This window comes from Parendozoicomonas callyspongiae (assembly GCF_023502345.1).
GTDB classification, from domain to species: Bacteria; Pseudomonadota; Gammaproteobacteria; order Pseudomonadales; family Endozoicomonadaceae; genus Sansalvadorimonas; species Sansalvadorimonas callyspongiae.
On sequence record NZ_JAMFLX010000023.1, the window covers coordinates 1 to 57,671 of the forward strand.

Here is a 57,671-nt window from a genome sequence, read left to right on the forward strand (position 1 = left end):
GCTGGATAGAGTACCTGGCTACGAACCAGGCGGTCGGAGGTTCGAATCCTCCTGAGCGCGCCATCTTCCTTTCTAACTCCTTCCTTTCTAACGCCTTCCTTTTTTGGTAATGCCTCAAATGCGTCGAATGCCGATTGCCTGAAGCCGAGGTTTTGAAGTTATTGTGCATTTGCATTATGACTACGATAGAAGTTACCTGTTCTCACTGTGACAGTACCCGTGTGGTCAAAAACGGCAAAGAGCCTTTTGGTCTCTACAGCGTTTCTACTGCAACGGCTGTTGGAAGAGCTTCCAGAAGAACTTTATCATCTATAACGGGAGCCAACCAAGTGTACAGGAGTCAAACCGACTGGTGTCTCTTCTCAGCCTGTAAGACAAGAAGCAAGGTCGTTCACAACACATAGATACTGTGGATTTCGCAGAAAACAAACCTGTCACAGGCTGGATAGCAGGAGTGGAGTTTCCTGTTCTGCTGTTTTGGCAAGTCTGTAAAAGCAAGGATGGCAGCACAGGCATACTCTATCTGGTGAGCAGTGATCTGGGTTGTGATGCTGAGAGCTTGAAAACGATCTACAAAAGACGGTGGAAAGTTGAAGTCTTCTATAAAACGCTGAAATCCAATGCGGCCATGGCAAAGTCACCAGCCCATACCGTCAGGACCCAGAGCAACCATGTATTCCTGTCGATTTACTCGGTCTTTCGATTGGAGACGTTGTCACTGAAACTGAACATGAACCACTTCCAGCTCAGGGTAAAAATCTATTTGTCTGCCCAGTCGGCATCATTCAATCGTGCTACGAACGTATATAGCTGCGTAGCTTTAGCTATACTTGCCGGTATTAATATCTATAGCCTCCGTTAAGCCAGTTAAAGCATAAATAACTATGCTATTTCCTGTCTGATAAAGAGAACGAATGATGTCTTTAGTCTATTTATGAAATTGCCATGCAATTTTAAATCTTCACTTGAATCTCTTCGGGTCATATTACCCGCTACTTGCAGGGTAAAATGGTAGGATGATCGAATACATCCACAAGATTCATAACGTTACAGTTTTGCTTTACCACTTAGTGTTTCCGGCCAAGTAACGTAGGGCAGTATTTGATGGTGCTGTAGATAAGGAGCTGAAGACTGTCTGTCTACAGATAGAGGCCAGGTATGAGATCAAGTTTTTTAATCTCTTTGGGTTGAATTCCCCGCAGCTTGCTGCGCCATCCACGACGAGGTCGTGGTAAGAGTTATCCCCAGGATTAATACCCCGCCTTCGTGTAAGCGAAAGTTCGAGCGAAGCGAGAAGGGCTTGCCCTGGGGTTGTTTATTGTGAAGCGAGGCGTCCTTGCGTAAATTTCCCTCTATATGCCAACTCTTACTTGGTGCTGCTGAAAACCTGAACTTAGACATGAGGGAGCTGCAAAGAAAATCAGGTGTTACATACTCGATTATTGAAGCATCAGATAATCCTCCACCATTATTTACATTACGAATTTTGAAGTCCATTTCGTTACAAATGGTTTCAAACAATTATCCTTTATTAATTTCAAGCGCTATCACCCCGGATCTCTTAGGGCCAATATTTTTAATTTTTTTCTCGTCAAAAAACTTTCAAGAATCTATTTGTAACCTGAACAGGGTCCTATTTGAACCACGAGATTTGTATTTAAAAATTATTAACAATAAAGACGGCAGCTCATCCATTGTTTTAATGAATAATGATAAAACAACAGAGTATATGTCTGACACTATAGAGTTAATAATCATGTCGGTGTTGGTACGTTTAGTCAGATGGGGAAGGGGCAGATACTTTAGGTGGAAAAAATTAAAATTATCACGGAAAGCACCAATCATTGGGTTAGATTACTCATTAGGTATCCTTTGTCAGTTTGGGTGTGAACAAAGTTCTCTCGATTTTGCATCGTCAGAGTTGTCACAGGAAATGCTGACAGGTTCATTTGCTCCAAGCGTCAATTTTCATCGTGAAATTGACGCATACCTCGAAACTGAACTCAATATTGTCAGGCCAATAAAAGCACTCGTTGACACCAATCTACAGAACCAGGAGTTTTGTTTGGAAAATGCGGCTGAATACCTGGGGGTAAATATTCGAACCTTGCAGCGAAGGCTGAAGGCTCATGGTGTCACTTTTAAGGAAATTGCACTGTCTGTGCGCATGGATATGGCCCTGAAGCTGCTGTTGGAGAGAAGTTGCACCACGGAAAATATTGCCCAGCATCTTGGTTATCACGAAGTAAATAGCTTTATAAGGGCTTTTAAAAAGAGATTTGCCATTTCGCCCTCTGAGTTCAGAGAGGGGCTACACTACCTTTAGTGCGGTTTATACGAAGATTAATGTAAATGACAAAACATTGTCGTTTAATGGTGTGTACTTAACATTGGATAACTATAAGCTGCAAATAGGTGTAGATTTTGTTTATGTATAGCCAGCTTTGAGCAAACTCAACAAAACCTGACTTTTGTATTTGAAATATGAAGTTTTCGATCACCTCCTCATATTTAGCCTGAGAATGAATGTCAATGCTTTTCCCAAGAGCTTCATTTCAATCAGAGTTCATCACCCCCTTTTCCCCACTTCATCATATGCCCGCATTAATTAGAGTGAGAAATGTTCTATGAGTGATTCTAATAACGCAACGCTGAATCAGCTCAATAATGAGATGACCAGCGATAGTACAAATGAGATCATGGCCACCTTTTTAAGTAAATATACGCACTTACTTAAGCAGGAGGTTATAGAGGCTGAGCTGACAGGGAAAGAGCTAAATATTTCCTATGAAACAATGGTTGAATTGATGGAAGATTCAGCCAGGGAACACGGGTCGGAAGCTGGCGCAGAATTAATCAGAGGGCTTAAATCTGATACCGGCACCAAATCAACTGTCTCATCCTACATCTCTGACCCTTCTAAAACTATTACTCAAGCACCTGACAGCCTTCTTACTGACTTTGAAGATCGATACCAGGAGGTAGAAGATGCTCCTGACGCTCCTAATGATGAGTATGACTTCGATTCTTTTACTGGACTCAGAAAGCTGGGGCCATCCTATTACGGTGCAGGAACGAGAATTACCGGTGATATAGGTAAATTTCAGAAAGGTTTGAATCAAGTTCGGGCACATAAGCTCCAAGCCATACTCAGTGATAAAAATATCAGTAAAGCTGCAAGAGCAGCTGCAACGCGTGAGCTGGGCGGATATCAACTGGATTTGGCGGGAGAGGGGGATGGCAAGGCACCCGTTAACCGTGGCTCCCTTCGGGGAGGTGTTCCAGGGACTGCCGTAAAGGGTGTTGTCACCCTGGCGGGTATTGGCTCTTCTGCGTGGGGGATTGCAACGACCAGCCAGGGCCTGGGAACAGCAACAGGTTCAGACAAAGCAAAGTCAATCCTCTCTATTACCAAAGGCGGTTTTGGCATTGCGAAAGGTATTTATTCACTGACAGATACAATCGCAACCCAAATTGTGAAATCTGCCGGGAAGAATGCCATGGGAGGTGTGGCGGGCTATTTCAGCACAGCCGCTGTTAAAGGTGCCGGAGGATTAACTGCTTCCAGCGCAGTTACGAGGGCAACAGCTGGTTTCATGATAGGAATTGGCAGTGCTCTGGCTGTAGCCAGTGGTGCCACGGCTGTCGCACTCAATTCCATAAAAGCTAATGACGCCCGTAAAGAGGGTAACCACGGCCAGGCTGCCGTCTATGGTGTTATGGCTACACTGGATGCAGTTGGAACAGTGCTCAGTGTTGCCAGTCTTGTTTGTGACTTTATTCCAGGGATTGGTACTGCGATCAGCGCTGTTCTTGATGTTGTTAACCTTGGCATAGCTGGCATTAATACAGCGCTGTCGTTTGTTGCTGAGATGGTTGACACACGTTCGGATGAACAAAAAACCCGTGCTGCTTTCGAAGAATATATCAACAGTGACGCATTTAATAAGTACATCGACTCAGTGGCGTCAGGTTTTGCAGAGCAAGGTTATGATTTGCTGCAATATATTACTGATGCTGAAACAACGGGAACCACGGAAGGCGGTGCAGATGGAACCCAGGTTGATGATACCATTCGAAAATATCTGAATGACCGGGCCAGAGCCTTGGCAGATGGTGATTTGCGTCAAGTGATACTGGATCGTTCCAGTATCGGCAGAACTCTCTCAGGGGGCAGCAAAGACGATTACATTGATGGAGGCGTTGGCTCCGATACCATTTATGGTCTTGGTGGCAATGATATCCTCATTGGTGGTGATGGCGACGATACCATCGACGGCGGTGATGGCGATGATCAAATCGCCGGTGGCGCGGATAATGATATTATCCGAGGCGGCCGTGGTGATGATGTCTTGCTCGGTGGTTCAGGCGATGATGTCCTTTATGGTGGCCCCGGGAATGATTACCTTTCTGGAGGGGCAGGGTCAGACGAGCTTTATGGTGGTGGTGGTGATGACACCCTTGACCCTGGTGCTGGCCACTTCATTGTTGATGGTGGCGATGGCAGTGACACATTAATACTGGCTGAAATTGATGTGCCTCTGGTTGGCATGGGAGATCGCACCAGTGCTTATCAATTGAAAAATAATCGCCGGGGAGACTTTGATTACACACTGAATCTTTCAGACGACTCACCTTCCGTAAGAAACGGACTGGCTGAAAGTGTTACCGGCAGCCCGACAAAAACTGGTAAGTATACAGATTTCAAATGGATGCTGGATAACCTGAGTGATCAGCAAACCAAAGATAAAATCATGTCTGGCGATGGGGCTATGAAAGAGCTCTATGACTTCGGGCGTAATCTCGATCCTGGCAACACCCCTCAAGTCTCATGGGACATTAGAAATCAGCTGGTATCTGTAGGTAGAGATGGAGCCAATACCAATTATCGTCCTTGGTATCGCCTCGGTCACGGTGGTGGCCCAGATAACTTTATGGTTCGCTCCATGAACGATATTAAGTCTCATTTTAATGGGGGAAATGTAGATCTGGCAAAAAATGAGGCCAATGAAAGTCTTGGGTATAAGAACAAATATACAGGTTCCGCTAATAACCTGTTTGGCAGACTGAAAAACTGGGCTAACAACTCAGACAGGGGAGTATACCTGCTGGGGAAAGTGCGTGTATCAATTCCGCGTTATTGGAAAAAAATCTCCCAGCAGAGCACCTATGAAGAATATCAGCAGGGTACCTGGAAAAGCAGTTTTGATAACTTCGGCGTTGTAAATCGTGCAAAAGATTATGTAAGAAATAAAGGGTTTAAAAGTTATCATGTGAAGTATAACTCTCACAGAGTAAACAGGGTTAAGGGGCGAGCTAACGCGACAAAAACTTACAAAGATGAGTTGAAAGTTGAATTCGACGCCCATTACGTAAGAAAAGACGAAACCTGGACGGGTTCAATGTTTTCCAACGGTAAGCAACTTTTCTTCTATTCACAGGGAGGAGATGGTGCCGAGCCGGTGTTGATGGAATTCAATACCAATGATCTGGTGTACCAATATGAGAATTATAACACTGAAGGTTCTCGTAATGCCGCCGCCAGGTTCTATTCGGGCCTTGCCGAAAATCTTGATACCGGCGGTCCGGTTTCCAATGTTGAAAATGTTGTTGGCAGTAATATTAATGATCATATTACAGGCGATGCATCGTCCAACACGCTGATCGGCAAGAACGGTAACGACCATCTGGACGGTAAGGCTGGCGATGACCTTATTGATGGCGGGGCCGGTAACGATACCCTGATCGGTGGTGACGGCAATGATATGCTGATTGCCGGTTCCGGCAATGATAGTCTCACTGGCGGAGCTGGTAATGACGTACTGGTCGCCGGTTCAGGTGATGACACCTACAGCGGCGGTGAAGGTAAGGATCTGCTGAGCTTTGAGAAGGTCACAACAGGTGTCACAGTTGATTTGACCGATGAAGACAACAATATTACCGGTATTGAGTCGCTCAAAGGCTCAAATTTTGCCGATTCACTGACTGGTGATGACCAGGCCAACACTATTATTGGCGGAGCTGGCAATGATATCATCAATGGCGGTGCTGGCGATGATGTGCTTTCCGGTGGATCGGGTGATGACCTGGTTGATGGCGGTGACGGTTTTGACTGGGTAACAGCCAAAGACAATGCCGTTATGGGTATATATATCGGTAGTGGTACAGCTCGTCGGCAGGTTGGTCATTTTGATCTTGAAGCAGGCCAGATAGTTATCAATTCAAGTGATTATGACTATGAAATCAGCTTCGATATTACCATTAATGGTAAATCCTACACAGCAAAAGCGACCGAGTCTAAACCTATCAAATGGGCAGATTTATCAACGGGTGTTGATATGTTCTCTGCGCTGGACAGGATCCGTGGCAACAGTACTGTTAAATACAGTAATGCAGGCAATACGCTAGAAGCCGCGATATCCCATGTCGATGGCATGACGATTGACCTGGAGTCAACCAGTGGTGACAGATATCGCAACATTGAGGGCGTTATTGGCACCTACGGCGCTGACCGAATTTATGGCGATTCAAAAGATAACGTTTTCGATAGTGGTAATGGTGATGACAAAGTTTATGGCAGAGGTGGAGATGATCGCTTTATAGCAACGAGCTGGGGCAATAATCTTTACGATGGTGGTGCAGGCAACGATACCATCGTTTATAACGCAGAAAACGCACCGACCGTAGAAATGGCCGAAAACCAGGGCGGTCTTGCCGGGCAGATTCTTGAAGGAAACAGCTCCAGCTTTGCCCTGAAGGTGACACTTGGCAGTGAAAGCGGCAAATACATTCGAATTGAGAACTATAAAAGGGATCCCGCTAGCTCAAAAATTACGTTGACCATGTCAGCCTACAATAAAGACGGCACAAAAATTGGCACATGGACTCATAAAACATTGGGAGGTGCAGTTAATTCAGGGAATTCCAATACTGTCGTTGCCAATGAGTCAGGCATTTCCATTACAACGGGTAATATCAAAAAGGGAGCGGATGACCTTTCGAAGCTCTATATCACCATTGATAACACCAGATATGTTTTGGATGAGAATATTGGTAACAACGCAAACTACTCCCATGGTTTCAATATTTACCAGTTCCGACATGATAATACTGCGACCTATGAACGCACAGGTTTGAATGCAAACCTTGCCAATGGAACGGTTAAGCACTCTTGGGATAAACAATATAAACCGCTGATCAGCTTTGAGCCAACCAGTGGCGATCGTGACTGGCCACATGTAGTGAATGTGTTTGATCAGTCCAATACGAGAGTACTGACTGATCGAATTTCCGGTATTGAAAATCTCAGTGGTACATCAGGAAACGATACGATAACCGGTGATAGTAATAATAATACACTGGTTGGTAATGACGGTAATGATACGATTTCCGGTGGTGCCGGTATTGATGTTATTTCCGGTGGTGCGGGTGCTGACAGGCTGGATGGCGGCGAAGGCAAGGATACTCTGTCCGTAGAGTATGCCGGGCAGTCAATGTTGGTTGATCTGGCCAATAACATCTCTTCAGAAGCCAGCCGTTACCGCGTAGATGGTTATGCCGCTGGATCCCTTGCCAAAGGAACAAAAATCTCACTGATCACGACTGATGGTAATAATCAAGAGGTCAGGTTTGATTATGTTCTTAAACGCAATGCTGCCGCTTATGAGTGGCCAACTCTTTTGCATAGCGCTCTGGAAAATGACCCGGCCGGTCAATACATTATCGGAACCAAAGGAAAATCCGGATATAAAGAGAGAATTGTCCAGTTTGCAACGTCAAACAGTCTTCAATTCCAGATCAATGGCCATGACCGCAGCAATGTTTTAGTAGCAGAGTCCTCCGCCACAGGTACACAGGGGCGTGACCGTGATGTCTTGAGCAATTTTGAAGATATTATTGGCAGTGATCATGCTGACCGCCTGGTCGGTGATGGCAAGGACAACACCATTGCTGGTGGTAAGGGGCGCGATGTCATTATCGGTGGAGCCGGTGGTGATAAGCTGACTGGTGAAGAAGGAGATGATTACATCCAGGGTGATGAGGGCGTTGATCTTCTGATCGGCGGTGCTGGCAGAGATACCTTGAAGGGCGGTGCTGACGACGATGTTATTCTTGGTGGCGACGGGAATGACACGCTTCTCGGCGGAGCCGGTGACGACGCGCTTTACCTCGATGGTGGTACTGACATCGCCGATGGCGGCACAGGTGATGACAGTTACCTTGTTTACGCATCCAGCAGGAACTCCACGATTACAGACCTGCAAGGGAAAAACAATATTTTCTTCCAGGACATGTCAAGCAGTGGAGTCAGAATGTCACTTTCATCATCGAATGATGGAGCGTGGCTGACTCTGCATAAAACATTCACCATAAAAGAGGATAAGGATTCCAAAGAGTCTCGCGAGGAAACTGTGACACTGGTTCGGATCAAACTGGGCGGCACAGAAATGGCTGGCAAGCTCAGTGACAAGCTGAATCAATCTGGCCTGGCTGGCTTCAAACAGGGTTTGACTGACCTGTTCTCAAAAGTTGCAGTTCTGCGCTTCTCGGACGGCTCTATCACACCAGACGGTCTAGTTACCTATTTCTTGACAGTACGCACTAACAGCCCTTTCCTGCGTGGTGGTGGCGCTGATAATGACACACTGACCGGAGATAGCCTGAACAATGTTATTTTTGGTCGAAATGGTAATGATACCCTGACAGGCAAAGGCGGTAATGACTACCTTAACGGTGGCAGTGGCGATGATACCTATGTCTGGAACGCTGGTGATGGTCGAGATGTTATTATCGACACGGATGGCGCTGATACACTCCAGATAAATAATATTGATAACAAGAGCCTGGTTTATCAGCGCATTGGCAGTGATCTGTTTATTTTCGACAGTTCAAATAGCCAGACGATTGCTGATAGTGCCAGCCTTATTCAAGTCAAGGGGTATTTCACTGAGAGTTCACGCATTGAGAAAATTTCAGTCGGAACTCAGGTCATCAGTCATGATCAGGTTGTCGCCGCAGCTGCCCTTAATACGGCTCCTGCCTCTCTGGAGCTTCTGGGACAGACCATCAAGTATGGTAATGACAGCAACAACACGCTGATTGGAAAGAGTGGAGATGATTTATTATCCAGTGCTGGCGGTGATGATGCTCTGTACGGTGGTGCAGGCAACGACCGAATGTACGGTGGTGAAGGCTCTGACATTCTGAATGGTGGTTCTGGCAGCAACGTACTTCTGGGTGATGGCGGTAACGATCTCCTGATCAGCCAGGGCTACGACACATTGATTGGTGGTACCGGCCAGGATACCTATCGACTGATTGCAAGAGGCGGTCGTATCCAAACAGCGACAATTGCTGATGAAGATAATGGAAGCAAGATTGAGCTCATCAACTCCGAGATGAAGTTATCGACACTGACTGTCAACGTCAGCGATGACGGCAATAATCTTGAGCTGTTCAGTGGTAAGCATCTACTGGCCAGACTCGACATTCGCAAATGGTTGCGAACTATCCAGTCAACTCAAAGCACTGATGAGGTGGTCAACAGTCTGGTTGCGAAATTCAGTCAGATTAAAGTGAACCAGGAAGTGCTCGCAGGCGATAATCTTAAGGCTTTCTTCAAGAAACCACTTGCCGGCATGATCTATCAAAAGCGCCTGAAGGCATTGGCGGGGCTGGACATGTCTGGTCAACGCATGCTGTTCAAGCGTGAAGGTAATGATCTCATACTGCATCGCGTCAGCACCAATAAAACAGTTTCACTGTCTGATCTGAGAGATGCGACGTTTGTTGGTCATTTCAAAGGGTATTTTGATTCCAGCCACGCCAGCAAACCCCTCGATATTGCCGGGGAGAACTTCAGCTCTGCGGGTCTGGACAAAGAAGCAAAAGTAACTCAGGAATATTACCGCCAGGTGCTGGCAGATACGGATTTGTCTGCAGCAGGCCTCAAGCAATCGGGCAATGACTTATTGGTGTACACAGGTCAAAGTCAATCAACCCTGGCATCTGCGAAACCTGTTGTCCTGGAAGACTTTTTCAGCAGCGATAATAATCGCAGCTATACCTACAGCACGAATTTGGATACTGACCAGCTTCAAGTTGTCGGTGACAAAGAGGTTAACGGACGTTACGGCCAGCTATCCCTCTCTGATGATGGCAGCTGGAGCTACAAACCTCATGCATGGCTGACCGACAGCCTTGTGGGGCACTGGACGTTTGGTGTCAAGAACAACCAGGTAGCTGATCTGGCAACAGCTGGCAGCCACAACGACACAGGCTTTATCTCAGGCAATGTGACTTCTATTGCTGGCAATCGCGGAAACGCTGTTCAGTTTGACGGAAACGGCCGGATTAACTTGTCTGACAGCTCCGACATCAACATGTATTCCAATTTTGTTGGTGGTGCAAGCGGTGGTAGGATCGCAAGAGATACCATGGAGAGAACAATACATCTCTCCGTGAAGCTTTCTGAGGCTGATCGGACTGGAAGACATGTGATCTACGAAGAGGGTGGCAGTCACGCCGGTTACAATATTTATCTGGATAATGGCAAGCTCTATGTTGGCCAGTGGGGTTACCTGCAGGCAAACATTCCTGATAAAAACCGGTGGAGCCAGTTTACTGAGGTATCACTCGACGGTATTAATACCGGTGAATGGATGCAAATCAGTCTGGCAAGAGGACGGGAAGTTACCAGCACAGGTCAGGACTTTAACCAGCGTTATGGTTACGGTGTATTCCTGAATGGCAACAAGGTTGGTTCTGGAGCCGGTGGACGGGTTTTCCAGCATGGTGATGAAGCGGCTTTCGGCAACGTCTCGCTTCATAACTACAATGGGGCCATGGTTCCTGGAAAAACCCGTTTCCACGATGGTATCAGCAGTGGTGCGGATTATGGTTTCCACGGCGCTATTGATGAAGCCCGGTTCTACAATACTGCCTTGTCTGATGATCAGGTAAAGATTCTGTCTGAAGTCAGCCGTGACCAGGCCACCGAGGTGCTGAGTTATGAGCTTTCCGATGGCGTGAATCGCTATCAAATGGATGTTCGGGTGGACTCCATGGCAGCCATCAATGGCAGCCAGTTGGGAGGCAACCTGTCATTTGCTGATCAGTCTGGCCAGATTTCTCTGTCTGCTAAAGAAATGCAGTACCTGCTTGTTGAAACCCAGCGGGAACTTGGCAACTCCAGCAACGGTGATACCAAGGTTCAGCAGCTGGTCAATACCGCAAAAGCTAATCTGGGGACTTTCACCCACTCGACCGACAATTCGGATGTAACAATCAGCAGCCACAGCAATATCCTGATGGGTACTGCCGGGAATGATGCCCTTGTTGCCGCTGACGGTAACCGTCTGTTGATGGGTGGAGAAGGCAATGATGCGCTGCATTCAGGCAAAGGGAAAAACACACTGCTTGGCGGCCATGGCAACGACACCTACTACTACTCAAAAGGTGATGGACAGGATGTCATCTTTGATCGCAGTGGCAGTGACCAGCTCCAGCTGAATAATCTGTCTCTTAGCGAACTTGTGTTCCGCAGAGAAGGGACACACCTCAAAATTTCCATGCTTGACGGGTCAGCTGAGCTGATCACAGTCCAGGATCACTTTGCTGGTCACAAGCTGGAAAAAATCAGTATCGGCGGACAGCTGTTACTGAGCGCAGATATTGACAAGCTGGTGAGTGAGACAATCACGCGCGGTGACAGCAATAACAATACTCTGACTGGAAACAGCGGAGCTAATGTATTGTTGGGAGCTGCAGGAGATGACACTCTTTCCGGTGGTGCTGGTGATGACCGCCTTTATGGTGGAGAGGGCGCTGATGTTCTGAGCGGTGGTTCAGGCAACAACATTCTTCTGGGCAATACTGGTAACGATACCCTGATCAGCCATGGCTTCGACACACTGATTGGTGGTACAGGCGAGGATACTTATCGTCTGATTGCAGGTGGCAACGCCTATCAGGCAGCGACTATTGCTGACGAAGATAACGACAGCAAGATTGAAATTGTGAAAGCTGGCATGGCGCTGTCACAGTTGCGTGTTAATGTCAGCCAGGATGGTAATAATCTTGAACTCTCCAGTCAGGGACAATTGCTGGCTCGTCTGGATGTCAGCGGATGGTTGCAAACTATCCAGTCAAGTCAGAGTACGGATCAGGTGATCAACAGCCTGGTTGCGAAATTCAGCCAGATTAAAGTGAACCAGGAAGTACTGGCAGGCGATGATCTCAAGACCTTCTTCAAGAGCCCTCTTGACAGCATGGTTTATCAAAAGCGTCTGCAGGCTTTGGCTTCGCAGAACATGACTGGTAAGCGCCTGCTGTTCAAGCGTGAAGGTAACGATCTGATACTGCACAGTGTTGGCATCAACAATGCCGTCACCCTGTCCGATTTAAGGGATGCAGCACTGGTTGGACACTTCAAAGGGTACTTTGAATCCGGCTATGCTAACCAGCCCCTTAATATTGCAGGAGAGAGCTACACCCCAGCCGACCTGCAGAAGAATTTCGATTCTACCCAGGGCTACATGCGTCAGGTGCTGACTAACTCTGATCTTGCTGATGCAGGTTTGAAGAAATCAGGAAATGACCTTCTGGTCTATGTCGGCCAGGGCCAGTCTACGTTGTCTTCGGCTAAACCCATTGTGCTTGAGAACTTCTTTAACAACGAAAGCAGTTCTGAGAGTTACACCTACAGCACAGCAATTAATGGCAATCAGCTGCAGGCAACAGAAACCAAAGAGGTATCCGGTCGCTACGGCAAGTTATTGATTGCCGATGATGGCAGCTGGAGCTACAAACCTCATGCATGGTTGACCGACAGCCAGGTAGGGCACTGGACGTTTGGTGTTAAGAACAACCAGGTAGCTGATCTGGCAACAGCTGGTAGCCACAAAGACGCAGGTATCATCTCCGGTAATGTGACTTCTATTGCTGGCAATCGCGGAAACGCTGTTCAGTTTGACGGAAACGGCCGGATTAACTTGTCTGACAGCTCCGACATCAACATGTATTCCAATTTTGTTGGTGGTGCAAGCGGTGGTAGGATCGCAAGAGATACCATGGAGAGAACAATACATCTCTCCGTGAAGCTTTCTGAGGCTGATCGGACTGGAAGACATGTGATCTACGAAGAGGGTGGCAGTCACGCCGGTTACAATATTTATCTGGATAATGGCAAGCTCTATGTTGGCCAGTGGGGTTACCTGCAGGCAAACATTCCTGATAAAAACCGGTGGAGCCAGTTTACTGAGGTATCACTCGACGGTATTAATACCGGTGAATGGATGCAAATCAGTCTGGCAAGAGGACGGGAAGTTACCAGCACAGGTCAGGACTTTAACCAGCGTTATGGTTACGGTGTATTCCTGAATGGCAACAAGGTTGGTTCTGGAGCCGGTGGACGGGTTTTCCAGCATGGTGATGAAGCGGCTTTCGGCAACGTCTCGCTTCATAACTACAATGGGGCCATGGTTCCTGGAAAAACCCGTTTCCACGACGGTGTCAGCAGTGGTGCAGACTATGGGTTCCATGGGGCTATTGATGAAGCCCGCATCTACAATAGCGCCTTGTCTGAAGATCAAGTGAAGATCCTGTCTGATATCAGCCGTAACCAGGCTTCCGAAGTGCTGAGCTACGAGGTCACCGATGGCGTGAATCGCTATCAAATGAATGTTCGGGTGGACTCCATGGCGGCCATCAATGGCAGCCAGTTGGGAGGCAACCTGTCATTTGTTGACCAGTCTGGTCAGATTTCCCTGTCTGCCAAAGAGATGCAGTATCTGCTTATTGAAACCCAGCAGAAACTTGGTGGCTCCAGCGATGGTGATACACGGGTTCAGCAGCTGGTCAATGCCTCTCGTGCAAGTCTGGGAACTCTCAGCCACAGCACAGACAATGCGGATGTAACAATCAGCAGTGCCAGCAACATTCTGATGGGCAGTACCAGTGATGATGTTCTGACAGCTGCTGAAACTAATCGTCTGCTGATGGCTGGAGAAGGTAATGATTCCCTGTATGCAGGCAAGGGTGGAAACATTCTGCTTGGAGGGCATGGTGATGACTCTTACTTCTACTCAAAGGGTGATGGCCAGGATCTGATCCTTGACCGCAGTGGTAATGACCGACTGCAGCTGAATAACCTGTCTCTTGACGAACTGGTCTTCGAGAAGCAGGGCTCACACCTGAGAATTCTGACGCTTGATGGTTCAACCCTGGGCAAGGCATCTGATCAGATTACAATTCAGGACTATTTTGCCGGTCACAAGGTTGAAGAGATCAGCCTGGCTGGTAAGAAACTGCACAGCTCCGATGTTAATAAGCTGGTTCAGGCGACAGCCCAGTTCCTGGGTCAGAATGGCGGAGACGCTAACGCAGTGTCCGTTTCTGAACATCGCGATCAGTTGTCGCAGCTTTCTGTGAACGCTCTGGTATAAAGCCAAAATCCATTTGTCCCCTCAAGTATGCCCCTGGTTGATACCAGGGGCATACGACTTATTCCAAAAGCAGATGAACATACTGACAGTCTCCTCTGTTCGCATGAATTATTGTGCTACACCAAGTGACTGAAGCTTAATTCTTTCAGGTAGTAATGATGTATGAAGATAAGCCGATAGACGCCACAGAGCAAAGTTCGGCTCAAAGCTCTGAACAGAACCAGGCTTCCCCCCCCTCGGGGTTGTTGAGCCTGGTAATGGTTCTGCAATTTCTTAAAAAACCGGCCGACCCGGAAACCTTGAGACACGAATTCTGTCCTGATGGCCAGGATCTTGACCCGATCACCATGGTGCGTGCAGCAAAAAAGCTGGGAATCAAAGCAAGGCGTACCAAAATCAAAGCGAAACGACTGGAAAAAGCCCCCTTTCCAGTGGTTGCCTGCAGAAAAGATCAATCCTTCTTCATTATTGCCGCAGTGAAGGATGGGCAGGCTCTTGTGCAGGTGCCTGGAGAGAATCCAGAGCAGCTCACACTGGATGAACTCTGGGAACGCTGGGATGGTGACGCGGTTCTGATGACCAGTCGTGCCATGCTGGCAGGTAAAGACCGCAAGTTTGATATCACCTGGTTTATTCCGGTTATTGTTAAATACCGCAAACTGTTCAAAGAAGTTTTGCTGGTGTCGTTTTTTATCCAGCTGTTTGCCCTGGTTACCCCATTTTTCTTCCAGGTGGTGATGGATAAGGTTCTGGTGAACCGTGGGTTAACGACACTGGATGTATTAGTGGTCGGACTGGTGATTATCACCATGTTTGACATTATCCTGAACGGGTTGAGAACCTACGTGTTTTCCCATACAACCAGCCGGGTAGATGTAGAGCTCGGTTCTCGCCTGTTTGATCACCTGATGCGTTTACCCATAGCCTTTTTTGGATCAAGGCCGGTGGGACAGATCGTGGCCAGGGTCAGGGAGCTTGAGAGTATGCGCTCCTTTTTGACCGGTAATGCCCTGACCGTTGTTCTTGATCTGCTATTTACCTTTGTATTTATCGCAGTGATGTTTTTTTACTCATCGTCGCTGACCTGGATCGTACTAGGTTCGATTCCGGTATACTTTATTATTTCTTTTCTGATTACACCTGAACTGAGAGCCCGTACCGAGGAGAAGTTCCAGCGTGGTGCCCTGAATCAGGCCTTCCTGACTGAATCCATAACTGGCATGGAAACTTTAAAGTCCATGGCCGTTGAACCCCAGATGCGGCAACGCTGGGAAGAACAGCTGGCAGGTTATGTCAAGGCTTCTTTCCGTGCTGTTGTGCTTGGTATTTGTGGCGGTCAGTCTGTCCAGTTGGTCAGCCGACTGGTTAGTGCCATCTTGCTATGGAAAGGGGCGCAGCTGGTTATTGTTGGTGATCTGTCTGTTGGTCAGCTGATTGCCTTCAACATGCTCTCCGGTCAGGTGGCTGCTCCTATTCTTCGCTTGGCCCAGTTGTGGCAGGATTTCCAACAGTTCCGTATCTCTCTGGAGCGTTTGGGTGATGTCCTTAATGTACCCACCGAACCACAGCAAAGCCTGAACCGGCCAACACTGCCTCCTATTCAGGGCAATATATCATTTGAAAACGTAAGATTTCGATACAGCCCGGTTGGCCCCGAGATACTTAAAGGCGTCAATGTTCACATAAACGCGGGCCAGGTTGTTGGTGTCGTTGGGCGCTCAGGTTCTGGTAAATCGACCCTGACCAAGCTGATTCAGCGTCTCTATATTCCCGAGCTTGGCCGTGTATTGGTCGATGGTAATGACCTGGCCTTGCTGGATCCAGCCTGGCTGCGCCGTCAGGTGGGTGTGGTGCTGCAGGAGAACATCCTGTTTAACTGTTCAGTCAAGGATAACATTGCCCTGTCAGATCCAACCATGTCGATGGATCGTATTATTGCCGCCGCCAAACTGGCCGGAGCCCATGAATTTATTCTGGAACTGTCCCATGGTTATGACACTGAGCTTGGAGAAAGAGGGTCAGGGCTCTCCGGTGGCCAGCGGCAGAGGATAGCGATTGCCCGTGCTCTGATCACTAACCCACGCATCCTGATTTTCGACGAAGCCACATCAGCTCTGGATTATGAATCCGAACGGGCCATACAAGATAATATGGCAGCAATCTGTAAAGGAAGAACCGTGATGATCATTGCCCACCGGCTATCTACTGTACGGCACTGTGACCGTATTTTAACGATTGAGGACGGCGTGGTGATTGAGGATGGTCCCCATGATCAGCTGATTCAACAGAATGGCCGTTATGCCATCCTCTGGTCAGCCCAGATAGGGGAGACCAGCTAATGTGGGAAGGATGGAAGAAACTTAAAGAACTATGGGTTAACGCGCGTGAGTTCTACGACAAGCAGCCAGAGGTTGACCGGCGGGGGAATGAACTTGAGTTTTTGCCAGCCGCAGTGGAGATTCTTGAAACGCCTGCATCGCCGGTTGGCCGCACCGTCGCTTTACTGATAGTGGCTCTGTTTGCCATCGCGGTAGCCTGGGCCTGGTTTGGCAAAATCGATATCGAGTCTGTTGCTCAGGGCCGGATTATTCCGATGGGCCAGGTTAAAGCGATACAACCTCTGGAAATTGGCAAGGTTGAGGAGATCTTTGTCCATGAGGGGGAATGGGTTGAAGCCGGGCAGCCTCTGGTCAAACTCGATCCAACGGAATCAGAAGTGGATGTCCAGCAGGTAGCTTATGAGCTGCGGGATTCTCAGATGAACACACTGAGGCTCGAGTTATTGCTGGAGACCCTTGATGATAAATCGGTAAATAGCGTTGATTATAACCAGCAGTTAAAACAGACCTATCCGGACATTTCTGATGAAGTCTCTTCTGGTCAATTGCAGTTGCAGCAACGTCTGCTCACAAGGGATCTGCAACTGTACCGTTCCACCATGGCCTCTGTTAATGCCAGCATTGAACAGCAGCAGGCCACTATTAAAGCGACCCTTGCTGAAATTGAGCGCTTGAATACTCTGAAACCTCTGTTTGATGAACGGGAGCAGGCCTACAAGTCCCTTATGGATAAGGGGCATGCTTCATCGGTTGAGTGGCTGAACGCAAAAGAGCAACAGGTATCAACATCCCAGGGGTTGATTGTCGAGAGAAATCGGCTGCAGGAAGTAAAAGCTTCCCTTGTCGCTCTGAAAAGTGAAGCGACCCGGCAGGACAAAGAGTTCCGTAGCCAGCGGCTGACTCAGCTGCAAAGCTTTCAGACCCAGGCTCACTCTTCAAAATTAACACTGACCAAAGCGAAAGAACGGGAACAGAACCGCTATTTGCTGGCACCTGTAGCCGGGACGATCCAGCAACTTCAGGTTCATACGGTAGGTGGCGTTGTTCAGCCAGCGCAGCCATTAATGGTGATTGTTCCTGACAAAGCCGTACTGGAAGTGGAGGCCCAGGTACTGAATAAAGATATTGGCTTTCTTCGGTCAGGGCAGAAAGCTGAGATCAAAGTTGAAAGTTTTCCCTACACACGATATGGGCTGATCAGTGGCGAAGTAAGACATTTATCAAAAGACGCTGTTGAACAGGAAGGCATTGGTCGGGTTTATCCGATGCGAGTCACATTGAACGAAACCAGAATACTGGTTGATGACCGCTGGGAAAAGCTGCAGCCGGGTATGACAGTAACAGTGGAAGTCAAAACAGGTAAGCGACGGCTCTTGGAATACTTTCTGGCACCTTTCCTGACTTATGTCGATGAGTCTATGAAGGAAAGGTAGGACTTGCCGAACCAGGCATCAATTACGATGACTGAAAGAATACAAAAAGTATCAGTTTATACAGACTGAATTCATTCCTTAAATCTGGTTTATAGGAACACCGGCTGGGGCTTGGTGTTCTCCTGAACATTATCCCTGCACTCAAACTCAAAATGACAAAGAGACGTTTTTTTTATGGGCTTATTTGGATGGGTTAGAACCGCCTTTACCGGTAAATGGGAAGGTGATGGCAGCGACAATCAGAAAACACTGGCACATTTGCATGCGCAAATGTGGGGGCATGGAGGCAATGACCGGTTAACGGCGTATGCCGCCGGTGCCAAAATCTGGGGTGGCACTGGCAATGACACAATCAAGGCATGGGCAGCGGACGCACGACTGTACGGTGAGTCCGGTCATGACCGGATTGAGTCAAACGGCGGTAATGTCGAAGCCTATGGCGGATCAGGTAATGACTATATAAAACTGACCGGCCTGCGCTCAAAAGGCGATGGTGGCGATGGCCATGATACCCTAATTGGCCGGGGTGCTTATGCCAAACTGAACGGTGGCAGTGGTAATGACACCATCAGAGCCTATGGAGCCTATGTCAAAATTGATGGTGGCAGCGGCAATGACACCATTGAATCAACGGCAGGTGGCGCTTATATCCGGGACGGGTCCGGGCACAATACCATCACTGCAATAGGTGGTTTGAACGTCATTGAGACCGGATCGAGGAACAGTAAGGGCAACGATAAAATCAAGGCAGTGGGCGGTGGTAATATCATCAGCGCTGGCGGCGGCAATAATGATATCGATGCGTTGGGCGGCGGTAATCTGGTTCAGACGGCCCATGGCAACAGCGACATTTTGGTGGGCGGTAAGGCCAACCTTGTCCTGGCCGGACATGGTGATAATAAAATCACCGGCATTGGTGGCGCCAACCTGGTCATGACGGGTAACGGGGATAATGACATCAAGGTCGCCGGCAGCACCAATGTTGTGCTGGCCGGTCATGGCGATAATAAAATCTCGGCGGCAGGTGGTATCAATATTGTCATGGCAGGTAATGGCGATAATGACATCAACGCTCTCGGAGGCGGCAACCTGATAGCCTCGGGCACAGGCGACGATGACATCACCGCTGCCGGTCTCGCCAACGCCATTATTGCCGGCGACGGTGATAATACCGTCAAGGCACTGGGAGGCAGTAACTTTATCCAGGCCGGTAAAGGCGATGACACGATTATTGCCGGTGGTGGTGGCAATGCCATTATTGCCGGTAATGGCCGCAATACCATCTATGCTCTCGGTTATGCCAATGCTATCTGGGGTGGCAGCGGTGATGACCATGTTGCTGTTGGCGGCATGTATAACACCAGCATACTGGGCGGTGGCAACAACAACCTGGTGAGTGTGGGTGATACCAACATTGCCTACGCTGGTGATGGTGATGACTTCATGGCCATGTACGGCATGAATAATATTGCCCATGCTGGAGGTGGTGATAACCTGATTGCCGCTTTTGGCAACAGCAATGTGCAGATCACCGGATCCGGTGATGACCTGTTGCTGGCCGCCGGTATTGGCAACCTGCAGGTGGCGGGTGATGGAAATAACGCCATGGCCGCTGCAGGCATGGTCAATATTCAATGGGCTGGCAAGGGTGATGACACCATGCTGGCCGTGGGCAAGGGTAATATACAGCTGGCCGGTGATGGCAACAACAGCCTGTTTGCTGCGGGTCAGTACAACTTCCAGCTCTCTGGCTCCGGGGATGATTTTGCCATTGCCCTTGGGCAATACAATGTGACTGTTACCTCATCGGGTAAAGACACTGTTATTGCCGGTGGACAGTACAATGTCGTCTTTTCCGGCGGGGATGATGACACCCTTCTGGTGGCAGGGGAATACAATGTCGTGGCTGCTGGCTGGGGTAATGACACCGGCATTTTTGGTGGTAAAAATAATATCGTACTGCTGGAAGGCGGCGATGATACCGCTATTGTTGGCGGGAAAACCAATGTTGTATTTGCCGGTAGCGGTGATGACAAGCTGGTGGTTGCAGGTGAAAGCAACTACGTAGCGGCAGGCAGTGGTTCTGATTTGCTGATAGTGGCAGGAAAGAACAACTGGGTCGCCACGGATAATGAAGTCTCTTTCAATCTGGAAGACCTGCCCGGTGGTGGAAAATACTCCGGTAATGTCTCGGGTAGCAGGAATCTTGGCGAATATGTAGACCATGATGCCGCCAGCAACTTTGAGGCTAATCTGACCGGTGCTGCTGAAATCAGCATGAGCGGGGAACTGGCCGCGATTTTCCCGAACCTGGAATTCTCACGGCCTGATACTGAGGACTGGTCAATCCCGACCCTGACTATTCCGCAGTTTAACTTTGACCTTCCCACGATACCGGCACTGACCACTCCGACCACGTCCTATCAATACGGCACATTGTCCAGCTATGGCCTGCCCGCCATCTCTCTGCCAACCGTCTCAACCCCTGAGCTGCAGATCCCCAATATCACCCTGCCGGCGATGAATGTTCCCCGCTTGTCCGAGATGGATATTGATCTGCGCGACTGGAATATTGCTGGCAGCTATGATCTGAACTTCTCCATTGATGGTACAGGTGCCGCCGCCGGAACCTTGCTGGATGGGTTATCCAGGGGGACGAAGTATCTTGGCGGAAGCCTGGATGAAGCGGTAAGAAATGCGGCAGAAACGTCCAAAGGCAATAACCTGGGACTGTTCGCCACAGGCGAATTTGACCTGACCGACAGCACGGATCGCGAAAGCACAGAAACCAATCAGATCGGTATCAATTATATTGTTGGCACGCAGACCAAGGACTTTGAATTCTTCAAGCCGGTGGTCAATGCGGTTGACAATGACCGGAACAGCAAGCCTGCCTCTACAGGCAGCCGTGCTACAACAGTATTCCGTTTACCCACCATCACAATCGGTGCAGTTTCAGCACCCAATGTGGCTTTGAACTCTTTCAGCTTCACCGGCTTCAGCTCCCTTCTGGCACAAAAAATCAGTGGCCGGGATTTCTACGGTTATCAGGCCCCGACCTTTGCCCTGCCCGGACTGGCAACGCCCAGCTTTGATCTGCATAACGTGGTGGGCAAAGACAATCTGACATCTGAAGACAAAACATTGAAACTGCCGACCATTACGCTCCCGGAAATTCAGGGGATCACCTGGTCGAAATATCTGCCGGACCTGGACACCCATTTCAACTTGCTGAAAGACAATGGCGACATGGCGCTGGTCAGTGGCGAGACCAACAAAGTTCTGCTGGGCGGTGGCGATGATGCCGCTATTATCGCGGGTCGCAGTAACTGGGTTCAGTCGGGCGATGGCAATGATATCGGTGTGATGGCCGGCGAAACCAATATCTGGTACGGCAATGATGGCAATGATCTTGCCTTTGTGGGTGGCAAATCCAACTCGCTGTTTGGCGGTAAAGGGGATGATGTCCTGATCAGCATGGGACAAACCAACACCATTGAAACCGGCACAGGCCGGGATATCTCCATTGCGGTGGGTGATCAGAACCAGATCTCCAGTGCCGACGGTGATGATCTGTCCCTTGCCATTGGCAACAGCAACACCATTGAAGCCGGTGATGGCAAGGCCAATACACTGATTGCCATTGGTCGTACTAACAAAATTACCGGAGCCAAAGCGGATGATCTGGCCATTGCTATCGGTCAGAGCAACACCATAGATGGCAAGGCCGGGGACGATACCCTGACCGCGATTGGTCAAACCAACAACCTGTCCGGTGGTGCCGGTGACGATGTGCTGCTGGCCGTCGGAGATACGAACAACCTGAAGGGTGAAGGGGATGCCAGCCAGGGGGGGGACGATGTTCTGATCGCGCTGGGCCGGAACAATAACCTGTTTGGCAACGGCGGTAATGACGCCGTCTACGCTGCGGGGCAGAATAATATTCTGAACTGCGGAGCCGGTAACGACCTTGGCCTGGTGATGGGTATGAATAACCAGTGCTCAATGGGAGACGGTAATGATGTGGCCCTGGCCATTGGTAAGGACAACAAGCTGCGCGGCGATGACGGTGATGATTTCCTGATTAACCTTGGGCTGAACTCTGATATTGAAGGCGGAAACGGTGACGATCTGATCTTCAACTTTGGCACTTCCGGTTCTGCCAGTGGTGGCAAGGGCCGTGACGCCTTCCTGAGTTTTGGCTGGGGAACCATTGACCTGCTGGAGAGCACTGGGCTGGCCAGTAAAATGTATGTGCTGTACAAAAGTATGACCACGTTGCTGGAAGCCAAAACCAGTTTTTATATCAACCAGATGAGCAACTTCATTAACCTGAAGCAGACCATGACACTGGAAGGCGGTGCCGGTAATGATTACTTCTCCTCAGGGTTTGGCAATCAGGTTGCCAAGGGGGGAGAAGGTAATGATACTTACGCCTTCTATGCTGACAGCGGCAGCTTCAAGGTCAATGACTCTCAGGGCAGTGACACCCTGAAGATCAGCGACCTGGGTCTCGATTTTAAACTTACTAAAGACAATCTGGTGTTGAAAGATGGCCAGCTGGATATTGTTAACGGCAGAAAGAGCTACGGCAGTGTTGACCTGTCCGGCTTTGGTGACGATGACAACATCACCTTTAGTGGTCAGACCATCAGCTATAACGATCTGGACAGTTACTGGAGTGAAAAGAGCACCGGATTCTACACTCAGTATCGCTTTGGGATGGTGGACGCATCTGAGTTGACCGGTGGTGCCAAAGACGTTGTTGATCATCTGGGCGGTTCGGTTCTGGATGCCAATAACCCCTGGGTCACCGACTTCTTCTCAAGGGGACTGGAAGGTGCTTCAACCGATCTCAGCCAGGCGTTCTCGGGCATAGATCAGCAGATGAGAAATACACTGCTGGTTGCCTGATAACCCAAAGTCTTGGGTACTTATCTCCAAAGTGTCTGAGTTAAGTTAGATTCCGCTGCCAATTCTGCGGCGGAATCGTTTTAGTAAAGGCCAACATGTTTGTTAAGGGTGAGACTCTGCTGCTTAATGTATTGCTTAATCGCAGTAAGAGGGTACCCCACTGCATGTACTGGCGAAATAGCTTCGGCTCCAGAGTACATTTTTGCTGAACGATCCGGCAATATCAGTGAAAATTTGATTTCATCTATCTGCTTTTTGGCAGATTTTCGTGTTTTTTGGTTTTCCCTTATTCTTTCCTTGGAATCAGGCTTAGTTCTTTCAGGTTAACGATATAAGTCGAACCAGTATTATCTCCGTCACAGCTCAACCAGATTCCCAAAATCCGTTTGTTCTGATCGGGAACAATATTTAGAGATAACGTTTCATTCTCTTGTGGTTGTGCGGCAATAAAATGTTCATGCATATATTCAGAATTGGGGTGAAGCCTGTCTACTCCCGCTATAACCGGATCTGAATAGATGCTTTTGAAATCAATATATGAAACACCGGTATCTTCTGGAGCCAGGTTAAATAGAGTTTTAATCCAACCTGGTGCGACAGCATACTCGAACATATTCAGCCTTTTTTCACCTTCATAAACCAGACCAAGACGAAGCATAAAGTCATCGGCTTTGGGGCTTCCCTGTTGGTGCTTGCCAAGCTCAAGCTGGCCCTGAAACGAAACAGATAACGTAATTTCATCAATATATGTCGGGGATGACAGGGGGAAGATAATTGGGCTGGCAGAACCGGAGACAGCTATCTGCATAGATGCATCATCAAAACTAACGGTGTTTGCAGGAATGCTGGAGTAACTCAGTAATTGCCACTGATCTGGCTCATCAAGAGGGTTAATAGGAGCACTTGATGCCAAAGTTGATAGTGAACATGTTGTCAGAAGGCTGTAAGTGATTATCCGGAGTGCTTTTGAAAGGGCGGCGGGCAAAATCTTCACCAGTGATGCAAAAATTGATCACTGTATCTTCCATAGATTCTTTTCTGATACAACAAACAGAGATCAAGCAAGAGGCGTTTTGCACCGAAAAACCTTCCATTTGGTACTTGAGGTCTAAAATTGACCTGCATCACCTGAAAATTATCTTTACAAATTTTGTGGTCAACAGCAGTTGCGTCATTCAGGTGCCATCTGTATAGTTCGCTCCCAGTTAAAAACGCGTCTACCGCAACGTATTTCAGCGCTTTCTACTGCTGATTTCCTGGTTGGGATTTATATATCCTGTGGCGCTACGAATCTATATGCTGTGTGTCTGCAGTAAAGGGGAGCCGTTTCTTTGGCTCCCTGTCCCATTTCCTAATATATGAAAGCTCGCTAAAATCGCTCGAAAAAAAGGGAAAATGGGATAATGTCTCAAACGAACTCCTCCGCTGTGCCGGATTTATCGCCGGTACAACAAGCACTGATGGGTGGACAAATGTTGTTTGTCGCCTTTGGTGCTCTTGTTCTGGTCCCATTGCTGACCGGTCTGAATGCTAACGTTGCCTTCTTTACTGCTGGTGTCGGAACCTTGATTTTTCAACTGGTTACCGGCCGTATGGTTCCTGTCTTTCTCGCGTCCTCCTTTGCGTTTATTGCTCCCATCACCTTTGGTATTGCTGAATGGGGACTGCCAGCCACTATGGGTGGCATGATGGCTGCGGGCTTCCTGTACGTTATTCTCAGTGTTGTTGTGAAGGTTCGCGGCAGCGGTATTCTCTACCGCCTGTTCCCGCCTGTGGTTGTTGGGCCGGTAATTATGGTGATCGGTCTTGGTCTTGCACCTGTTGCTATCAGTATGGCGACTGGCGAAGCAAACAAGTCCATTGATCCGGATACTTCACTTGTCCTGGCATCTATCTCTCTGATGGCAACCTTGGGGGCGGCTGTATTTGCTGGCGGCATTATCAAGCTGATCCCGATTTTGTGTGGCATTGTAATAGGTTACATCACAGCTCTGTTTATGGGAGTTGTCGATTTCTCCAGCGTGGCAGCAAGCCCTTGGCTGGCCGTTCCGGATTTCACATTCCCGGAATTTAATGCCAATGCGATTCTGTACATGATCCCGGTCGCAATCGCTCCAGCGATTGAGCATATTGGCGATATGCTGGCGATCAGCTCGGTCACCGGTAAGGACTATCTGAAAAAACCTGGACTGCACAGAACTCTGCTGGGTGACGGTCTGGCAACATCTTTCGCTTCACTTCTGGGTGGCCCACCAAACACCACATACTCTGAAGTGACGGGTGCGGTTATGCTGACCAAGTCTTTCAACCCGGCCATTATGACCTGGGCTGCAGTCACAGCTGTCGTGGTTGCCTTTATCGGCAAGGTTGGTGGTCTGCTCGCGACCATTCCTACCCCGGTTATGGGAGGAATTATGGTGCTGTTGTTTGGTTCTATTGCAGTTGTAGGTCTGAATACCCTGATCAAGGCCCGGGTGGATCTGAGCATTCCGCGTAACCTTGTGATTGTGGCTCTGGTACTGGTATTTGGTCTGGGTAACCTGTCCCTGGATATCTTTGGACTGACCCTGAAAGGTGTCAGCCTGTGTGCGATTACTGCTGTTATTCTGAACCTTGTTCTTCCTCATGCAGAGGGTGAGGATCATTACAGTTCCAGAGAAGTGTCCTAATATATTCCTGATGGTTTGTGCAGCAATATTCAACTAATTATTTTTGCTGCCCTGATCGACCAAAGATAATTCCGGCGAGACATTTCTCGCCGGATATCAGTACTCCTGAAGGCTCAGGCAGATTCGATAGTCTGCTTTTGCTCAATAGCTGCGTCATGACCAGTTATCTTCCTCTCCAAAGTAATCCAGTTGTCCTGATTAACAACAAGAGCCTGCAGTCGTTTGATACCGGTATGGGCCTTTACAACATCAATGCCATAACGGGCCAGATCCACGGCATAAACAGATGTCAGTAGAGGGGTGAAACCCAACGCTTCAGCACTTTCCAGAAGCTGACGGGCATTGGCTGAGTCGACACTGGCAATTTCATCAATAGTAAACAGCAGTCGCTGATTCATGGCCTGTTTTTTGTCCATCATATGGCGGATCAGATACATCAGGGTCAGTAGCTTCAGGGTGCTGCGGGTACCTGTAGAACCAGCATCGTCGATTTTGTCATAACGCTTCAGCTCGCCGTTGGCATCTTCAACTTCGAAAGAAACGGTGAAGATATCTGCCAGACTCAGCGATTCGCTGATTCGGCTGGCAATAATCCGGGTTGAAGCCATGGCTTTATCTTCATCAATGCTGTTATTAAGAGCCGGCGCATCGAATGTTAATCCGGGCTGGGTTTCTTCCAGGAGTTGGCCCGTGTCTACGATATAGCGGATAGCATCATAGATTTCCTGCACCGGCTGCAGGTGAATCCGGAACTGTTTCAGGTTGGAAACCTTGCGGCGTGAAATGGAACGGTTGAAGCCATTCACTTCCCGCTCCAGGCGAAGGAAGTCCTGCAGAAAATCATTCAGAACGCTGGAAAGCTGCAGTATTGCTGTTTTACGATGATTCATCAGCATTTGTTCAGCTTCGGGACGGGCTTCCCAGTCTTCCAGCACTTTGCGCCATGCCGCTTCTTCCGTTGGTTCCGATTCAGCGGCCCGGTATCCGCGCAAACGGATATTGGCATAGAGAGACTGCATCTTCAGGGTGGCATCATGGGCAATCTGCCACTGCTCCCGGTACAGGGAAATACGGTCTTCCAGCTCGCGCTTGCTGAAATCTTCGGAAGGCTTGATAAGGTTTGGCCAGCCGTCACCAGGATTTTTCAACTGTGACCATTGATTGCTAACCTGTTTCTTCAGCTGGTTTTTTCGGGAAAACTCATCCCGTTGCTGCTCGTTGTCCCGACTGAGCTGTTCCTGCTGTTCGCGCAGGTCTGCAATAACCTCCTCCAGCAGCTGAATCTCCTCCTTGAGCTCTGCTCGGTGCTGAACCCAGCTTTCATATTCTGGAATGCTCTCCTGCCAGCGCTTCCAGTCAGCAACTTCTCCTTCCCTGCGGGTGATGGTACCACGAATCTGCTTGAGTTCTTCCTTGATTTCCTGATGATCCAGCAGGGCACTGAGTCGCTGATCGAGTTCATTCAGGCGCAACTCTTCTTCTTCAAGTTGCTGTTGCAGATCCTGCTTGTTTTGAACCAGACCTCTGGGTTGTGGCAGCTCTGCAAGATGGATGCGATAGCCTTCTCCCTCAAAGGTATTGTCTTTTATGCGGGAGAGTAACAGTCTGGTCTCTTCTACCAGGTGCTGTTCATTATCAAGATCAAGAACCGGGTGATCATCTGTGACCGGCAACATCAACAGGCCTTCATTCATCAGCTTGCCCAGCTGAAGAAGTTCATACTCGGAGAAGTGACGGGAGAGCAGAGCCGCCAGGGTTTCGTCAGCCGTCATGGCTGCTTCCAGCTTTTCTATACGCTGTTCCTGTCGTGTCATCTCCTTGCGCAGGGAGTCCTCACTACCGCCGAGGCTGGCTACACCCAACTGTCCGCTGAGTTTTTCCTCTTTTGTCCGCAGCTGCTCAATATCGGCATTAACACTGTTAATGTCGTACATCTCGCCCAGTTCGGTGAAAGACCGGGCGCTCTTTTCATGCTGGTTAATACGCTCGATATATCGGGCTTCTTCTCGGTTTTTCTGGTCGCGGGTATGTCTGGCCTGCTGTTCTCTCTGTTTCAGCTCATTGGCTGTCTGCTGGGCTGAAGCGAGAACCTGCCCCAGTTCATTAAGGCGGGTTTTAATATCATCATTCCACTGGTGATAGTCCTTTTCGATGCCGTTCTGTAGCGCAAATACCATTCCCGCAGCCTTCTCTCTGCGCAGGCTGGATTGTCGCAGGGCTTCAACATCGGATGATGACGCACCAAGAGCATCAAACTCCCGCTTCAAACGTTCATATTCGGCGAAAACCTCTTCCTTTTTCTGGTGGAAGTTAATGGCGCCCTGCGCCATATCATTCGCTGAAAGCTGTGGTGAGAAAACATCCAGCAGGGATTGTTTGATCATCCCTGCATTAATTTCTGACTGGGTGATCAGGCTGACAAACAGGTTTTTGAAAACCTGGTAGCGACGAATACCCCCAACAGGAACCAGTCCGAGATTGGCTTTGGTTTTTTTCAGAACTTCGCCATGGCCGCCGCTGATCAGGACTTCTACATCTTTGGCGTCGAGCAAAGTGACCTTTTCACCGGTCATGGCGATGCGCTGTCGCACATCGGCAAACTTCAGCGGCGTGCGTTCATCAAAGAAATGCCATTTATTGAACTGGCCACGATAGACAAAATGCTGGTAGCGGTGGCCGCTGGCTGCTCCCTTGCCGACAATGCCGAGCACCCATGGACCACTGGATGTGGTGATCTGGGTCAGGATGTAGCTGTTGTCATAGGGGAAATAAAACTTGCGGGTGACATCCTTGGAATACTTCTCAAACCGGCTGCCCATCATATTGGGCAGAAAGAAAAACTGCAGGGCGTTAATTGCCGTAGACTTTCCCCGGTTGTTGGAACCAAAGAATGACACTGAACCATCCAGAGGTAGTTCGCCCCAGGCGTAGGTTCCTGACTGGATCAGGTAGAGCTGCGACATACCATGGCGGGCTGTCATTGGGCTTGAAGCCGTATCACTCATTCTTCGTCCTCCATGACGGCTTCATCAGCTTGTTTCTGCGCCTGCTCTTGGTTCATTTCCTGAGCTTGTTCGGCATCAGCTGTAACCTGTTCCGCGGCGGCCAGGAATCTATTGATGGGTTTTAAAAAACGGATATGGTCTTCATCAGTGATCAGACACATTCCGCGGCGAGCCATCCACTCTAAAAGGTTGGAGACAGAGTCATAGGATGACAGTTCTGCCTGCTGGTAAAGATCAGCAAAATGACGCCGTGTGTCGTCCAGAAGCTGAAGGGCAATTTTCTCACCGGTGATGGTGGCGGCCGGGTCGTAATTATTATCTTGTAGAAAATCTATCAGGGTGAAAATCAGCAGAGCCACCTTGCGGCTCATAGTCAGTGACTGGCTGGTGGTGCTGTCCGGATAGGTAAAGTAAAAGAAACCATCCGGGTGATAAATCAGCTCATAACCCAGCAAGCTAAACAGTGCTGTGTAGCTGTCACGATGTTGTTCCAGCTCTTTGTAGAGCGGGAACTGATCCGGACTGTCGACAGAGAGATGTACCCCTTCCCTCAGACGGGTGTAAATCTGGTGACTGTGAGGCAGTTTCTCTGCCAGAGTTTCGTCCAGAATTAATGGGCCGGTTATCGCTGGTTCCTGATAACTTTCCATGATTTCTGATGTGTCCGTTGTCTCTGGCATCTGTTGCTGCTGAAATTCAGCAGTATCGGGGTAGTTATTCATTACGGTATTTTCTTTTATTAGGTATTCGCAGCTTCTTTGCGGGCCAGAGTCCGCCGCTGCATGGTAATCAAGTGAGTGTCGGTTTCATACTGACGCGCCTCTTCAGCAACAACTTCACCTGCCAATATTTCACTCTCATTAGTCAGCCGGGTCATAAACTCCAGCAGTTGCCGGGTGTCCAGTTGGGGGTATTGCTGAATCAGCCAGTCCAGGCAGTCTTGAATGGGAAGGAAGGACAGCGCGGCTTCTTCCACCATGGAGTAGGTGACAGGCTCTGGACCTGAATCCTCTGACGCCTCAGGAATATCGAAGTGTGGAGATTCCAGTACCGACAGTTCACTCAGATAAGCGATCAGAGAGTTATCAGAATCGGTCAGGCTTGGGCGGGAACGTCCAATCAGCTCAACTCCATTTGGAGAGCAGGCATATTTAAACTTATTGCGTCGCATTTCTGCGATAGCAATGGAAGCACCACGGGTTAATGATGAATTCTGCTGGAATCGGCGATAGATAGGCTCCAGCAGTCTGCTGCAGCGATCAATACTGCGACGCAGGGCCGAGCGCAGGTCCAGCAGTCGATAATTCAGTTTCTCCAGGCGGGCAATGCCTTCAAAGCCGATGGTGTGACGGGCCTGTTCCATATGGTCGAGCAGCTGATGCTCAATGCTTTTCAGGGTGCGTTCATAGTCGCCCTGCACATCAAGCATATCTGCTGCCGGACGGACATAATTATTCCAGGCATCCAAGGCCAGACTGTAGCGGGTTTTCAGGGGTATATCGCGGCTGGAGTTTTTTGCATCTTCAATGATGCGCATAATGGCCTGCTCATTCTGTTGCAGCTCACGATGCACATCCCGGAATCGTCTGTCCAGCTGACTGGTATAGCGGCCAACCAAGTAGCTGTCTCTGGCTGCCAACCCATTTCCCAGAAGATGAGTCAGACGGTGCAAGTCGTCTATCTTGGCTTTCAGGCTGGCAGAAAGACCCAGCTGCTGCTGGTCGGTAATCAGTTCAATAATATCCAGTATGGTGGGATTCAAGTCATACTGGTTCTCTGCGCGGGCAACCGGAATCAAGAGTTCCTGCTGGCACAGTCGGGTAAATAAGTCGGTCAGCTCACCGCCGTTATCGTCATCACTTGATTCGTTTAAATGAATGGTGCGCGCAAGATCCATAAATTCCCGTGAGGAGAAGCTCAGGGAACCGTATTGATTATGCAGGGCACTGATAAGGTCGATATGGCTGAGAAGGGTACGGAGAAACTTCCTGACGTACTCCACTAGTCATCCATTTTGTTCGTGAAAATAAATGGGTAAGTTAGCAGAGTTCGTCAGGGCTATAAACCGCAGAAGTCACGGTTTATAGAACCATTTGTCTGCCGGTTCAATGCATAAAAACCGGGCCGAAGCCGATCTGCCAGGCCATGGCCGAGGCAACTTTCATAACTACCAGAAGTACCAGCCCGGCACAGACGAGAGACGTGGCAAACATAAAACCCCGTTCAAAGGAGATACCCATGATATGCGGCATGCCAATGTAGAGCAGATAAACCGCATATGCTATTCCAGCCAGAATTCCGAACAGTGTCAGTGGCAGGGAAGGGTACAGTGCCATCAGTCCACACAGATAAAGAGGTGTGGCGACATAGGCGGCAAACATAATGCAGCGTTGGTAGGACGGAGCTGTCCCAAAAGTTTTTGCCATCCAGTGGGTAAACATGCCCATGGTTATCACTGCGCCAATAATAGCCAGATAAGAAATCAGGCTCATAGCCAGAGCGCTTCCGACAGTCAGGCGGATGGGGTCAAGGCCGGTTAGTGACCACCCCACATGAGTCGCTCCAATTAATGAAGCAACACCTGGAATAGCCGCAAGAATTAGCAGGTGCCAGATATAGTCGTGACCGCGATCCCGAATCTCGCCATTGATTTTGTCCCATTCGCTGTGGGGGTGGGACAGCAAGCCAAGAATGTGATGCAACATAAGTACCTCCATATAGCTGCAAGGCCTCAAAAATAGTCCAAATCCGCTGGAGTAGAGGCAAAAGGCTATGGGCGCTATAGATCGATATTTTTATATTCTGAACAGATCTATGCCCGCCAAATAACTTATACAAAATTATTCTAGTGTATAAGTATTGGTTTTCTATTTACCGAATAAGAATATCTGTGTAGGAGGTACCATGAAGCAGCACCACTATATGTTCGACTATTTAGACGACTTACAACACGCCTGCGCAGATCTTGAGGAAATGGGGATAGAACACAGGAATCTTCATGTTGCCCATAACAGCCAGCTATCGCTGGATAAGAGACATTTAAATGGTATGGGGTACTTCCACGACAACGATATGGTGCATTCGGCACTTAGAGGCTTTCTATTTGGAATACTGGTGGCGGCTTGCACAGCCTTTTTACTAAGTACATGGCTCGGCCACTTGGAAGTGGGCTTTATCGTGACAGGATTTGTCACACTTATTATGCTTGGTTTCAGTACCTGGGTTGGAGGGTTAATCGGTGCCAGTCACGATAACTGGCGTTTGGCTCCTTACCATGATCAGCTCTCTGCAGGCAAAAGCGTATTGATAGTTGATGTCGATTCAGAACAGGAGCAGATGGTAACCCGGATGATGTCAGCCATGCACCGCGAAGCAAGTCATACCGGCGAGTCACCAACCGGAGAATCACCCTTTGAAGGGGGATGGCATCTGCGGGAGAAAGAGATCAAACAGGTCGCCTGAAGCAAACAACCTGGCGGTTGTCCTTGTCGCTACTGGGATCGTACCAGCCCCGATATCTCACGATACTCATCATGACATATCGGGGATTTTTTTAGCCTTGTGGTTTTACAAACCGGTAAAGAAGGTCTGGTTCGCTGACAATATAAACATGCTTTCAACTCCCTCAATAGGGTGTGCATCAAGATCAGTCTGGTAATCAAACAACCAGACAGCATGGGCCTTATCAGCAGTCGATGAAGCAAAACTACGGATCTTGGAGAGCAAACCTGCATCAATTTTAGTTAGTCGTACACCCATCAGGGAGACTGCAACCAACAAAAAAATCCAAAGGCCTTTGGGGAATGATGGTTTCCGTCTGTTCTTTTTATTTCTCGTCATGGTGAGAATGGAGTTGGAGAACATAAGACCTGTGTACTGCAGAGAAACTGAACAAAAAGTGTATGTTTTGTGACTGCTATATTTCTTAGCTGAAATCAAACTTTTGATTGAAAGTGGTAGGTAGTCCCCGTGAATCTGGTAACTTTTGTTTAGTGTTGTTCAAAAGATTGTATCTATGGTGATATCTCCAGAATCCTTGTTAACTCCGGACCAGCTGAAAAATCCTGTTCAGCTCTATGAAAAATTGAGAGATATGGGGCCTCTTTTCTACGATCCGGTGCAAAAAAACTGGGTGGCTACCGGAGCTGATATTGTGAACCAGATTTTGCGCCATCCCAATATCAGCTCTAACCGTGATGGTCTGGGCAATATTCGCTATGGCGAGGAAAATGCTAGACAGGTTAGTGAGATAACCAGCGGTATTACCAAGTCGATGATCGGGATGGATCCTCCAGAGCATACCCGGTTGAGATCTATGGTCTCTCATGTTATGGCTCGCGATCGTTTGCCGGTATGGGAGCCAGATATCGCCAACCAGTTTCTTAAGCTGCTTGATCCTTGTTTATCTAATGGAGGCATGGACTTTGTCAGTGAGCTTTCCGAGCCATACCCCACAGAAGTGATCTGTGAACTGTTCAATATTCCAGACAAACGAAGAGATGGTTATCGCAGGCGTACCCAGTTGTCAGTCAGGTTCTTTGGGCAGAGTCTGGAAAAACTCAGTGTTGCCGAAACAGCTGAATCAACGGCTGCACTGATGGGGAATAGAAAGCTGCTTACTCAGCTGTTGGAAGAACGTTGTGAAACTCCGGAACATGATCTCTTAAGTGAGCTGGCGGAAAATATTCGCAACGGTGACTCCAGCCTGAAAGAAATGGCGGCCATGGCCAACCTGATCGTTGCTGCCGGGCATGTGACAACGGTTGACCTGCTTGCCAATGGTGTTTACCAGTTACTCAAGCATCCTGATCAATGGCAGTTGCTGGTTGAAAATCCGGAGCTGGCTCCATCGGCCAGTGAAGAGATTTTGCGTTATGATTCATCTGTTCCGTTTACCATGCGTAAAGCTGGTGAAGACTTGGAGTTTGAAGGTGTTCAGATAACTAAAGGAAGCTTTATCGCTGTTGGGTTAGGGCCAGCTAATCATGATCCGGAAGTTAACCCAAACCCTGAAGAATTTGATATCACACGAAAACATATCAGGCATGTCTCTTTTGCCAGTGGGCCACATGTTTGTGTGGGAGCTAATCTTGCACGGCTGGAAATGCAGATTGCGCTGAAAGCGTTAGCGGAACGAGCCCCGGACCTTAGGTTTGCAGAAGAACCAGAGCCTTATAAGAAAGCTGAAACCCTCATGTTTAAAGGGTTTCATGCATTACCGTTAATTTGTTAAAAAGCCTGAATGTGCAGGGGTAATCAGCTGTTGTTGTCAGGTTTTTTTTTCTTCTCAAGCTCGATAAGAAGTCTCTCCAGCATATGGCCTGCCTGCTCTTCTGACTGGGGAGCAGCTGAAGCATAGCGAATGGTAAATTCAATTTTCTTGTCACTGAAAAAGCATGGTGTGGCATTAATTTCATCGCTCACACGTTCCATGGTCGCTTCAACCTGATTGTCATTCATATCCGGGAAAATTAAGCCAAAACGATCGTTTTCTATACGGCCGATAGATAACTCAGATCCCAGTAACGCCTGGAGGTTACTGCTTAAATGAAGTAACAGGTTATCTCCTGCGGTGGTGCCAAATTCATTGTTTACTTGGCGAAAACCATTGATATCGACAAGAGCAGCTGCAAACAGTCGTCCCTGGGAATTTTCAAACAAAGCCATGGCCAGCTCTTTCATCCAGCTGCTGCGGTGTTGAACTTTTGTTAGGGGGTCCTGCTGCTTATTTGTTGTTAGAAGTTTCTCCTTACGGAGCTTTTGCTCTTCAGCAAAGTTCATTTTTTTCAATAGAGTGTTATAAAACGAAGCAATATGGCCCGCCTCTGAGTGTGAAGATACCGGGATAGGGACGCTGAAATCGCTTTGAACCGCATGTCGGCTCATTTGTGCTAGCACATCAACCATAGGGGTTCGTGCATCATGTTCTGAAACATTCAGACCGATAGCTTCTGCTTCCCTGCTGACCCGATAAGCTATCAGTCTACCTGTCGCAATAAGGAACACCCAGCATAAGGAAAAGGTTGCTACGAACGTTGCACTGATGCCAATCATTTGCACAGCAAAATTGGAAAGCCAGCTGCTGGAAGCATCAGGAAGAACAAAAGCTACAGAAACAGTTCCAAGAACTCCTCCTCCAAGGTGAACAGGGATAGCGCCGACAGTATCGTCAAGCCTCATATTTTCCAGAAGCTGGTTAAAATAGACGAACACTATTCCTGCGACAGAGCCCAGTATCATGGATTGCAGGGGAGTCATAAGGTTGCAGACGGCGGTGCTCGCGACAAGGCCGGTTAAACCACTGTTCATCATCGTCAGAACATTTGGTTTTTTCTTTTTGAAAAAGAATATCGGCAGAATAGCGACAGTGGCAGAAGACCCTGCCAGCAGAGTGTTGAGAATAATCTGCGGTACTCTGTCCGTAAGTGCCAGCTCACTGCCACCATTAAAACCAAGCCAGGCTACCCACAGCAAAAGGGTGCCTATGGCGATCAGTGGTACGTTTTCGGGCTGAAAAGGTGAAGCTTCTTCCTTGCCTGTTAGTGGATGAATGCTTTTCTCATAGTCTTCAAAGCGGCCATTTCTTGGTCCCAGGTAAAGCGTCATAGCCAGAGCTGCCCAACCACCAAGAGAGTGCACAACTGTGGCACCGGCAAAATCAATAAAACCAAGCTGTTTCAACCAGCCGGCACTGTCACCGTTATCAAACCATGCCCAATGGCCAACAATGGGAAAGATCAGTCCGCCAATAAATAGTGAAAATGCCAGGTATCCGTAGAAAGAAATTCGTTCGGCAGCCGCTCCCGAAACAATAGTGACGGCTGTCGCGCAGAACAGGGAGAAAAAGACCAGCTGAATAATTGATTGATAGTCTTGCCCTGAGAGAGGGCTGGCAGAAGATAAAGGAGAAACAGGAGAACCGATTAAACCAAACTGGGATGAGCCAAACATCAGTCCATAGCCAAAGAGTGCAAAAATCAGCAGGGTCAGTGCGAGATCAACCGAGTTTTTGATAACAACATTTATATTGTTCTTGCTGCGGACATAACCGGCTTCCAGACAACAGAATCCAACCTGCATAAATAGAAGCGTGAAGATACAGAACAGCATCCATAATGTGTCGACTGTGTTCATGTAAGCCTTCCCTGGCTCAGAAGATGGTTATTTATTCAAGAATAGAGACGCCGGGATTCCAGCGCTGAATTTTTTTCAAAACACCTGCCTGAAGTGTTTCGGAGTCAATCTCTTCATGCCAGTTATCGCCGTACCACTTTTGGTAAAGGCGGAACAGCCAGCCACGAATATAAATAGGATTCGGCAACAGGAACCGGCTGCGGCCTAGATCTGCAAGAACGCCCGTGGATTCTGCATTGGCTGCAGTTTCAAGATCTTCTCCCACAAGCTCGATATCCTGCAGGGTATCCCCTAGCAGCTGAACGATATTGACGGGAGCACCAGACACTATCCCCATTCGGATATTTTCAAAACGTGCTGCTTTGCTGCAGTTTTCCCTGATGCAGAAATCACCTTTCATCAGCAGGTGATTTTTATCCGCTGGAAGAGGAACGCCTGCCCGTTCAAGAGAATCCAGCAAAGGTTTGCGCATATCTTTGCCATGTTCATCAATAGTAGAGCGAGCGGTCACATAGAAAATTTCACCGCCAGCGCTTTTAACCAGTTCAAGATATTCCCGGGCTCCAGGCATGGCACGTTGAGATGGACTGGATTTCGCCCAATGGTGGAACAGATTGATTCCTTTCTTACCGGTATTCCAAAGCAGAACCATGGCAGTGAAGGGAGCCAGGTCAATAAGCGTACCGTCAATATCAATAACGATGGCTTCGCCTTTCTCGGCCTTCCTGTTTTTCCAGTAAAGGCCTGCACGGTTAAAAACCTGCCGGGAGATAAAAGCATGTTCAGAGGATTCAGTCTGCCACTTCAGAATCTGGCCCATCTGGTTCCCCGAGAAAAGCGGGCTTGGTGTAAGAACGTCCTGTGACGGGACATAATCTCCAGCCATTTGTTTTCGCTGTTGCTGACGCAGCTCATACTCCTGGTCGGGGCTGTGCGGGCAGACATTATGGGATAAGCAATCCCATGTTCCGCCAACAGGGTTGGCCTGTAGCAGTGTCGTTATTCCCGGCTGGCTTGGATGCTCCTGCAGCCATTGCAGTTGATGGTCTGTTTTATTTGAAGATTCGACCCCCAGGTCACTGAACTTGTCCCCGACGGTTAGCAGAAGCTGGTTACTTTCGCCGACAATATCCCGGATAAACTGATCTTTCTTGATGCCATTGCTGATCTTGATGTGATTGGGGTCAGCACCGGGAACCCCTAATCGCTGAAGAAAACTGTGGGTGTATTGCTCAACTTTTGGATCAGCCGTGCGTCCAGTCAGGTAAAAAGGTTCTACACCTTTATTAACGGCATAGCGCAGAAAGGCCAATGCACCGGCCTTGGGGGCAGAAGGCTGCTCATCCCACCAGATATAATCTCTTTTTTCGTTCAGACCATCGTTAGTGCCCAGAAACCCTGCAAAGTAGGATGATGAATCTGTCAGGGTGTCATCAATATCTGTAACCAGAATCGGCTTCTTACCGTTATCGGGCTTAAGGCGCAGCTGTTCATCAAGAATATCCCTGGCCATATTGAATGTCTGCCAGGATAAAGCTTTGCTTTCATCGGCACTCTGATGCCAAAGAAAGGCCAGCACCATTTCGTCATAAAGATCCTTCCATTCTTTCGCCTTGCCGTAGCAAAGTGAATTAAATGCAGGTGCTGTAACAAGCACACAAGCCAGGACCAGCCAGACTTTTGTCCAACGCATATTATTGAGGTTCCATAGCACTTCAGGGAGCGATAAAGCCTAGACAGGGATGGACGAAGGTGCAGAAAAGAAATGGGGAGAAATGTTAAGAAAGGTTTCCCCGCAGAGGGTTCTGCGGGGGGATAGTTATTGAGCGTTAAAGCGCTGGCCGTTGACCTCGCGGCTATCATCACCCATCAGGTACAGATAAACCGGTATGATATCTTCCGGTGTTTTCAGGGTGTCAGGATCTTCACCGGGGTAAGCTAAGGCCCGCATATTGGTGCGTGTGCCGCCCGGGTTGATGGCATTGGAGCGAACATTGCTCAGGCCATCTTCCTCATCGGCCAGTACCTGCATCAGGCCTTCGGTGGCGAACTTGGACACAGAATAGGCACCCCAGTGGGCTCGCCCTTTGTTGCCAACCCCGGAGGAGGTAAAGATCACGGAAGCAGATGGCGCAGCACGGAGCAGGGGAAGCAGGGCGCGGGTCATAAGAAATTCCGCATGTACATTGACCTGCATAACCTGCTGCCAGGTATCCGGATCATACTGAAACAGCGGCCCCATACGCCCCAGCAGGCTGGCGTTGTGAAGCAGGCCATCCAGCTTACCGAACTCCCGATCAATCATGGTGGCGACTTCCTCGTAATCGTGGGCAGTCGCTGTCTCCAGGTTCAGGGGAATGATGGCAGGCTGAGAGCCACCTTCGCTTTCAATCTCATCGTAGACTTTTTCCAGCTTGCTGGTGGTTCGGCCCAGCAGAATAACAGTAGCACCATGTCTGGCATAAGCTTTTGCCGCAGCCTTGCCAATACCATCACCCGCTCCGGTGACCAGTACTACGCGGTCTTGCAGAAAATTGGCAGGAGCCTGATATTCAAACATGGCCTGTTCCTTCCTTATTGATGAACACTCATTGGCTGTTACTCGGTTCCGAGAGACCAGTCCCGGTCATCCAGCCAGTCCAGAATACTGCAGGGGGAGTCTGCATCAAAATCCGCATGCCAGTTTTCCGGGTGATCTTCCGGTGGAATAAATCCATACAGTGCTGTCACCGTGGTCATTCCTGCTGCGCGGCCAGCAACAATATCCCGCTCATGATCGCCAACATAGAGGCAGAATTCCGGATCGCAGGCCAGTTTTTCCGAGGCCAGCCATAATGATTCCGGTGCTGGCTTGCTAACGGAGACATCTTCCGGACAAACCAGCACGCTGCAGCGTTCATCCAGTTTCAGCTGCTCCAGCAAGGGAACTGTCAGGTTACGGGGTTTGTTGGTCACAATCCCCCAGGGAATATGACGTGATTCTATGGCAGCGAGCAAAGTTTCCATTTCAGCAAACAGGTGTGCCTTTGTTCCCCGCTCAGGATGGATTATATGATCGTTATACCGGGTCAGCAGCTGCTGGCGGAGATCTTCCGCTTTATCAGTATCCAGATCATGTCCAAAGCCGAGGGCAATCAGACCCCGGGAGCCAATGGAGATATGGTTGCGGATAACGCTTTCAGGCACAGGCTTCCGTTTATCCTCTTCCAGCATAGTGTTTAGGATATAGGCCAGATCATCTGATGTGTCGAGAAGAGTGCCGTCCAGATCGAAAAGTATGGCCTGTATGTCATTCTCCAGGCTGCCTTCCATAGGTACTAATCCAATTTGTGTTGTCAGAAATTCAAGTACTCGGGTACAAAAAAGCCTGCTGTCCGGGTAACAAGCAAGCCTCAATATTTATTCCTGATCTATGTGGTTCTGAGCCATGGTCGTATGGACCAGGTAATTCACATCCAGATCCCGTTCCTGGAGCCAATAACGTTTGGTTATCGGGTTGTACAGCATGCCTGTGGTGTGCTCAACATCCAGGCTGGCCTGGCGACAGAAACTCGCTAGTTCGTGAGGGCGGATAAACTTCTTGAAGTCATGGGTGCCCTTGGGCAGCAGGTTGAGAATGTACTCGGCACCGGCAATGGCGAACAGCCAGGCTTTTGGATTGCGGTTGATGGTGGAGAAGAAAACATGGCCGCCCGGCTTAACCAGTTTGGCGCAGGCTGCAATAACCTTGCCCGGCTCCGGGACATGTTCCAGCATTTCCAGGCAGGTCACAATGTCGAAACTGGCTGGTTGTTCCTCGGCCAGCTGTTCGGCCGTTATCTGGCGGTAATCAACGGACACACCACTTTCCAGACCGTGAAGCCTGGCCACAGCCAGAGGCGCTTCACCCATATCAATACCGGTGACATCCGCGCCGCGGCGGGCCATGGACTCACTGAGAATGCCGCCACCACAGCCGACATCAAGAACAGTCTTGCCAGCGAGGCCGGTACGCTGGTCAATATAATTCAGTCGCAGTGGATTGATTTCGTGGAGTGGTTTGAATTCGCTGTTCTTATCCCACCAGCGGCTGGCCAGGGCTTCGAATTTGGCAACCTCGTTGTAGTCGACATTGCTGTTATGGGGTTGGTTCTGGTTCCCGTTGGTCATGTACGGCTGTTATCCCTTACGGCTTGCTGTTATACGCTTCTGCCACTCAAGAGCGCGCTGGCGAATCCAGGATTCATCCAAAGTTGTCAGATGGCGATTATCCATCAAATTGCGGCCATTGCACCAGACATGTGTGAACTGATTTCGGCTGGCAGTATAAATTAACTGGGAAACCGGGTTGTACATGGGCAGGTTTTCCAGCTCATTCATGGCAATAGCTGAGATGTCTGCCAGCTTGCCTGTTTCAAGGCTGCCAGTCTGTTCGGCAATACCCATGGCTTTGGCGCCGTTGATGGTCGCAGCTTCCAGTGCGCCCCAGGCGCTCAGGGCGGTCGCATCCTGGGCCACAGCCTTGGCAATAAAGGAAGCGGTGCGGGTTTCACCCAGCATATCCAGATCATTGTTACTGGCGCAGCCATCGGTACCGATAGCGACGTTGACTCCACACTCCTGCAGACGGCCGACAGGTGCAAAACCGCTGGCCAGTTTCATATTGGATTCAGGGCAGTGCAGAACACTGCAGCCGTTCTGGGCTATCAGCTGAATCTCGGCTTCGCTCAGCTGAGTCATATGGGTGCATTGTAGGCGGGGTGAGAGAAAACCCAGCTCGGAAAGGCGGCGCAGCGGGCGCATTCCGGTTTTTTCAACGGCTTCGGCAACTTCCTGAGCGCTTTCATGGATATGCATCTGGACATTGGTATCCAGCTGTTCGGCCAGGGTGATAATCTCTTTCAGCGGTTCATCACTGACGGAATATGGAGCGTGGGGGCCAAACCCGACCAGAATGCTGTCATGGTTGCGAAAACGGTCAACCACCTCCAGGCCCTTGTAAATGCAGTTGTCGGCATTGCGTGACCAGGGAGTGGGGAAGTCCATCACCGGGAATACCAGCTGACAGCGGATTCCCCCTTCAAGGGCGGCCTGCCCGGCGGCATCGGGGAAAAAATAGTTATCACTGAAGGTTGTGGTACCGCCACGAATCATCTCGGCCATGGCCAGACGGGTGCCATCGTAAACAAACTCTTCGGAAACGAATTCACTTTCCGCTGGCCAGATATGTCCTTTCAGCCATTCCATAATGGGCAGATCATCTGCGATCCCCCGCAGCAGGGTCATCGAGGCATGGCCATGGGTATTAATAAATCCGGGAATCAGGGCATGCTGGTCCAGATAGAACTCTTCATCAGCTGTCCAGCTTACTTTAATCTGATCTGTCGGAGCGATGGCCGCAATGCGGGAATCCTGAATGGCCATGGAGTGATTTTCCAGGATGGTTCTGGAGCCATCCACCGGAATAATCCAGCGGGCATGGAGCAGTTTGCTGGCATGCCGGGGCGATGCGGTTTGTGGGTTCTGCGTATCAAAAGTCATGATTATTTACCATGGAATTCTGGGTTTTCCGCTTACGAGGATAAAAACGGAATTCCTCGCGCATGGCTGCCTTTTATTGTGAAAATGCCTTTTCAGCTTAAGGCTGTCTATATCCAGTTTACGCTTCAGGCGAGTATACCCGAAGTTCCGGCAGTTTTAGATGCATAAACACAGATTATATGGTCTGTGTCGGTGGCTATTGATTGTGGTATGATTGTTTTCTTTATGATTCGCTGCCAGCTCCACCATTTCGTTATTTGGTGAGGGTGGCGTATTGTAACCGGCTCCTGACGCGATGATGAACGGGGAGCATTGACAGATATGCATCTGCCCCGGCAGGTGTTTAACCGTCAACGCTTCTTGTATTTCTGCGTAAGGAAAACCCGGCAGCGGGGATGTGCCGGGAGATGACAGGCTTTATAAGGACCTTTGGGCACCTATGGTAGACACTGCGAACGAAATCCTACCGGTCAATATCGAAGACGAGCTCAAGCAGTCTTATCTCGACTATGCCATGAGCGTTATCGTCGGCCGGGCACTTCCGGACGTGCGTGACGGATTGAAACCCGTCCATCGACGTGTTCTGTTCGCCATGAACGAACTTTCCAACGACTGGAACAAGGCTTACAAGAAGTCAGCCCGTGTCGTTGGTGACGTGATCGGTAAATATCACCCACACGGTGACTCTGCGGTATACGACACAATTGTTCGAATGGCACAGGACTTCTCCCTGCGCTACCCACTGGTAGACGGTCAGGGTAACTTCGGTTCCATTGATGGCGACTCTGCCGCAGCCATGCGTTACACAGAAATTCGCATGGACAAGCTCAGCCATGAACTGCTGGCTGACCTGGAAAAAGAGACCGTAGACTTTGTACCCAACTATGACGGGACTGAACAGATTCCTGCGGTTCTGCCAACCCGTATTCCCAACCTGCTGGTTAATGGCGGTGCCGGTATTGCGGTGGGTATGGCCACCAATATTCCTCCGCACAACCTGACGGAAGTCATCAATGGCTGTCTGCATGTTCTGGATAATCCGGATTCCACCATTGATGAGCTGATGGAATTTATTCCCGGTCCGGACTTCCCGACCGCCGCCATTATTAATGGTAAGGCTGGTATCTTGCAGGCTTACCGCACCGGTCGTGGTCGTATCTGGATCCGTTCCCGCGCGGAAGTGATTCAGGATCCCAAGAAAAATCGTGAAGTCATTATTATTCACGAGCTGCCATACCAGGTGAACAAGGCCCGCCTGATCGAAAAGATCGCCGAGCTGGTCAAAGAGAAGAAGATCGAAGGTATTAGCGAAATTCGTGACGAATCCGATAAGGATGGTCTGCGGGTTGTGATCGAGCTGCGCCGTGGCGAGGTGGGTGAGGTTGTCCTGAACAACCTGTATGCCCAGACCCAGCTGGAAACTGTATTCGGTATCAATATGGTGGCTCTGGTTGATGGTCGTCCCAGGACCCTCAACCTGAAAGAGATGTTGGAAGCCTTTGTTCGCCATCGTCGGGAAGTTGTTACCCGTCGTACAGTGTTCGAACTGCGCAAGGCCCGCGAACGAGGCCACATTCTCGAAGGTCTGGCGGTTGCCCTGACTAATATCGATCCAATTATCGAAACAATCAAAAAGTCCCAGACTTCTGCCGAAGCGAAAGAAGCCCTGATGTCCAAGTCCTGGGATGCGGGTCTGGTTCTGGGTATGCTGGAAAAAGCGGGCAGTGATGCTTGTCGTCCGGATGATCTGCCTTCCGCTTTTGGTCTGCATGGTGATCAGTACACCCTGTCTCCGGTACAGGCTCAGGCCATTCTGGAAATGCGTCTGCACCGTCTGACCGGTCTGGAGCATGAAAAGCTGCTGGCCGAGTATCGTGAACTGCTGGACAAGATTGCCGAACTGGCTCTGATTCTGTCTGACCCTGAGCGACTGATGGAAGTCATCCGCGAAGAACTGCGCAAGGTTGTGGAAGAGTATGGAGACGAGCGTCGTACCGAGATTATCTCGTCCCGCCGTGACCTGACTGTAGAAGATCTGATCACCGAAGAAGATATGGTGGTCACTCTGTCCCGTACCGGTTACGCCAAAACTGTTCCGGTCACCGAATACCAGGCACAGCGCCGTGGTGGTAAGGGCAAGAGCTCTGGCAGCCTGAAGGAAGAGGATTGCGTCGAGCATATGATTGTGGCCAACACCCACACCATGCTGCTGCTGTTTTCCACCAAGGGTAAGGTTTACTGGCGCAAGGTTTACGAGATTCCTGTGGCATCCCGTACTGCCCGTGGTCGTCCGATTATTAATATCCTGCCGCTGGATGAAGGTGAGAAGATCACCGCCATGCTTCCGGTACAGGAGTACGATGCCGAGAAGTACCTGGTCTTCGCAACTGCCAAGGGCACGGTGAAGAAGACTTCCCTGCAGGCCTACTCCCGTCCACTGTCGTCCGGTATCCGGGCAATCAACCTGGTTGAAGGTGATGATCTGATTGGTGTGGCACAGTGTGAACCTGGCCGTGAAATAATGCTGTTCAGTGATGCCGGTAAGGTGGTTCGCTTTACTGAGGATCAGGCCCGTGCCATGGGTCGTGTATCTACTGGTGTTCGCGGTATTAAGCTGGAAGGTGACCAGAAGGTTGTTTCCCTGATTGTACCAGAAGGCAATGATCCGATTCTGACTGCTACTGAAAACGGCTACGGCAAGCGTACTGATCTGGAAGAGTATCCAATCAAGGGTCGTGCGACCAAGGGTGTGGTTTCCATCAAGGTGAGCGAGCGTAATGGGGCTGTTATCGGCGCGGTTCAGACCAGCGAAGATGATGACATTATGCTGATCTCTGACCAGGGTACTCTGGTTCGGACCCGTGCTGCTGAAGTTTCCATGGTTGGCCGTAACACTCAGGGTGTTCGTCTGATCCGGGTGGCTGATGGTGAGAAGCTGGTTACTCTGGAGCGGGTGCGTGAGCCTGAGGATGAGGTTGCGGTGGAGGAAATCGCTGCTGATTCTGAAGAATAATTCTCAGCTATAGAATAAAAAACGGCGCAAAAAGCGCCGTTTTTTATGTGACCAAATTAACCTTCTGGTTCAATGATTTTCAGATTTGGCAAAATCAGTTATTACTTCTACATCATTTGCAGGAATGAGTTTCCCAAATTTTTCTAACTTGTGGCTAACCAATTTCCAGGCCATATACTGTTCTTGTTGCTTTTGATCTGGCATTTCATAAGGAATAAGAATATCTCTAGGTAAAGCTTTTAGTGTTTCCAGTGTCCCTAGTTTTCCTTCCCAAAGATTTCCGTGTTCAATAATTTTTTGAGGCTCTTTCTGGTTGAAAAATAATGGGTGAATGGCGCGGGTAAACCCTTCATTTTCTTGAACCATTGGCATAGTTACTTTAAATATGCCTTGTTGCCCTAGAAGTTTTTTTCTAAACCGATTTTTGACTTTAACACTTCTAACAATTTGAGCGACCTTTCTCTGTAACTGGAGCTCATAATCAGGGGCTTTGGCAAATTCATGCATGACATAGCGCTGGAATAAAATATCAATCATCCCATCTTTGTCTTTTATCATCCGTACTCGTTCCGGGCTGAAACGCAGGATTGTTTCAAGTGGGCGCGCTAAGCTGTCAAATGCTGCCTGAGCTGTAATCTGGCGACCTTTAACTGCTTCTTCATAGAAGGCTAACTCTTCGTTTAGAGCCTTAATACCTTCTAGGTATACTTTCCTGTCAAGGTGGTTAAAAAAGTCACATATTCTTTTTGCTTTTGTTTTTTCAAGCCGATATGCAAAAACATTTAGCTGTGGGATAGCCATAATGACTCCCACGTTAGCGAATTCACCCGTTTCTGGGTAAGGCATGAATTGCACAATGGCATAATAGCAAGCGTACTTATTCATTTCATGCTCCAAAATTCGCTGGATCTATACATTTCCAGTGTGGCTAAAAGAGCCTCAGAGTCTAACTCAAAGGGCCTGGTTTCCTCAAGGTCGTGCCAAGGCCATATCCTCTTAACAGTATCGACTGCAGACTCAAATACAGTAATAGCCTTGTCCATTCGTGCCTGATACTCCTGAATGGCAACCATATCACCAAATACTGTATCTTTTGCACCAGAGAATATGTGCGTTTTAAAAAATGACGCTTCGTCAAATTCACAGTCGAATGCCAGGTTGTGATCAATGACGGATAGTTTTTGTTCACTCGCGGTCCATAGTAAATTGGGGTTGTCAGGGGTCCTATCACAATTTTTAACCCACCAGTCAAATACCAAAATGTCTGACTTTAAATTATTAGACACTTTCTTGGGCATTTTGTTCGGCTCAAGCCAGTTTGCTTGTTTTACTTCTCTAGAACCGAAGCAGATACCATGACCTGCGTCTCTTAAGCTATCGTTGCGTAAAGAGTGGTATAAGCACTCGTTAATTTCTACTAGACAAAAGTCGGCAACAGGTAGTCCAAATTCTTTTGCGAGGTGTCCGCAAATCCACTCTTTAGCTTGGTCTTCTCGGCCGACTTTGTATCCTTTAACATAATAAAACTCACCGTCCTCACCTTCGCAGCGGTGAACTCCGCTCATTCCTTGCGTTGTTTTTCCGATGATTTCGTCAATCTGAATAGGCTGATCCAATCCGTATGGCTCCCCAAAGCGTGGTAGTGAAGTTTTCTACAGTTCGTAGGGTTCTTTTTTTATGGCTTTCTGTCAATGCACTCTAGCTTGAGTATTTTGTGAATTTTTTAAGAATGATTGAGTTTTACTTTGGTTTTTCTCTTTTGTTTTTGCAAAACTTAAGATGCACAAAGTTATAAAGAATGACTGGTCATATTGTAATTATCGCGTGCTTTTTCCCCCATATCCGGTTATTTTTCGCTGATAATAATCTCAACCCTTAGCGGGATCAGCATAATCAGGTTTTATGGGCACAGATACATACAGAGCGCATAACTTCAGCGCAGGACCAGCAGCACTTCCCACCGAAGTTCTTGAGCAGGCACGAGATGAGATGCTGAACTGGCAGGATCGTGGCCTGTCAGTGATGGAAATCAGTCATCGTAACCCGGCTTATATGGCAGTTGCCAAAGAGGCTGAGCAGGATCTGCGTGACCTGTTAAGCATTCCTGATAACTACCGGGTTATTTTTATGTCCGGTGGAGCCACTTCCCAGTTTGCCATGGTGCCCCTCAACCTTCTGGGTAATGGCGGGCGTGCTGATTATGTGGATACCGGGCACTGGTCGCTGAAAGCGATTCGTGAAGGCGGTCGTTTTGGTGAGGTGAATGTAGTCTGCAGCAGTGAAGAGCAGAGTTACACCACTATCCCTGACCGTTCCGAATGGAAGCTTGATCCAGAAGCGGCCTATGTACATTACACCCCGAATGAAACCATTGGTGGTCTGGAATTTATGGATATTCCGGATGTTGGTGATGTGCCACTGGTGGCGGATATGTCTTCCACCATTCTGTCCCGCTCGCTGGATGTCAGCAAATATGGTGTGATCTATGCCGGAGCCCAGAAGAATATTGGTCAGGCTGGCATTACCGTGGTGATTATCCGGGATGATCTGCTAGGTAAAGCCGCCGATGCCTGCCCCACTTTATGGAACTACCAGCAGGTGGCTGATAATGATTCCATGCTTAATACACCGCCGACATTTGCTTTATATATCTGTGGTCTGGTGTTTAAGTGGCTGAAGCGCCAGGGTGGTGTGGAAGCTATGGAGAAAATCAATAAGCGTAAGGCTGAGAAGCTTTATAAGGCCATTGATTCCAGTGACTTCTACAGCAATCCTATTGATCCACGCTATCGCTCCTGGATGAATGTCCCTTTCCGTTTGAAGAGCGATGACTTTAACGCTGAGTTTCTGCAGGAAGCCGAGAAGGCCGGGCTATTGAACCTGAAAGGTCACCGCGCTGTCGGTGGTATGCGTGCCAGTATTTATAATGCGGTATCGGAAGATTCTGTGGATGCATTGATTTCCTTTATGGCTGAGTTTGAGCGCAAGCACGACTAGCCAGCGATCTTGTTAAAAAACGGTAGCGGTATACAAGCCCCTACCGTTTTTTATGCCTGATGTTTTTGATATTTATGGTTTCACTGGCCACTCCGGGTGGTCAATATCAATAACGAAATGGTGGCTGTGAACTGTTTCTGGCTCGCCATCATTCCCCGGGTGTGCATGTTCCAACTCTTCAGGGTCATGTTTGGGGTAGGTTTTCAGGGCAACAAGTAAACCAGCCAGACTGAGAGCGGTCATCATCATAAATGCATGGGTCAGTCCAAGTGTTGCACTGCCCCAGCCTGCCAGCAGATAGGTAAAGAACCAGCAGAGGTGAGACAGTGAAAAGTTGGCAGCAAAAAATGCCGGTGAATCACTTTCTCTACAGGAGCGGTTAATCAATGCTCCAACTGGTGTCTGAATCAGGGAGGTTCCCATTCCCAGCACAAACCACAAAAGCAAAAAGACAGACCATGAAGGCAGGCTGATACCAACAGCCAGTGCTGCCACAATCATGATGCAGCCGGTTAGAATAACGGAACGGATTTCATGCTTCTTCAGCCAGCGGGGCAGATTCAGTGCAATCAGCATGGAACCAAACCCCATAGCTGCCATTGCCATGGCTGTTTCCTGTTCGCTCTTATTCAGCGCCTCACTGACATAAATCACGGTATTCACAATCGCCATTGCGCTGGCGCTGGCAACAGCCATATAGGCTCCCAGTACAGCTCTTAGTCTTGGTGTTTTGAGGTAGGAGCGGATGCCAAACTGCAGATTATGGATAATGCTTTTCTTTCTCTCCGGTTGCAGGGCGGCAGGAATCACAGCCGTGATAATCAATGCTCCTGAAAGCAGGAAAGTGATGGCATCAGCAATAAATAATCCACGAAAGGACATGACTGTCAGCAGAAGGCCGGCCAGTGTCGGGCTGAGCAGTTGCTCAAGATCGTAAGCCAGGCGACTCCACGACAGTGCTTTCATATACTGCTGCTTATCTGGCAGAACCTGGGGCAGCACAGATTGGTAAACCGGAGTAAATCCCGCAGAACAACTGTTTATCGCCAGGATCAGCAGATAGATATGCCAGATTTCGCTCACAAAAGGCAGCAGAAGAATCAAGCCTGCGCGTACCAGGTCCAGCCCTGCCAGCCACTGTTTACGCGGCAGCTTATGAGCAAAGGCACCGATAACGGGAGCCAGAATCACATAAGCAAACATCTTCAGGGCCAGCGCAGTCCCAAGAACAGAACCTGCCCTGTCTCCGGCCAGGTTGTAGGCCAGCAGAGCCAGGGCAATGGTGCTGATACCTGTTCCTGCCAGAGAGGTAATCTGGGCGAAGAACAGGTGGCGGTAGTTTCTGTTACTGAGTAATACGTTCATTGACGTCCGGTGTTTTCAATACTAAGTCAGGAAAAAAGCTGGCCAAACAGTTCACTGAAAAACAGTTTCAGGCTGTCCAGCAGACGTTTGAAGAAACCACCCTGTTCAATAGTTTCTGCGGCAACCAGGGCAACTTCTTTTACAGTTTCGTTATCTATGGTCCAGCTGGCAGTGCCGACAACATCGCCTTTGGCTATCGGAGCCTGCAGTGGTTCGTTGATCTGGTACTGAACATCAATCTTCTTCAACTGGCTTTTCGGCAGTGTCATATAGACATTATTCGGCACCGTGATATCCAGCTGATCTTCGGCTCCTTTCCAGATGATTTCAGTCAGGGCAGGTTTGTCGGCAGGAACAAGAAGTTCAGTATCGTAAAAGCGGAAACCGTAGGTCAGCAGGTTTCGACTTTGGGAGATACGGGCATTACGGCTGGGGGTGCCCATCACTACGCTGATAAGGCGCATATCATCCTGAATGGCGGAGGAGACCAGGCTGTAACCCGCTTTGGAGGTGTAGCCGGTTTTCATGCCATCCACGTTCAGGGAGTTATCCCACAGCAGCTTGTTGCGGTTGGTTTGAGTAATACCGTTCCAGGTGAATTCCTTTTCCTTGTAAATGTCGTATACCTGAGGGGTGTCCTGAATCAGACGTCGGGCAAGGATGGCCATATCCTTGGGAGTAGTGGCAATGCCCTTGCCATCAAGGCCGTGAGCATTAACAAATCGGGTGCCGGTCATGCCGATCTGTTGGGCCCAGCCGTTCATCAGCTCAACAAAAGCCTGTTCGCTGCCGGCAATATGCTCAGCAAGAGCTACGCAGGCATCATTGCCTGACTGGATCATGATTCCCCGCAGCAGGTTGGCAACGGAAATCTTGTCGCCAGGCTCAATAAACATTTTTGATGAATCGGGGAAGTAACGGGACCAGGCCTTGCGGCCGACGGTGACAATATCGTCCATGGCCAGGCGGCCATTGTTGATTTCCTGACCGGCAACAAAGGCGGTCATGATTTTTGTCAGGCTGGCAGGTGCAAGCTGGGTTTCGGCATTATCTGAAGCGATCACTTTGCCGGAATCAAAATCCATCAGCACATAACCCTTGGCATTCAGGTTGGGTGCCTTGGGAATGATAGTGACAGCGTTAGCTGAAACTGCTGCTAGTGCCAGTGTTCCGGTTAGAGCAAGGTTTTTCAGGAAAGTTACAGACATTGATAACTCGAGGCGTTAGGTGTGTGATCTGGTTGAAAGCGTTTCTGGGCAAGTTGAATGGCGGCCCGGTCTCCGATATAGGGAGTGGGCTGGCTTTTATCAGCTTGCATATACTGCCAGGTTTCTGGCCCTTTCCCGCAAATTACCAGAACATCATCCGCTTGTAATTCCGCTAATGCCCTATCAATGGCTTTGATACGATCTGGCTCAAGAAAAAATCGGTTGCTGACAGCACTTTGAGACATGGCCGCAAGAATAGTGGTCAGATCGACTCCCAGCGGGTTGTGGCAGGTAAACCAGCAAAGGTCAGCAGTTTCAGTACAGAGTCGGCCAAACTCCCCGGCATCATCCAGCCGATCCCCTGTGATACCAGCCACCAGCAGAATACGACCTTTGGTATGTGGTCGTATATTGTGAAGAAGGTGGCTTATACCGTCACAGTTATGGGCGTAGTCAATCAGAACAGACCCACCCTGAGGGAGTGTTATGGGTTCGCAGCGCCCTGGCACAGGTTGAAGAGAGGTCAGCCGCTGCGCTGAGGATTCAAGATTTCCGGTAATCTCCTGCAGCGCTGCCAGGATGGCCAGGCTGTTCACGATATTAAAGGTAAACGGCAGTTGCAGGGTGATAGGGAAAGATTGACCTTTACTGCAAATCTGAAACTGTGAATGCTGGTTACTCAGCTTTATCTCTGAAGCATAAATATCGGCACCAGGATCGCGGGTGCTGATAGTTATGGTTCTGGCCCGTCCCCGGCAGCGGTCTTTAATAGCGCAGGCCATTTCATCGTCCAGATTGATAATAACCATGCCACCGGGCTTAAGCCGGTCGATCAGGCTGAGTTTGGACTGGATATAGCGGCTGCGGCTGCCGTGGTAATCGAGATGATCTTCTTTCAGGTTGGTGAAGATTGCGATATCAAAGTCAATCATATCAGCCCGCCCTTGGTCCAGAGCGTGGCTGCTGACTTCCATGACATGATGAGTGACCCCGGCCGCAATCATATTGGACATCTGGTTAGCCAGTTCCACCGGGCCGGGGGTGGTATTCACGGTCGGGTGTTTATAACTGGCAAAGTGACAACCAAGTGTGCCGGTATAAGCTGCCGTATACTCCTGCCCGAGAAGCTGCATCAGGCCGTAGGCAACTGTCGTTTTACCATTGGTACCGGTGATGCCGATATTCAGCATCCGATCCTGGGGGAATTGATAGTAGCGATAAATCAGTCCAAGACTCATTGAGTCATCAGGCATCACAATATTGGGAACAGTAATATCAAGCTTTCTGCTGCTGATAACACCGCAGGCACCTTGTTTGATGGCATCCAGAGCAAAGGTGTGGCTGTCGATCTGTTGCCCCTGCTGGCAGATAAAGATATCGCCGACATTGACAGAGCGGCTGTCTGTTTCAAATTTACCGGTAAAGTTCAACTGCTGGAGCTGGGTCAGAGCCTGCTCCATGGCAAAGCTCATATTATGAGACTGGGAAAAAACATCAAAGTAGGCCATTTTCTACGATTAGTCAGTGACGAGGGCATGAGGCTATTGTACGGTTGCAGCCTTAACCAGTTAAATCGAATATTCTGCTTAAAACTATGAGCAATATCAATTGGAAGGGAGTTGATCTTAACCTTCTGCTGACTTTCGATGCCTTGATGGTGCAGCGCAGTGTTTCCAGGGCAGCGGAACAGATGCATCTGGGGCAGTCAGCCATGAGTTATAACCTCAACCGCTTGCGCAAACTGCTGAAAGATCCACTGTTTGAACGGCAGGGACATATCATGGTGCCCACCCGCAGGGCAGAGGATCTGGCACCCAGGATACAGGCTGTACTGACGGCTATCCGGGATGACATATTGCAGCCAGCTTCTTTTGTACCCGGGGAATATTGCGGCCGTATCCAGATTGGGCTGAACGATTATACCGAGCTGGTCTTTGGTCCGGTTCTATTTGATGCCCTTATGCAGCAGGCACCGGGATGCCAGATTGTTTTTCGGGCAGCAGATGACAGCAACTATCAGCAGCTGTTTGAGCAGGGTGAAATTGATCTGGCCATTGGAACCTATCCAGAATTGCCTGAAGGTCTGGTTCGCCAGCAGCTTTACCGCGAAAAGCACGTTTGCCTGTTTGATAACAGTATGTTGCAGGTTGATCAGCCGATTTCCCTCGAAGACTATCTGGCCACTCCCCAGGCGATGGTATCACCTACTGGTGAACTGGCGAGCCCCGTAGATAAGCGGTTAAGTAACCTTGGATACGAGAGGCATATGGTTTTGGGTTCTTCACGGTTTATTACTCTGCGCCATCTGTTGATTGGCCGGCGCCTGCTCTGTGTCATGGCAGAAATGATGGGGCGAACAGAGTTCTTCGCTCATAAACTGACTATCTGCCCGCCACCGGTTGAAGTGCCGGATTTTGATATTGAAATGATTCTGAAAAAACGCGATTGCAATCATCCCAGAATGCAGTGGTTAAGCAATCAGGTGCAGCAGGTGATCAAACAACATATCGCCAGTATTTTTGCCAAATCAGGTAAAAGCAGCGAGCAAAATGTCAGCCAGGCTGGGTTACCACAACCCGGCTGACAGGCTTTCTACACAAGGTGGCAGGCGATCAGACCTGATGGCCGTTGAGGTTGTAACGCTGGTTCGGCGTTTTTGCAGTTCTCTATGGCTCGCAGGCAGCGGGTATGGAAACGACAGCCTGATGGTGGATTCATCGGGCTGGGCGGATCGCCCTTCAGCACAATGCGCTGTCGGCTGCTTTCGATGCGAGGATCTGGTGATGGTACCGAAGAGAGCAGAGCCTGGGTGTAGGGATGAGCAGGCTGCTCAAACAGTTGCTCAGTGTTGTTGGCCTCCATAATCCGGCCCAGGTACATCACCGTCACACTGCTGCAGACTTCCCGTACAACTGACAGGTCATGGGTGATCATAACAATGGTCAGCCCCAGCTCCTTTTGCAGGCGGGCAAACAGGGCAACAATCTGGGCCTGAATCGAGACATCAAGTGCGCTTAACGGTTCATCACAGATCAGAATGGAAGGGTTTAATGCCAGGGCGCGGGCAATAGCGACCCGTTGTCGTTGACCACCGGAAAGTGATCTGGGTAGCCGATCCAGTGCGTTATGAGGCAGGCCAACCAGGTCGGCAAGTTCCAGAACCCGTCGGTGACGTTCGGCAGCTGTCCCTTTTCTGTGAATGAACAGGGGTTCTTCCAGAGACTGGTAGACAGTCTGCCGGCGGCTTAATGCCCCCAAAGGATTCTGGAAAACAAACTGAACATCCCGGGCCAGGGTTTTACGGTTTTTCAGCAGGCTGGTAATGCTTTGGCCTCGAATCAGAATATCGCCGGATGTTGCTTTCTGCAGACCAACTATGGTGCGTGCCAGAGTTGTTTTTCCGCAGCCGGACTCCCCGACAATGGCATGAAAGTCTCCTGCTGAAACTTCAAAGCTGACTCCGTCAATAGCCCGCACAGGTTGGTTTTTGTGCTGGCCGGGAAAGTGTACTTTTAAGTCCTGAACTTCAATCACCGGATTACTGCTCATAAGCTTCACCTTCCATCTGCTCTATGGTGCTTTCAACAGCCACTGGGCAAGCCACAAAATGTCGTTGACTGAGATGGGGCAAAACCTCAAGTGGCGGGCGGAATTTACTGCAGAATGTTTGTGCTACAGGGCAGCGTTCGACAAAACGGCATCCAGGAAGCAGGCTGGATTGATCTGGTGGTGAGCCGGTAATACCTGCAGGGCCTGAAGCATTTTCACCTCGTTTGCTGCGCAGGTCAGGTACCGACGACAGTAGCCCTTTGGTGTAAGGGTGTACCGGACGCGTTAACACATCTTCCATGGTGCCGTATTCAGCTATACGACCGGCATAGAGTACTGCAACCTGGTCGGCCATCTGGGCGACCACACTGATGTCGTGGGTAATCAGGATAATGGCGATATTTTCCCGGCACTGGATATCTTTCAGAAGCTCCAGAATCTGGGCCTGAACCGTAGCATCCAGAGCAGTGATCGGCTCATCGGCAATCAGGATTTTCGGGTTGCCCACCAGCGCCAGGGCAATCATAACCCGCTGCAGCATGCCTCCGGACATTTCATGGGGGTAGCGGTTGTATCGATCCTCGGGGTCAGGAATACCGGTACGTTGCAGCAGTTCAATAGCAATCTCCTTACCCTGCTGTTTGGAAACACCCCGCAGGCGAACTGCCTGGGATGCCAGCTGAGGGCCGACCTTTTTCATGGGATTCAGGGCGGAAATGGGATCCTGGAAAATAATTCCGAAATTCTCACCTCTCAGTTTGGCCAGTTCCCTGGCAGGTTTATTCAACAGATCCTGACCAGAGCATTGGGACTGACCGCGAATGTCCACAGAGACCCCTTCTGGCAGCAGACCCAGTGGGCCAAGGGTCATAACTGTTTTACCTGAACCACTTTCGCCCACCACTGCCAGGATTTCTCCTGCATTGACTTCCAGGTTGACGCTATCCACGGCTCGCACAGAAACCTGTTCGGTATAAAGATCGATAACAAGATCTTTGACTTTGAAAAGAGGTTCTTTCTTTAGCTTGTTCATGCGCTGGCCTCCAGCTCAGAAATTCGGGCTTCTTCCTGTGCTCTCAGGCGCTTCAATATTTTCAGGTGGCGCTGGGTCAGTCCTCTCGGCACTTTCTTCAGGGCAAAGTGTTCACCCAGCAGGTTGAAACTGGAAACCACCAGAGTCAGGGCAAGGCCAGGGAGAACAACCAGGCGGGGGTACTGTTCGAGATAGTTCATACCATCAACCAGCATCTGCCCCCATTCCGGTGTTGGCGGTTCCACTCCAAGACCCAGAAAGCTAAGGGTTGCGATGGCAAGCACCAGGGCTCCGGCATCGGCGCTGGCATAAACCACAACCAGGGCCAGAACATGGGGAAGAATATGGCGTACAAAAATATGCAGATGGCTGGCACCCATAACCCGCGCTGCTTCAATATACGGCTGGTGCAGCTCAGATGTCACGACCGCCCGGCTCATACGGGCATAGTTGGCCCACCATGCCATGGTCAGTGCAGCGATCATTGACCAGTATCCGGGACCAATAATGCCGATAAATGCCAGGGCAACAACCAGGCTGGGCAGGCTGAGAATAATGTCGATGGCAGAGATTAGAACCAACTCGGTTTTACCACCCACATAGCCTGCAAATGAACCAATGGTGACTCCGATAATCAGAGCCGCGATCAGAACAATTGACATGGCTACCAGGGAGACCTGTGCACCAGTGATAATCCGGCTAAGCAGATCCCGCCCCAGATAATCCGTTCCCAGCCAGTGCTCCCAGCTGGAACCCTGCAGTACGGCTGAGTAGTTCTGGGTCGTCGGGTCATAGGGGCTGATCCACAGAGCGAATATGGCTATGGCAACAAACAGAAGTACAGGCGTCAGTACGGCCCAGGGCCATGTGGCAAGAGTTGAAAGACTGTGCTTGTTAAGCATTGCTCTGCCTCCGGATACGTGGGTCGATTAACAGACAGATAATATCGACGAACAGATTGACAAAAACGAAGAACATGATGAAAGACAGCAGGGTTGCCTGCATGGAGATAAAGTCCCTGAATCTGATGGCTTCAATAAAAAAGGCGCCGATTCCTTTCATGGCGAATACAGTCTCCACCACAATGGAGCCAATAATCATAAGGGTGAACTGGGCTCCAAAGGTGGTCAGATAAGGCACGGCAATATTGGGCAGTGCTTCCCGTGTCAGTACGCCCAGGCGGGTATACCCCATGGCAAAACCGGTGGTCGCAAAGGGGCGTGACATGATTTCCTGCAGATTGACCCGTACCACCCGACTCAACACTGAGCAGGGGAAGAGAGCGATGGTCAGACAGGGCATAATCCAGGAAGCCGCACTGCTACCGGCAAAAGCCGGTAGCCAGCCAAGAGTCACTGAAAACAGCATTACCAGCAGAGCTGCCACAAAAAAGTTTGGGGTTGAAGCGCCTGCCAGGGATAAAGCCCTGAGCAGTGAGTCGATTTTGCCGCCGTTACTGATAGCCCCCAGCATGCCAATAGTCAGTGACATAATCAGAGCTATTGCCCCGCCACATACCAGAAGCAGGCCTGTGACCGGAGCACGTTCGGCAAACTCTTCCAAAATCGGTTTGCCGGTGCGCAGTGATCCCCCGAAGTCACCAGCAACCGAATCTGACAGCCAGCGGCCATAGCGAACCGGCAGTGGATCATTCAGACCAAGATCATCGGCAATACTTTGTACCAGTTCCGCTGAAGCTGAAGGTCCTGCCGTGCGCTCGGCGATCAGGGCGGCAACATTGCCGGGAGCAGCTGCAATCAGGGCAAAGGTCAGTGCCGAAGCCGCAAGAATCATGGCCAGCGCAAGCAGAGTGCGCCGGGCAATAAGAGTTAACATGTGATTTCAGCTCCGGATCAGTCCGATAAAGTCACGTCGGAACCTAGCATCTGGTAATCAGTTGCGGGCAGGGTGAAACTGCCAACACGACGATTATGTGCCCAGAGTCGTTTAGGTGAGACCAGGGGGCTGACTGCCATATTTTCTGATAGCCAGTTATAGATAGCCTGCATCTTCTCTTCGCGGGCTGCGCCCTGGGCATTCAGTGCGGCTCGAACCACAGGATCCAGCTCTGGAGACATATAGATTTTGCCATCCGGTCCGCTGTCTACATCCGAGAGCAACAGGTTGGCGAGGGTGCCGTGAGGATCGTAGGGGGCACCGTAGGTAGCCATAAAGGTCAGGTCATACTGGAATACCGGGCGGCGGTCATGAATGGTGGCATTGTCAACGGACGACACCCGCACCTTGATACCTGTTTCAGATAGTTGTCCCTGAATCATTTCAGCCAGACGGCGGGAGCCTGGCAGGGCCTCTTCGGACACCATCAGTTCCAGCTCCAGAGCTTTGCCATCTTTGATCCAGCTGTTACCGCTTCGGGTCCAGCCGGCCTGTTCCAGTTTGGTGCGGGCAGCCTGGATATCACGCTGGGGCAGGGGATTACGGTTGCCGCTATAGGGAATCACCTTTGGAAACAGGTTGGCAGTCGCTGTGGCATAGCCTTCATAAATAATGGCGACTATGGCATTGCGTTCCAGGCTCAGATCAATGGCTTCACGAACACTCTTGTCCTGCAGCAGGGGAGATTTTGGTGAGTAAGTCAGCAGAATTGAAGTCGTTCCAGGCTCGGCAACAACGGCAACATTCGGGTCACGCTGCATGCTTCGGGCTCGGCGAGGGGAGAGGGGGGACGCCCAGTCGCCACCAATAATATCCAGGTCACCGGAGCGCAGACCATTGGAGCGGGCCAGCTCATCGGGGACAACTTTTAGCTCCATATTGGCGAAAGATGGTGTGTTGCCCCAGTAATTTTTATTGCGGGTAAGAAGAGTGCGGCTGTTATTGTTTTCAGTGACAACCCACGGGCCTGTTCCTATGGGAGCTGTTTGATTTCCGCGGGCATCTACAGCCTTGGGCGACAGGAATCGAACAGGGCGGATAATCGTCAGTTCGTAGAGTGCTGCAGGAACCGGCTTGGACAGGTTGATAACCAGATCATATTGCCCATTGGTTTCGATGCTCTTCATGGCATCGGAAATGCCAATCCATGAG

33 protein-coding genes and 3 pseudogenes (1 of these 36 running past the window's edge) are annotated in these 57,671 nt (G+C 49.5%); 13 read left to right on the top strand and 23 right to left on the bottom strand.

The annotated features are described in order from the left end of the window. Nucleotides 1-373: 373 nt before the first annotated feature. The 7 genes and pseudogenes from M3P05_RS15325 to M3P05_RS15355 form a co-directional block, all read left to right on the top strand. Nucleotides 374-862: pseudogene (locus M3P05_RS15325) on the top strand (IS701 family transposase); the annotation flags it as partial. Nucleotides 863-1,016: 154 nt separating this feature from the next. Next, nucleotides 1,017-1,181: pseudogene (locus tag M3P05_RS21280) on the top strand (transposase); the annotation flags it as partial. A gap of 155 nt (nucleotides 1,182-1,336) precedes the next feature. After that, nucleotides 1,337-2,326 (top strand): helix-turn-helix transcriptional regulator, encoded by a 990-nt coding sequence (locus M3P05_RS15335; RefSeq protein ID WP_249700816.1) that lies wholly within the window; start codon nucleotides 1,337-1,339, stop codon nucleotides 2,324-2,326. 301 nt (nucleotides 2,327-2,627) lie between these two features. Continuing rightward, nucleotides 2,628-14,444, top strand: a complete 11,817-nt coding sequence (locus M3P05_RS15340) for a hypothetical protein (RefSeq protein WP_249700817.1) — start codon at nucleotides 2,628-2,630, stop codon at nucleotides 14,442-14,444. Between the two features lie 158 nt (nucleotides 14,445-14,602). After that, complete coding sequence (locus tag M3P05_RS15345) at nucleotides 14,603-16,783, top strand: type I secretion system permease/ATPase (protein WP_283777830.1); 2,181 nt, start codon at nucleotides 14,603-14,605, stop codon at nucleotides 16,781-16,783. Next, the gene (locus M3P05_RS15350) at nucleotides 16,783-18,216 is read left to right on the top strand and encodes an HlyD family type I secretion periplasmic adaptor subunit (RefSeq protein ID WP_249700819.1); all 1,434 of its coding nucleotides are present in this window, start codon (nucleotides 16,783-16,785) and stop codon (nucleotides 18,214-18,216) included. The genes M3P05_RS15345 and M3P05_RS15350 overlap by 1 nt, the downstream gene beginning before the upstream one ends. A gap of 174 nt (nucleotides 18,217-18,390) precedes the next feature. Further along, nucleotides 18,391-23,130, top strand: coding sequence for a calcium-binding protein (locus tag M3P05_RS15355; protein ID WP_249700821.1), 4,740 nt, complete (start codon nucleotides 18,391-18,393; stop codon nucleotides 23,128-23,130). Nucleotides 23,131-23,210: 80 nt separating this feature from the next. On the opposite strand, the pseudogene M3P05_RS15360 reads toward M3P05_RS15355, so the two are convergent. Both M3P05_RS15360 and M3P05_RS15365 read right to left on the bottom strand, forming a co-directional pair. After that, nucleotides 23,211-23,361: pseudogene (locus tag M3P05_RS15360) on the bottom strand (transposase); the annotation flags it as partial. Nucleotides 23,362-23,416: 55 nt separating this feature from the next. Then, complete coding sequence (locus tag M3P05_RS15365; RefSeq protein ID WP_249700823.1) at nucleotides 23,417-24,115, bottom strand: hypothetical protein; 699 nt, start codon at nucleotides 24,113-24,115, stop codon at nucleotides 23,417-23,419. Nucleotides 24,116-24,533: 418 nt separating this feature from the next. On the opposite strand from M3P05_RS15365, the gene M3P05_RS15370 reads away from it, so the two are divergent. After that, the gene (locus tag M3P05_RS15370; protein WP_249700824.1) at nucleotides 24,534-25,799 is read left to right on the top strand and encodes a uracil-xanthine permease family protein; all 1,266 of its coding nucleotides are present in this window, start codon (nucleotides 24,534-24,536) and stop codon (nucleotides 25,797-25,799) included. A gap of 113 nt (nucleotides 25,800-25,912) precedes the next feature. Here the strand turns inward: M3P05_RS15370 and M3P05_RS15375 are convergent, their stop codons facing one another. The 4 genes from M3P05_RS15375 to M3P05_RS15390 all read right to left on the bottom strand — a co-directional run bounded on the left by M3P05_RS15375 (nucleotide 25,913) and on the right by M3P05_RS15390 (nucleotide 31,509). Next, nucleotides 25,913-28,804: an AAA family ATPase gene (locus M3P05_RS15375; RefSeq protein ID WP_249700826.1), complete on the bottom strand. Its 2,892-nt coding sequence runs from the start codon at nucleotides 28,802-28,804 to the stop codon at nucleotides 25,913-25,915. After that, nucleotides 28,801-29,526, bottom strand: coding sequence for a condensin complex protein MksE (locus M3P05_RS15380; RefSeq protein ID WP_249700829.1), 726 nt, complete (start codon nucleotides 29,524-29,526; stop codon nucleotides 28,801-28,803). Before M3P05_RS15380 ends, M3P05_RS15375 begins: the two co-directional genes overlap by 4 nt. Before the next feature lie 17 nt (nucleotides 29,527-29,543). Beyond that, complete coding sequence (locus M3P05_RS15385; protein ID WP_249700831.1) at nucleotides 29,544-30,806, bottom strand: hypothetical protein; 1,263 nt, start codon at nucleotides 30,804-30,806, stop codon at nucleotides 29,544-29,546. Nucleotides 30,807-30,909: 103 nt separating this feature from the next. After that, nucleotides 30,910-31,509 carry a Yip1 family protein gene (locus M3P05_RS15390; RefSeq protein WP_249700833.1) on the bottom strand — a complete coding sequence of 200 codons (600 nt, stop codon included), beginning with the start codon at nucleotides 31,507-31,509 and terminating at the stop codon, nucleotides 30,910-30,912. Between the two features lie 199 nt (nucleotides 31,510-31,708). Between M3P05_RS15390 and M3P05_RS15395 the strand changes: the two genes are divergently transcribed. Then, a complete protein-coding gene (locus tag M3P05_RS15395) occupies nucleotides 31,709-32,266 on the top strand; it encodes a hypothetical protein (RefSeq protein WP_249700835.1) in 558 nt (185 codons plus the stop codon). 105 nt (nucleotides 32,267-32,371) lie between these two features. Here the strand turns inward: M3P05_RS15395 and M3P05_RS15400 are convergent, their stop codons facing one another. After that, nucleotides 32,372-32,563 carry a hypothetical protein gene (locus M3P05_RS15400; RefSeq protein WP_249700837.1) on the bottom strand — a complete coding sequence of 64 codons (192 nt, stop codon included), beginning with the start codon at nucleotides 32,561-32,563 and terminating at the stop codon, nucleotides 32,372-32,374. A gap of 256 nt (nucleotides 32,564-32,819) precedes the next feature. Between M3P05_RS15400 and M3P05_RS15405 the strand changes: the two genes are divergently transcribed. Beyond that, nucleotides 32,820-34,037, top strand: a complete 1,218-nt coding sequence (locus tag M3P05_RS15405; RefSeq protein WP_249700839.1) for a cytochrome P450 — start codon at nucleotides 32,820-32,822, stop codon at nucleotides 34,035-34,037. A 23-nt stretch (nucleotides 34,038-34,060) separates the two neighbouring features. Here M3P05_RS15405 and amt read toward each other — a convergent pair whose 3' ends face one another. The 6 genes from amt to M3P05_RS15435 all read right to left on the bottom strand — a co-directional run bounded on the left by amt (nucleotide 34,061) and on the right by M3P05_RS15435 (nucleotide 41,458). Further along, on the bottom strand, nucleotides 34,061-35,938 hold the full coding sequence (amt, locus tag M3P05_RS15410) for an ammonium transporter (RefSeq protein ID WP_249700840.1): 1,878 nt from the start codon (nucleotides 35,936-35,938) through the stop codon (nucleotides 34,061-34,063). Nucleotides 35,939-35,969: 31 nt separating this feature from the next. Then, a complete protein-coding gene (locus M3P05_RS15415; RefSeq protein ID WP_249700842.1) occupies nucleotides 35,970-37,631 on the bottom strand; it encodes an HAD family acid phosphatase in 1,662 nt (553 codons plus the stop codon). A 126-nt stretch (nucleotides 37,632-37,757) separates the two neighbouring features. After that, a complete protein-coding gene (locus tag M3P05_RS15420; protein ID WP_249700844.1) occupies nucleotides 37,758-38,498 on the bottom strand; it encodes a YciK family oxidoreductase in 741 nt (246 codons plus the stop codon). Between the two features lie 38 nt (nucleotides 38,499-38,536). Next, nucleotides 38,537-39,250, bottom strand: a complete 714-nt coding sequence (locus M3P05_RS15425) for an HAD family hydrolase (RefSeq protein WP_249700846.1) — start codon at nucleotides 39,248-39,250, stop codon at nucleotides 38,537-38,539. A gap of 87 nt (nucleotides 39,251-39,337) precedes the next feature. Beyond that, nucleotides 39,338-40,087 carry a bifunctional 2-polyprenyl-6-hydroxyphenol methylase/3-demethylubiquinol 3-O-methyltransferase UbiG gene (gene ubiG, locus M3P05_RS15430; protein WP_249700848.1) on the bottom strand — a complete coding sequence of 250 codons (750 nt, stop codon included), beginning with the start codon at nucleotides 40,085-40,087 and terminating at the stop codon, nucleotides 39,338-39,340. A 9-nt stretch (nucleotides 40,088-40,096) separates the two neighbouring features. Continuing rightward, on the bottom strand, nucleotides 40,097-41,458 hold the full coding sequence (locus tag M3P05_RS15435; protein ID WP_249700850.1) for a TRZ/ATZ family hydrolase: 1,362 nt from the start codon (nucleotides 41,456-41,458) through the stop codon (nucleotides 40,097-40,099). Between the two features lie 439 nt (nucleotides 41,459-41,897). Between M3P05_RS15435 and gyrA the strand changes: the two genes are divergently transcribed. Then, a complete protein-coding gene (gene gyrA / locus M3P05_RS15440; protein ID WP_249700852.1) occupies nucleotides 41,898-44,471 on the top strand; it encodes a DNA gyrase subunit A in 2,574 nt (857 codons plus the stop codon). 69 nt (nucleotides 44,472-44,540) lie between these two features. Here gyrA and M3P05_RS15445 read toward each other — a convergent pair whose 3' ends face one another. Together M3P05_RS15445 and M3P05_RS15450 are read right to left on the bottom strand one after the other, a co-directional pair. Continuing rightward, entirely contained in the window at nucleotides 44,541-45,356 is an 816-nt protein-coding gene (locus M3P05_RS15445) for a DUF3037 domain-containing protein (protein ID WP_249700854.1), read from the bottom strand. Continuing rightward, nucleotides 45,353-46,087, bottom strand: coding sequence for a HipA family kinase (locus M3P05_RS15450; RefSeq protein WP_249700856.1), 735 nt, complete (start codon nucleotides 46,085-46,087; stop codon nucleotides 45,353-45,355). Before M3P05_RS15450 ends, M3P05_RS15445 begins: the two co-directional genes overlap by 4 nt. 286 nt (nucleotides 46,088-46,373) lie before the next feature. Between M3P05_RS15450 and serC the strand changes: the two genes are divergently transcribed. Beyond that, a complete protein-coding gene (serC, locus tag M3P05_RS15455; RefSeq protein ID WP_249700858.1) occupies nucleotides 46,374-47,468 on the top strand; it encodes a 3-phosphoserine/phosphohydroxythreonine transaminase in 1,095 nt (364 codons plus the stop codon). A 72-nt stretch (nucleotides 47,469-47,540) separates the two neighbouring features. Here serC and M3P05_RS15460 read toward each other — a convergent pair whose 3' ends face one another. From M3P05_RS15460 to M3P05_RS15470, 3 genes are read right to left on the bottom strand one after another with little or no spacing between them, the layout of a single operon-like run. After that, the gene (locus M3P05_RS15460; protein WP_249700860.1) at nucleotides 47,541-48,833 is read right to left on the bottom strand and encodes an MFS transporter; all 1,293 of its coding nucleotides are present in this window, start codon (nucleotides 48,831-48,833) and stop codon (nucleotides 47,541-47,543) included. A 26-nt stretch (nucleotides 48,834-48,859) separates the two neighbouring features. Next, on the bottom strand, nucleotides 48,860-50,041 hold the full coding sequence (locus M3P05_RS15465; protein ID WP_249700862.1) for a D-alanyl-D-alanine carboxypeptidase family protein: 1,182 nt from the start codon (nucleotides 50,039-50,041) through the stop codon (nucleotides 48,860-48,862). Beyond that, nucleotides 50,032-51,513: a Mur ligase family protein gene (locus M3P05_RS15470; RefSeq protein ID WP_249700864.1), complete on the bottom strand. Its 1,482-nt coding sequence runs from the start codon at nucleotides 51,511-51,513 to the stop codon at nucleotides 50,032-50,034. The genes M3P05_RS15465 and M3P05_RS15470 overlap by 10 nt, the downstream gene beginning before the upstream one ends. A gap of 122 nt (nucleotides 51,514-51,635) precedes the next feature. Between M3P05_RS15470 and M3P05_RS15475 the strand changes: the two genes are divergently transcribed. After that, the gene (locus tag M3P05_RS15475; protein ID WP_249700867.1) at nucleotides 51,636-52,625 is read left to right on the top strand and encodes a LysR family transcriptional regulator; all 990 of its coding nucleotides are present in this window, start codon (nucleotides 51,636-51,638) and stop codon (nucleotides 52,623-52,625) included. An 8-nt stretch (nucleotides 52,626-52,633) separates the two neighbouring features. Here M3P05_RS15475 and M3P05_RS15480 read toward each other — a convergent pair whose 3' ends face one another. The 5 genes in view from M3P05_RS15480 to M3P05_RS15500 are tightly spaced (at most 17 nt apart) and all read right to left on the bottom strand, a layout consistent with a single transcriptional unit that may run on beyond the window. Then, complete coding sequence (locus M3P05_RS15480; protein ID WP_249700869.1) at nucleotides 52,634-53,590, bottom strand: ABC transporter ATP-binding protein; 957 nt, start codon at nucleotides 53,588-53,590, stop codon at nucleotides 52,634-52,636. Next, on the bottom strand, nucleotides 53,580-54,623 hold the full coding sequence (locus M3P05_RS15485; RefSeq protein WP_249700872.1) for an ABC transporter ATP-binding protein: 1,044 nt from the start codon (nucleotides 54,621-54,623) through the stop codon (nucleotides 53,580-53,582). Before M3P05_RS15485 ends, M3P05_RS15480 begins: the two co-directional genes overlap by 11 nt. Then, nucleotides 54,620-55,525, bottom strand: coding sequence for an ABC transporter permease (locus tag M3P05_RS15490; RefSeq protein ID WP_249700874.1), 906 nt, complete (start codon nucleotides 55,523-55,525; stop codon nucleotides 54,620-54,622). The genes M3P05_RS15485 and M3P05_RS15490 overlap by 4 nt, the downstream gene beginning before the upstream one ends. Continuing rightward, on the bottom strand, nucleotides 55,518-56,459 hold the full coding sequence (locus M3P05_RS15495; RefSeq protein ID WP_249700875.1) for an ABC transporter permease: 942 nt from the start codon (nucleotides 56,457-56,459) through the stop codon (nucleotides 55,518-55,520). The genes M3P05_RS15490 and M3P05_RS15495 overlap by 8 nt, the downstream gene beginning before the upstream one ends. A gap of 17 nt (nucleotides 56,460-56,476) precedes the next feature. Beyond that, on the bottom strand, nucleotides 56,477-57,671 hold the 3' portion of the coding sequence (locus M3P05_RS15500; protein ID WP_249700878.1) for an ABC transporter substrate-binding protein. The gene runs 377 nt beyond the window's last position; only the last 1,195 of its 1,572 coding nucleotides appear in the window; the start codon falls outside the window, past its right edge; the stop codon is at nucleotides 56,477-56,479.

Bases quoted from the DNA above. Each gene is read 5' to 3' on its own strand.
- M3P05_RS15420 (WP_249700844.1), bottom strand. From the start codon at position 38,498: ATGTTTGAATATCAGGCTCCTGCCAATTTTCTGCAAGACCGCGTAGTA.
- M3P05_RS15465 (WP_249700862.1), bottom strand. From the start codon at position 50,041: ATGTCTGTAACTTTCCTGAAAAACCTTGCTCTAACCGGAACACTGGCA.
- gyrA (WP_249700852.1), top strand. From the start codon at position 41,898: ATGGTAGACACTGCGAACGAAATCCTACCGGTCAATATCGAAGACGAG.
- M3P05_RS15485 (WP_249700872.1), bottom strand. From the start codon at position 54,623: ATGAACAAGCTAAAGAAAGAACCTCTTTTCAAAGTCAAAGATCTTGTT.
- amt (WP_249700840.1), bottom strand. From the start codon at position 35,938: ATGAACACAGTCGACACATTATGGATGCTGTTCTGTATCTTCACGCTT.
- M3P05_RS15370 (WP_249700824.1), top strand. From the start codon at position 24,534: ATGTCTCAAACGAACTCCTCCGCTGTGCCGGATTTATCGCCGGTACAA.
- M3P05_RS15380 (WP_249700829.1), bottom strand. From the start codon at position 29,526: ATGAATAACTACCCCGATACTGCTGAATTTCAGCAGCAACAGATGCCA.
- M3P05_RS15495 (WP_249700875.1), bottom strand. From the start codon at position 56,459: ATGTTAACTCTTATTGCCCGGCGCACTCTGCTTGCGCTGGCCATGATT.
- M3P05_RS15470 (WP_249700864.1), bottom strand. From the start codon at position 51,513: ATGAGCTTTGCCATGGAGCAGGCTCTGACCCAGCTCCAGCAGTTGAAC.
- M3P05_RS15480 (WP_249700869.1), bottom strand. From the start codon at position 53,590: ATGAGCAGTAATCCGGTGATTGAAGTTCAGGACTTAAAAGTACACTTT.
- M3P05_RS15445 (WP_249700854.1), bottom strand. From the start codon at position 45,356: ATGAATAAGTACGCTTGCTATTATGCCATTGTGCAATTCATGCCTTAC.
- M3P05_RS15415 (WP_249700842.1), bottom strand. From the start codon at position 37,631: ATGCGTTGGACAAAAGTCTGGCTGGTCCTGGCTTGTGTGCTTGTTACA.
- M3P05_RS15390 (WP_249700833.1), bottom strand. From the start codon at position 31,509: ATGTTGCATCACATTCTTGGCTTGCTGTCCCACCCCCACAGCGAATGG.
- M3P05_RS15355 (WP_249700821.1), top strand. From the start codon at position 18,391: ATGGGCTTATTTGGATGGGTTAGAACCGCCTTTACCGGTAAATGGGAA.
- M3P05_RS15400 (WP_249700837.1), bottom strand. From the start codon at position 32,563: ATGGGTGTACGACTAACTAAAATTGATGCAGGTTTGCTCTCCAAGATC.
- M3P05_RS15490 (WP_249700874.1), bottom strand. From the start codon at position 55,525: ATGCTTAACAAGCACAGTCTTTCAACTCTTGCCACATGGCCCTGGGCC.
- serC (WP_249700858.1), top strand. From the start codon at position 46,374: ATGGGCACAGATACATACAGAGCGCATAACTTCAGCGCAGGACCAGCA.
- M3P05_RS15350 (WP_249700819.1), top strand. From the start codon at position 16,783: ATGTGGGAAGGATGGAAGAAACTTAAAGAACTATGGGTTAACGCGCGT.
- M3P05_RS15340 (WP_249700817.1), top strand. From the start codon at position 2,628: ATGAGTGATTCTAATAACGCAACGCTGAATCAGCTCAATAATGAGATG.
- ubiG (WP_249700848.1), bottom strand. From the start codon at position 40,087: ATGACCAACGGGAACCAGAACCAACCCCATAACAGCAATGTCGACTAC.
- M3P05_RS15435 (WP_249700850.1), bottom strand. From the start codon at position 41,458: ATGACTTTTGATACGCAGAACCCACAAACCGCATCGCCCCGGCATGCC.
- M3P05_RS15405 (WP_249700839.1), top strand. From the start codon at position 32,820: ATGGTGATATCTCCAGAATCCTTGTTAACTCCGGACCAGCTGAAAAAT.
- M3P05_RS15475 (WP_249700867.1), top strand. From the start codon at position 51,636: ATGAGCAATATCAATTGGAAGGGAGTTGATCTTAACCTTCTGCTGACT.
- M3P05_RS15460 (WP_249700860.1), bottom strand. From the start codon at position 48,833: ATGAACGTATTACTCAGTAACAGAAACTACCGCCACCTGTTCTTCGCC.
- M3P05_RS15395 (WP_249700835.1), top strand. From the start codon at position 31,709: ATGAAGCAGCACCACTATATGTTCGACTATTTAGACGACTTACAACAC.
- M3P05_RS15345 (WP_283777830.1), top strand. From the start codon at position 14,603: ATGTATGAAGATAAGCCGATAGACGCCACAGAGCAAAGTTCGGCTCAA.
- M3P05_RS15375 (WP_249700826.1), bottom strand. From the start codon at position 28,804: ATGAGTGATACGGCTTCAAGCCCAATGACAGCCCGCCATGGTATGTCG.
- M3P05_RS15425 (WP_249700846.1), bottom strand. From the start codon at position 39,250: ATGGAAGGCAGCCTGGAGAATGACATACAGGCCATACTTTTCGATCTG.